This is a genomic window from Leucobacter sp. gxy201, assembly GCF_051043335.1.
Taxonomy (GTDB): domain Bacteria; phylum Actinomycetota; class Actinomycetes; order Actinomycetales; family Microbacteriaceae; genus Leucobacter.
In genome coordinates this window covers 1-56,626 of record NZ_JAMXWS010000010.1, presented here as the reverse complement: position 1 = coordinate 56,626, position 56,626 = coordinate 1, and the positions used below count along the sequence as shown (strand labels likewise).

The following is a 56,626-nucleotide window of genomic DNA, read 5'->3' as shown; positions in this document are numbered from 1 at the left end:
TGCCGTATGCCACACCGGCGCACCGAACCCGGCATGATCGCTACTCCGGGAAGCAGAGCGTCAACAGCACGTGCGCGTCGGTCACGGCCTCGACCTCGTGCGCCACCGATGGTTTCACGTGCAACATCGCCCCGGCGGGCATCGCGATCTCTTCGCCCGAGACGCGGAACTGCACCTCGCCGTCGAGCACCTGCACGATGAGGGGAGCATTCGTCGAATGCTCGCGCATCACCTGCCCCGCGGCGAAGGACAACCGGATGACTCTCGCGCCCTCGCCCTGGAAGATCCGTTTGATCTGGAAGCGATCGGACGACACGGGCGCCGCCTGCAGCAGCGCGTCGCGATCGGCGGCGATGAGCGTACGGCCCTCGCTCACCGGCTCCGCGCCCGCGTGCGCCACGCTCAGGCCCCGGCTCGACGGATCAGGATGCGCCAGCGCTCGGGCCCCTCGTCGAGGTAGCTCGCGCTGAAGGCGTCTCGGTGGCGCTCCTTCAGCTGGGCGAGCAGCGGCACCGGATCGTGCGTCGCCGAGATGACCATGCCGAAGCCGGGGCGCAGCGACTCGAGCGCACCGAAGATGGCCGCGTGACGCACGGCGTGCGGGATCGTCTGGACATCGAGCTCGGGGAGCTCTTCGTCTTGCCCGCCGCACGCGCAGCCCGTCCGGGTGCCCTGCGCTTCGGCGCGTGTGCGATGAATCTCGATGCCGGCCATGCGTCTCCTTGCTTCGGTTACCTCACGCTCTCCCATTTTATTACACTGAATACCGTGGAAAAAGACGTGCACCCTCCCATCGCGCCGAGCGGGGGCTCGACGCCGAACAGCATGCCGCCGCCCGGCCGCGCGCATCGCTCGAACCCGCGAGAGCGCGTCTTCCAAGCGCTCGAACTCCACGACGCCGCCACCATCGGAGACGTCGCCGCCGCGACCGGCCTGCATGAGAACACGGTGCGCGAGCATCTCGCGCGGCTGCACGAAGAGGGGCGCGTGCGCTCCCGCCCCGCCCCCGCCGCCGGCCGCGGTCGACCCGCCCTGCTGTGGTCGGTCGTCGACCTCGCAACGTCGAGTGCGACGGCGGGCCTCGCCGCCGCGCTCGCCGACTCCCTCGCCCGCACCGAGAACGCCCGCGAGCTCGCCTTCGCCGCAGGGCTCGACTGGGGTGCGCGCGTTGCGGCAGGCGCCCCCGATGAGGGCTCGGTTCATGCAGGGAGTACGATCGTGCTCGATGCGATGCGCGCGCAGGGCTTCGACCCGGTTCTCGTCGAGACCGCCCGCGAGGCCGCATCCGACTGCACGACCGTGGAGCTGCGCAGCTGCCCGATCCGCGCCGCAGCGGCTGCCCACCCCGACATCGTGTGCGCGGTGCACGCGGGGCTCGTCGAAGGGCTCGCCCGATCCCGCCGCGGTGCGTTCACCGCCGAGCTCACCCCGTTCGCCGGGCCCGAACGGTGCCTGCTGCGCGTCAGGCCGGTGTCATGAGCGCGCCCGGCATCCCTCGGACCGGCGAGCCCCTGACGGTCGCGCGCCGTCGCGCGCCGGGCCCGCGCCTCCTCTGGCTCCTGCCCGCGGGCTTCGCACTCCTGTCGGGCCTCGGAGCAGGCCTGATGCTGCTCGGTGTCGCCCCGGCCTTCGGCTTCGAGCGTCTCGAGGTCGTGCACGGCATGCTGCTCGTGCTCGGCTTCGTCGCCACGCTCGTCTCGCTCGAACGGGCCACCGCGCTGGACCGCTGGTACGGTTTCGCGGCGCCCGCCCTGCTCGCGTCGGGCGCCGTGTTGCTCGTCGTCGCACCGGTTCCGCTCGTCGTCGGCAAGTCGCTGCTCGTCGCAGGCATGGCGGCCTTCACGGCCCTCGGCATCCCCCTGTGGCGACGGCAGTTCGACCATCCGCTGCTGACTCAGATCCTCGCCACCGGTCTCGGGCTCGTGGCCGCCGTGCTCTGGCTGGGCGGGGCGCCCCTCGTCGTCGCCCTGCCGTGGCTCATCGGGTTCCTCGTGCTCACCATCGCAGCCGAGCGCGTCGAACTCGCCCGCATCACCATGGGCCCCACCGCCGGCGCCCGCCTGCTCGCGCATGCCGTGCTCATCGTCGGGGCACTGCTGCTCGGCTTCGCCTTCCCGAACGCCGGCGCGATCGTGCTCGGGCTGGCGCTCATCTCGCTGACCGTCTGGCTCGTCGTGCACGACATCGCGCGGCGCACCATCCGCGGCACGGGGGTCACCCGCTTCATGGCCGCCTGCATCCTCTGCGGATATGTCTGGCTCTTCCTCGCCGCACTGCTGCTGCTCCTCGGGCAGCCTCTCGATCAACCGGTGTACGACGCGGTCGTGCACGCGGTGTTCCTCGGCTACACGTTCTCGATGATCATGGCGCACGCGACCACCATCCTTCCGGCCGTGCTGCGCATCGCGCTCCCCTACCGTCCGGTGCTCTGGGTGCCCGTAGCGATCCTGCAGATCGCGCTCGTGATCCGCATCTGGTTCGGCGACGGTCTCGGCAATCTCGTCTCCTGGCGCATCGGCGGAGTGCTCGGAGTGGTCGCGATCCTGCTGTTCGCCCTCACCGCGGTCTCGAGCGCGATCGCAGGCCCGCCGCGCACGCAGCGCCCGGCACCCCGCATCCGCGAACTCTCGTCGCAGCCGAACGGCCCCCTGTTGAAGCGCCCCGCTCGGCCTCCGCAGACCGCCCATCACATCGATAGGAGCGCCGAATGACGCTCAGCACGCGACCCCCGCAGGGCGCCGCGTCGCCGACGCGCGGCTTCCGGTTCATGCGCGACATCCCGACCGCGCTCTGGCTCATCGCCGCTGTCGTATCGACCGTCCTCCACCGCGTGCTGCCGGCCCCCCGGTGGCTCATGATCCATCTGCTGCTGCTCGGCGCGATCACGCACGCCATTCTCGTCTGGAGCGAGTATTTCTCGTTCGCGCTGCTGCGCAGCCGCGCCTCGCGGTCCGACCGCAGGCGGCAGAACATCCGCCTGATCCTCGCGAACCTCGGCGCAATCGCCGTGTTCATCGGAGTACCGTCGGGCTTCTGGCCTTCGACGGTCGCGGGCGCCGCGGCTCTCATCGCGGCGGTCGGCTGGCACGGCGCGGCTCTCGTTCGTCGGTCGCGCCGCAGCCTCCCCGGAAAGTTCGGCCGTACTGTCCGCTACTACATCGCGGCCTCCGCCTTCCTCGTGGTCGGGGCCGCGCTCGGCGCCCTCATCGCGACCGGACACGGCGCCGCGCGCCTCGGTCTGGCGCATGCGCTCATCAACCTGCTCGGCTGGGTGGGGCTCACCGTCGCCGGCACCCTCGTGACGCTGTGGCCCACCATCCTGCGCACGCGGGCCGACGATCAGGCGGCATCGGGCGCCGCGAGCGCGCTCCCCGCGCTCTGCATCGGCGCGGCGGCCGCCGCACTCGGGGCCGTGCTCGGCGTCCCGGCGCTCACCGCCGCGGGCCTCGTGGCATATCTCATCGGTCTCGTCGTGATCGGCTTCTCGGGGTTCCGTGCGGCCCGCCAGTCGCCGCCGACCTCGTTCGCTGGCCTCTCCATCGCGGCGGCGTTCGCGTGGTGGGCGGTCGTCATCGCGTTCATCGCCGGCGGCAGCGTCGTCGGTCAGCTCAGGGGCGCCGACGCCGCCGAGACAGCCGGGCTCATCGGCGGCGCCGTCCCCTACCTCGCGGCGGGCTTCGCCGCCCAGGTACTGCCCGGCGCGCTGAGCTACCTGATCCCTGTGGTGCTGGGCGGCGGCCCGACCCCGGTGCGCATCGGCACCGCGGCGTTCGAGCGCTGGGGCGTGCTGCGGGTCACCGTCGCCAATGCGGCGCTCATCGTCTGCGCGATGCCGGTGACCAGCCTGGTGCGCGTCGTCGCATCGGTGCTCTACCTCATCGCGATGGCCTCGTTCCTCGTCATCCTGTTCACTTCGATGCGGGCGCAGTCGCGTGCGAAGCGCGGAGGTCGGCAGCGAAAGCCCGCGCCCCCCGCCGCACATCGCGGCGGGCAGCTCGTCGCCGGGCTGCTCACGGTCGTGCTCGCGGTCGCGATCACGGTATCCGCCGACCCGTCGAGCACAGGATGGCGCGTGGCGCAGAGCGGACCGGACGACGCGCCCGTGACGACCGTGCAGGTGGAGGCCGCGAACATGCGCTTCACGCCGAACGAGATCGCAGTACCCGCCGGCAATCGGCTCGTCATCGAGCTGACCAATACCGACCCCGAGCTCACCCACGACCTGGTGTTCGAGAACGGCGTCGTCGGTTCGCGTCTCGCGCCCGGCGAGTCCGAGACCATCGACGTCGGGGTCATCACCGAGAACCTCGACGGCTGGTGCTCGATCGTCGGCCACCGGCAGATGGGCATGACGCTCGCGGTGAACGTGGCCGGCAGCGAGGCATCGTCGGCCCCGAGCATGCACGGCGACCTGCAATCGTCTCCGAGCTCGGGTGACGCCATCGATCTCATGGGCGAACCGGGCGACCGGTTCACGCCCTACGACCCCGTGCTGCCGCCGCTGCCGGCCTCTGACGGGCCGATCACCCACCGCGAACATCTCGTCGTGCAGGACACCGAGGTGGAGGTCGCTCCGGGCGTCACGCAGACGCTGTGGACGTACAACCAGACCGCGCCGGGACCGGTGCTGCACGGGCGCATCGGCGACCGCTTCGAGATCACCCTCACGAACGACGGCAGCATCGGGCATTCGATCGACTTCCACGCCGGCGCCCTCGCACCGGATCAGCCGATGCGCACGATCGCACCGGGCGAGACGCTGACCTTCGCCTTCACCGCGACGCGTGCGGGCATCTGGATGTACCACTGCTCGACCATGCCGATGACGGCGCACATCGCCAACGGCATGTACGGGACGGTCATCATCGAACCCGACGGGCTGCCCGAGGTCGATCGCAGCTACGTGCTGACGCAGGGCGAGTACTATCTCGGCGATCACGACGGCGGGGATGTCGAGCCCGAGAAGATCGCGCGGCGCGCGCCCGACCTCGTCACCTTCAACGGCTACGCGAACCAGTACGATCACCGCCCGCTCGGAGCCGCCGTCGGCGAGCGGGTGCGCGTGTGGGTGTTCGACGCCGGTATCGAACGGGCATCCAGCTTCCACGTGATCGGCGGTCAGTTCGACACCATCTGGTCAGAAGGGCGATACCTGATCGACCGCTTCCCCGACACCGGCTCGCAGGCGCTCGCCCTCGCGCCCGCACAGGGCGGATTCGTCGAACTCGTCTTCCCCGAGGCGGGCGACTACCCGTTCGTGTCGCACTACATGATCGATGCCGAGATGGGCGCCCGCGGGACGTTCGCGGTCACACCCTGAATTACATCGATGTAATTTATCCACAGGTGGGTATAGATCTGTGGAAACGGGGTGCGCGGACTCACTGCGCGCCCCGCCCCGGGTGACCGCGCATCGCGGCGCACCCGGGGCGAACTGCTGCGGAGAACACGAGTCGCGTCGGCGGTCGGACCTCGCGCCGGGAGGCCTTGGGGCCGGAATGCAGAAACCCGGTTCCCTCCGCATGCTGCTGCGGGAGGAACCGGGTTGTCGGTGGGGCTACCAGGACTTGAACCTGGGACCTCTTCATTATCAGTGAAGCGCTCTAACCGCCTGAGCTATAGCCCCTTGACCAAGAAACGACTTTACCCGATGTGCGGCGAAAATCGAAATCGACACCGCACATCGGGCGAGTTGATGCTTAGTTGCTCGTGAATCCGAGCTGGAACCCGCCGAGCACGCGCACGAGCAGGTTGTAGACCAATGCGCTGATCGCGCCGAGTACGGTGCCCACGATGATGTTGAGGATCGCGACGACCACCGCGAAACCGAGCACCTGCGGGAAGCCGATGATGTTCATCAGGCTGTTCTCGTCGCCCACGATGTCCATGAACAGCGAGTCGACCTGGCCGAACACACCGGTCTGCATCAGCACGGTGTAGATCAGGATGGTGGAGACCACGCTCACGATCGCGAGGCAGATCGAGATCAGGAAGGAGAACTTCACAGCCGACCAGAAATCGATGAAGACGAGCTTCAGACGCACCTGCTTCGCGGGTGCCTTCTTCCGGGTCTTCTTAGCCAGCTTGTCGGCAACAGTGTTACTCATTTACGTTTTCCTCGCTCTCGGCGACAACGGTCTGCTCGGTGTCGGACCCGTCGTCGTCGAGCCCGCGTTCAGAATTTCGCGCGATGCCAATAATACGGTCCCGCTCTGGGAATCTCGCAAATACGACACCCATCGTATTGCGGCCCTTCGCCGGCACTTCGGCGACATGCGACCGTACGACCTTGCCGCTGGCGAGCACCGCGAGGACCTCATCGCCCTCGTCGACGATGAGCCCACCGACCAGGACGCCGCGGTTCTCGTCGAGCTTCGCGACCTTGATGCCGTAGCCGCCGCGCTGCTGCACGCGGTACTCGTCGACGTCGGTGCGCTTGGCGTAACCGCCCTCGGTGACCACGAAGACGTACCCGCCGGCATCGCCGATGCGCGAGGCCGAGAGCAGCGCATCGCCGTCGCGGAAGTTCATGCCGCGCACGCCGCTCGTGGAGCGGCCCATGGGGCGCAATGCCTGGTCGGACGCGGTGAAGCGCACGGACATGCCGTGGCGCGAGACCAGCAGCACGTCGTCGGTGCTCTCCGCGATCAGGGCCGAGACGAGTTCGTCGCCCTCGCGCAGCTTGATCGCGATGATGCCGCCCGTGCGATTCGTGTCGTAGTCGGTGAGCGCCGTCTTCTTGACCAGCCCGTCGCGGGTCGCGAGCACCAGGTAGCCGGCGGCGTCGAAGTCGCGGATCGCCAGAATCTGAGTAACCGTCTCCTCGGGTGCGAGCGCGAGGAGGTTGGCGAGATGCTGCCCCTTCGAATCCCGACCGCCCTCGGGCGCTTCGTAGGTCTTCGCACGGTACACGCGACCGGTGTTCGTGAAGAACAGCAGCCAGTGGTGCGTCGTGGTCACGAAGAAATGCTCGACGATATCGTCGGCTCGCAGCTGAGCGCCCTTGACGCCCTTGCCGCCGCGATGCTGCGACCGGTAGTTGTCGATACGGGTGCGCTTGACGTAGCCGCCGCGGGTCACCGTGACGACCATCTCCTCTTCAGGGATCAGGTCTTCCATCGACATGTCGCCTTCGAAGCCGTACATGATCGCGGTGCGGCGGTCGTCGCCGTACTTGTCGACGAGCTCGCCGAGCTCCTCGATGACGATCGATCGCTGCTGGCTCGGCGATGCGAGGATGCCCTGGTACTCGGCGATCTGAGCCTCGAGCTTCGCCGCGAGGTCGAGGATCTTCTGGCGCTCGAGCGCCGCGAGGCGGCGCAGCTGCAGGCCGAGGATGGCGTCCGCCTGGATCTGGTCGACATCGAGCAGATCCATCAGCCCAGTACGGGCGTCGTCGACGGTCGGCGAACGGCGGATCAGGGCGATGACGGCGTCGAGCGCGTCGAGGGCCTTGAGGTAGCCGCGCTGGATGTGCGCCTCGGCCTCCGCCTTGCGCAGGCGGAACTCGGTGCGACGCACGATGACTTCGATCTGGTGCTTCGCCCAGTTCGTGATGAAGCCGTCGAGCGCCAGCGTGCGAGGCACTCCGTCGACGATCGCGAGCATGTTCGCGCCGAAATTCTCCTGCAGCTGCGTGTGCTTGTACAGGTTGTTGAGCACGACCTTCGCGATGGCATCGCGCTTGAGCACGATGACGAGGCGCTGACCGGTGCGACCGCTGGTCTCATCGCGGATATCGGCGATGCCCTGCACCTTCTGGTCCTTCACCAGATCGGCGATCTTCACAGCCAGGTTGTCGGGGTTCACCTGGTACGGGAGCTCGGTGACGACGAGGCAGGTACGGCCCTGGATCTCCTCGATATTGACCACCGCGCGCATGGTGATCGAACCGCGGCCCGTACGGTAGGCCTCGCGGATGCCCTTCGTGCCGAGAATCTGAGCGCCGGTCGGGAAATCGGGCCCCTTCACGCGCTCGATGAGCGCCTCGAGCAGCTCCTCGCGCGTCGCGTCGGGATTCTCGAGGTGCCAGGTCGCCGCCTCCGCGACCTCGCGGAGGTTATGCGGCGGAATGTTCGTGGCCATGCCGACCGCGATGCCGACCGAGCCGTTCACCAGGAGGTTCGGGAAGCGCGACGTCAGCACCGTCGGCTCCTGCGTGCGGCCGTCGTAGTTGTCCTGGAAGTCGACGGTCTCCTCGTCGATATCGCGCACCATCTCCATGGCGAGCGGCGACATCTTCGTCTCGGTATAACGGTGCGCAGCGGCGCCGTCGTTACCGGGCGACCCGAAGTTGCCCTGACCGAGCGCCAGCGGATAGCGCAGCGACCACGGCTGCACGAGACGCACGAGCGAGTCGTAGACCGCCGTATCGCCGTGCGGGTGGAACTGGCCCATGACGTCGCCGATGACACGGGTGCACTTCGAGAACGCCTTGTCGGGGCGGTAGCCGCCGTCGTACATCGTGTAGATGACGCGGCGGTGGACCGGCTTCAGGCCGTCGCGTACGTCGGGCAGCGCACGGCCGACGATCACGCTCATCGCGTAGTCGAGGTACGAGCGCTGCATCTCGACCTGCAGATCGACCTGGTCGATCCGACCGTGGTTGATCTCCACCTCCGGCCGCTCGCCCTGCTCCTCGGTCACGTCTTCGGGGGTGTTGTTCTCAGATGTCAAGGAAACGGACGTCCTTCGCGTTCTGCTGGATGAAGCCTCGGCGGGCCTCGACGTCTTCGCCCATCAGTGTGGCGAAGATCTCGTCGGCCGCGGCGGCATCATCCATGGTGATCTGGCGGAGAGTGCGGGTCTCCGGGTTCATCGTGGTCTCCCACAGCTCCTCGTAGTTCATCTCGCCGAGGCCCTTGTAGCGCTGCACGCCGCTCTCCTTCTGGAGGCGCTTGCTGTTCTCGGCGCCGAGCTTCAGCAGCGCATCGCGCTCCGCATCGCTGTAGGCGTATTCGTGCTCGGAGTTCACCCACTTGATGCGGTAGAGCGGCGGCTGCGCGAGGAAGACGTAGCCGAGGTCGATGAGGGGGCGCATGTAGCGGAAGAGCAGCGTGAGCAGCAGCGTAGTGATGTGCTGGCCGTCCACATCTGCATCGGCCATGAGCACGATCTTGTGGTAGCGCGCACGCTCCGGATCGAACTCCTCGCCGATGCCGGCGCCGAACGCCGTGATCATGGCCTGCACCTCTGCGTTGTTCAACGCACGATCGAGGCGCGCCTTCTCCACATTCAGGATCTTGCCGCGCAGCGGCAGGATCGCCTGCGTTTCGGGGTTGCGGCCCTGCACGGCGGAACCGCCTGCCGAGTCGCCCTCCACGATGAAGATCTCGGAGATCGACGGATCCTTCGATGAGCAGTCCTTCAGCTTGCCGGGCATGCCGCCCGACTCGAGCAGGCCCTTTCGCCGTGCCGTCTCGCGCGCCTTGCGTGCTGCGAGTCGCGCCGTGGCGGCCTGGATCGCCTTACGGATGATCTCCTTCGCCGCGGACGGGTTGCGTTCGAACCAGTCCCCCAGCTGATCGCCGACGACCTTCTGCACGAACGCCTTCGCCTCGGTGTTGCCGAGCTTGGTCTTCGTCTGGCCCTCGAACTGGGGTTCGCCGAGCTTCACCGAGATGACGGCGGTGAGGCCCTCGCGCACGTCGTCGCCCGAGAGGTTGTCGTCCTTCTCTCGCAGGATGTTCTTGTCGCGCGCGTACTTGTTCACGAGCGTCGTGAGCGCCGCTCGGAAGCCCTCCTCGTGCGTACCGCCCTCGTGCGTATTGATCGTATTCGCATAGGTATGCACGCTCTCGGTGTACGCGGTCGTCCACTGCATCGCGATCTCGGCCGAGATCTTGCGATCGGTGTCCTCGAGCTCGAACGAGATGATCTCGTCGTGCACGACGTCCGCGCGCTTGGCGGAGTTCAGGTACTCGACGTAGTCCTCGATGCCCTTCTCGTAGAGGAACTCATCGTGCGGGGCGGCCGGGGCGACCAGCTCGCCTTCCTCGTTCTCGACCGCCTCCTGCGGGCGCTCGTCGGTGAGGATGATCTTGAGGCCCTTGTTGAGAAAGGCCATCTGCTGGAACCGACCGCGGAGAGTCTGGTAGTCGAACTCGACGGTTTCGAAGATCTCATCGCTCGGCCAGAAGGTGATCGTGGTGCCCGTACCATCGGTCGGTGCACCCTGAACCAGCGGACCGGTGGGCACGCTCGAGTCGAACGCCATGTTCCACGTGAAACCCTTGCGCTTCACCTCGACCTCGAAACGACCCGAGAGCGCGTTCACGACCGACGAGCCGACACCGTGCAATCCACCCGAAACCGCGTATCCGCCGCCGCCGAACTTACCGCCGGCGTGCAGCACGGTCAGCACGACCTCGACCGTCGACTTCGTCGGGTCGGACGAATGCGGATCTACGGGAATACCACGACCGTTATCGATCACCCGGACGCCGCCGTCCTCGAGGATCGTGACGTCGATCGTGTCGCAGTAGCCGGCCAGGGCCTCGTCGACCGAATTGTCGACGATCTCGTAGACGAGGTGATGCAGGCCTCGCGGCCCGGTCGATCCGATATACATGCCCGGGCGCTTGCGAACCGCCTCGAGACCCTCGAGCACCTGGATGGCGCCGGCGCCGTATTCCTCCGCGGCCGCGGCCTGTTCAGAATTCATACTGTGAATGGTGCCTTTCTGGGCTTCTCAGAGCGTTTCTCCACCCCGGACGTTTCCGCAGTCCATCCTACCAATGCAGAGCCCTGATATCGCTGATTTCGGGCCTCTGAGGGCCTTTTTTCTCCAGGGATCGTCCCTCCCCTCGAACGAACACCGCACCGACCGGGCTCGACGGGGCCTTTCGGGGCCTGCATACGGAGCGTCACGGCGGGCTACCCGACCGAAGTTTCACGTGAAACGTTCTCTCAGAACGATTCTCCGGGGCAGCAACCATCAATGGGACCGGAGCATCCGACGCGCGGCGCGGAGAAGAACGGTGCCGGACCGCAGGCGAAGTCGGAGGAATCAGCCGTAGGTGTCTCGTGGACCGCGACCCGGAACCGAGCGCGGGCCGTGGCGCCAGCTCGGGGCCCCGGGGCCGAGGAACCGGAGATCCCTGATCTCGGCCTCCGGGTAGTCGTTCAGCACACGAGTCAGCATCTCGGCGCGCAGCCGGCGCAGCTCGGTGGCCCACGTCGTCGAGTCGCATTGCACCTGGAGCACACCGTTGGAGATGCCGATGACCGTCGTGTGCTCGGCGGTCGCCGTACCGGCGAACTCGGGCCACTCGGTGATCAGTCGCGCGCGATCGATCTCCCCGCTCCACCCCATATCCTCGGAGACGCGCAGGAGCACCTCGCCCAACCCGCGCGGATCGCGTCCTGCTCCGAACGGACGGGTCGTCCCCTCCCCGGTCTGCACCGTGCGCCGCCGCACCGGCCGGCCCCGCCAGACCGACTTCGCACGCAGATAGGTCTCGCTCGCGAAACTCAACTCACTCGAGGCCATCGGGAGGACCCTCCACCACCGCACCGTCATCGATATAGATACGGTGCCAGTCTACGGAGTCCGGAATATCTTCAGCGGCAGCGGCAGTCACCAGAATCTGCTCGAAGTCGCTCACCGCCCGCATGAGCCGCTCGCGACGACCGCGGTCGAGCTCGGCGAAGACGTCGTCGAGCACGATCACCGGGTCCCCCGCCGGCGAATCCGTGCGCAGCACATTCGCGAGCGCGATCTTCAACGAGAGTGCGAACGACCAGGATTCGCCATGACTCGCGTAGCCCTTGACGGGAAGATCATTGAGCGTGAAGAAGACATCGTCGCGATGGGGCCCCACCAGCGTCAATCCTCGCTCGATCTCCTTCGGGCGCGCCTCCGTCAAAGCCGCTCGGAAGTCCCGCGCGAGTGTTTCACGTGAAACAGTTCCCTCACCGGACCCCTTCGCGGAACCGGAGCCTGTTTCACGTGAAACCTCGTCGATCCCGCCGGAAGCGTAAACGGACTCGACGAGCGCGAGGCCCGGCGCATGATCCTGGCCGACCAGCGCTTCGTAGGCCGTGCCCAACGGACCGCGCAGATCATCGACCAGTTCGCGTCGGCCGAGCATGATCTGCGTCCCGAATGCGATCAGCTGCTCATCCCAGACCTCGAGGGTGGATTCGAGCGAGCGCACCGAGCCTCGTCTGGCGGATTTCAGCAGCGACGTGCGCTGCCTCAGCACCCGTTCGTAGTCGGCCAGCGCGCCCGCGGCGATCGGAAAGCGCGAAGACAGCGCGTCGTCGAGGAATCGTCGACGTCCTGATGGATCTCCACGAACGATCGACAGGTCTTCGGGAACGAAAGCGACCGTTGCGATCCAGCGCATGAGCTCTCGGGGTCGAACGGGATTGCGGTTCACCATCGCCAGGTTGCGGCGGTCGCGTTTGATATGGATCTCGAGCAGCACACTCCGTCCCGTCGCTTCGACGCGAACGCGGGCGACTGCGCTCTCCTCCCCCGAGCGGATCAGTGCGGAATCGCTGCTGACCCGATGGGAGCGGAGCGTCGAGAAGTATCCGATCGCCTCTACGAGATTCGTCTTACCCTGTCCGTTGCGGCCGAGCAGCAGGTTCGGCCCGACCGCGAACTCGACCTCGGCCGCCTCGTAGTTGCGGAAGTCGACCAGGGAAAGATGCGAAACCCGCATCGCCGGCCTAGCGCAGCAGCAGGTTCGGCTGCAGCAGGTAGCGGAAGCCTTCGGAATCGGCGTCGTCCTTGCTGCGCTGGCTGGTGATCAGCACGGGGCCGGGCTTGCCGGGGTTATCGGTACGTGTGAAGGCGATGCGCGCGAACTCGGAATGAGTCGAGCGCAGCCCGTCGAGCAGGAACTGGGGCTTGAGGGAGACGACCATCTCTTCGCCGACGAGGTGCGCATCGACGGTTTCGACCGCTTGCGCCGTCTCGGTGCCGGCGGCTTCGAGGGTGACGGTGCCTTCCGAGAACGAGAATCGGAGGGCGGCCTCGCGCTCGAGCACCAGACCGACGCGGGCTACTGCTTCAACGAGCTCGGCGGTGTTCACCACGGCGTAGTTATCGATGTTCTCGGGGAAGAGCCGGCCGACCGGGGGGTAATTGCCCTTGATGAGGAGCGTCGTGACGGTCTTGTTCCCGCCGGTGAAGGCGACGAGCTCGCGATCGTCGTTCTTGACGATGGTGACCTGCACCGGGCCGCCGTTCGCGAAGGTCTTACCGACTTCGGTCACCGTCTTCGACGGCACCAATGCCGAAAGCCCGCTCTGCTCGCTGCGGTTCTCCCAATCGATCGCACGCGTGGCGACGCGATACCGGTCAGTCGCGGTGAGGGTCAGCGAGTTCTCCTCGATCTCGAACTGCACGCCTGTGATCACCGGAGTCACATCGTCCTTCGATGCCGCGAGCGACACCTGGGCGATCGCCTCGCTGAAGGCATCGGCAGGAACCTCGCCCGAGATCGAATCGACGACGGGAACCTGAGGGAACTCCTCCACCGGCATCGCCGGAAGGCTGAACGAGGCCGACCCGCACCGGATCTCGACGCGGGTCGAGTCGAGCGACACCTCGACATCGGAATGCGGCAGGCGCTGGGCGATATCGCTGAGCAGTCGGCCGGACACGAGAGCGCGCCCCTCCTCCGATACCGCGGCGGTGACCGACGTACGTGCGGAAGTCTCGTAATCGAATGAGGACACCGTGAGCCGATCGCCCCAGGCCTCGATCAGTGCGCCGCTCAGCAAAGGCTGGGTGGGTCGCTGAGGGAGCAGCTTGACGGCAAATGAAACTGCGTCGCTGAACACGTCACGGTTGACGGTGAATCTCATCGGGTCCCTCCATAAATGCGCACGAAAAACTGGCGCGTGTGATGGCTTCACAATCTTTGCACACTCCGCGTCGACTGGCACGCCCGCTTTCTTGTGAGCAGCGGATTCGACGCCTCGAGCGCCGATCGCAGTGCGTGATGGAGTGCCCGTAGAGTAAAGAAATTACGTTAACAGTGTTAACGGCTGTGGATACTGTGGATAAGTCGCGACACGCCTGTCGGTTCTAGGTAACTACACGAGTGTGAGTTGTTGGCGAGCGGTGGACAGACCGAGATCCGCATGATCACGCCGAAGCCGGGCCGTCAGAGCGATTCCACAGGGGATGCCGGATCATCCACAGATTGCGTCGAGTTATCCCGAGTTATCCACAGAGGGCCGTGGATTGTGGATGAATAAGCGGGCCGGACCTCGCCGTTCGACCCGCAGGATGAGGTCAGCGCGAGCCCTGCTTGATGCGGGTCGTGAGCTCTTGCACCTGGTTGTAGATCGAGCGGCGCTCGGCGATGAGCTGCGTGATCTTCTTGTGCGCGTACATGACGGTCGTGTGATCGCGACCGCCGAAGAGCTGACCGATCTTCGGAAGGGAGAGCGGGGTGAGTTCGCGGCAGAGGTACATCGCGATCTGGCGGGCCGTCGCGATCTGCTGAGCACGCGACGGCCCGTAGAGCTCATCGACCGAGAGATCGAAGTACTCCGCCGTGCGGCTGATGATGTCGGAGGGCTGCACCTCGTTGTCGGCGTCGAGCGTGATGAGATCCTTCAGCACCGTATGCACGAGCTGCATATCGATGCGCTGCTGGTTCAAACTCGCATACGCCGTCACGCGGATGAGCGTGCCCTCGAGCTCGCGGATGTTCGACGTGAACTTGCTCGCGATGAACTCGAGGATGCTGTGATCGATGTCGAGGTTCTCGCGCTGCGCCTTCTTGCGCAGGATCGCAATGCGCGTTTCGAGGTCGGGCACCTGGATATCGGTGAGCAGACCCCATTCGAAGCGCGACAGCATCCGCTCCTCGAACCCGCGGAGCTGCTTCGGCTGCACATCGCTCGTGATGACGACCTGCTTGTTGTGATCGTGGAGCGTATTGAAGGTGTGGAAGAACGCCTCCTGAGTCTCCACCTTGTCTTGCAGAAACTGGATATCGTCCACGAGCAGCACGTCGACGCTGCGGTACCTGGCGTGGAATGCCGCGCCCTGGTTGTTCGCGATCGAATTGATGAAATCGTTCGTGAAATCCTCGGAGCTCACGTAGCGCACGCGGATATCCGGGAACAGCTCACGGGCGTAGTGGCCGATCGCGTGCAGCAGGTGCGTCTTGCCGAGGCCGGAGTCGCCGTAGATGAACAGCGGATTGTAGGCGCGGGCCGGAGCCTCGGCGACGGCTACCGCCGCGGCGTGCGCGAAGCGGTTCGACTGGCCGATGACGAAGCTGTCGAACCGGTACTTCTCGTTCAGCCGGCTGTCGAGGCGCTCCTCGACACCGTGACGGGACCGGGGTTCGTCGAGCGGGCGGATCGATTCGTGGTGGGTGCTCGAGCCGGCACCACCCGTCGCCGCCGACGGCTGATGAGCGGGAACGCTCTGAACCTCGGAGACCTCGGGAGCGTCATGCTCATCGAGCGCCATCCCGAGGTCGGGGTGCGCGTCCTCATCGACGAGCACGATGAAGCTCTGGATGCCCTCGGCTTCGGGGAGCTGCGAGAACGCGGACATGATCGCCGGCCGCAGCCGGGTCTCGAGCAGCTTCAGCGTGAACGGCAGGGGGACCGCGAGATAGAGGGTGCCGGCGGCGATGCCGCGCGGAACGGCGAGGCCGAGGTGGGCTCCGAGAGTCGGCCCGACATCCTCGATCACGGCCTGGGTGACCCGCACCCAGAGATCCTGTACCTCGTCTTCGGTCATCAACTCACTCGGTTTCGGTTGTGCGCCGGGCACGTGCTGGCAGGAACGGTCGATGGACTATCCGCAGACTTATCCACAGAACGGGAAGCCCGACTTCCCAGTGATGATAAGGATTCCGCGAACGACGGAATGGACCTGGAGCCACGTTAGTCACAGATTTGTCCACAGGCAAGTCTCGGGCCGGAAATGGCGGCGAGCCCCGCAGCAGCTTGACGAACGGGGCCGATTGCTTTGACGCCGACAGGATTTTGCCGTAAGGTAAATACCTTGTATGGGCAGCAGAACTCTGGTGTCCACCACTAGATCCGACTTCCTCGGCGCCGCAGAGCTTCGGGGAGCTGTTCCATAAGTCACGGAGTCTTCACATGAGCAAGCGTACTTTCCAGCCCAACAACCGTCGCCGCGCGAAGGTGCACGGTTTCCGTGCCCGCATGCGTACCCGTGCAGGCCGCGCCATTCTCGCAGCGCGCCGCGGCAAGGGCCGCTCGAAGCTCTCGGCATAAGCCCGACTCCCCCGCGGTCATGCCGGCATGGCAGAACCGGGTTACCCGGGGAGACGATTACCGGCGCACAGTGCGAACCGGTCGCCGCGTGGGAGGTGCAACATGCATCGTCCACGCGGTTTTTCGTTCCCCGGAGGATCCCGCGCGCTTCGGCTTCATCGTCTCGAAGGCGGTGGGCAATGCGGTGGCCCGCAATCTCGTACGGCGTCGATTGAAGACCATCGCGGACCGTGCACTGCACGAGGGGCTCGCCGGAGTCGACATCGTCATCCGCGCGCTGCCGGCGAGCGCCACCGCGCCGTTCTCCGAGCTCGAGGCCGAGCTCGAGCGATCCCTGGCCCGCGCCCTGCGCACCGCGTCGCCCCAGGACGCGAGCTCCCGGTGAACCCGATGCCGCGCGCCGCACTCGAGATCTGGCTGCTGCCGCGCAACGCCGCCATCGCGATCATGCATGCTTACCGCCGCGTGATCTCGCCGCTCTATGGGCAAGTCTGCAGATACCATCCATCGTGTTCCAGGTATTCTCTTGAGGTATATCAGCAGTGCGGTTTCACGGTCGGACTCGCCCTGACAGTCTGGCGACTGCTGCGCTGCAACCCATTCAGTCCCGGTGGCATCGACGATGCGCCCGCAAGGCTGCACCCACGCTTCGTCATCAATACTCGCGGATTCGTCCGCCCCAACGTCCGAAAGGCCTAACCCGGTGGACTTCATCGAAACCATACTCTGGCCCCTGCGCTGGCTCGTCGAGCTGGTGCTCGCCTTCTGGCACTGGGCCCTGACCTCCATCGGCATGAACGCCGACTCGGGCGCCACCTGGTTGCTCGCCATCATCGGCCTCGTCGTCGTCGTGCGCGCAGCGCTCATCCCGGTGACCGTGCGCCAGATCAAGTCGCAGCGGCGCATGATGGATCTCGCGCCCGAGATGAAGAAGATCCAGGACAAGTACAAGGGCAAGAAGGATCAGTTCTCGCGCGAGGCCATGAGCCGCGAGACGATGGCGCTGTACAAGAAGCACGGCACCAACCCCTTCTCCTCGTGCCTGCCGATCCTCGTGCAGATGCCGATCTTCTTCTCGCTCTTCTACGTACTGCGCCAGGCCTCCGGCGCTATGGGCAGCGGCGGCAACGGCTCGGGTCAGGCCGGTATCGGTGCGATGACGCAGGAGCTGACCGACAGCTTCAACGCCGCATCGATCTTCGGCGCCCCGCTCAAGATGACCTTCACGCAGGGCTGGGAATCGGGCAACTGGGTCGTCGTCGTCATGCTCGGCGCCATCATGCTCCTCATGATCGCCTCGCAGTTCTTCACCCAGCTGCAGATCATGTCGAAGAACGTGTCGGACGAGACGAAGCAGTCGTCGATGTACCGCCAGCAGCGGATCATGCTGTACATCATCCCGTTCGCGTTCCTCTTCTCCGGCCTCACCTTCCCCCTCGCGCTCAACATCTACTGGTTCTCCTCGAACCTCTGGACGATGGGCCAGCAGTTCCTGGTCATCCGCAGCATGCCGACCCCGGGCAGCGAGGCCTGGCGCCAGCGCCAGGCCCGCCTCAAGGCCAAGGGTAAGCTGACCGATGACGAGAAGAAAGCGGCCGAGAAGGGCGAGGAACCGACCTCCCCGCAAGGCCAGCGCCAGCAGCCGATGAGCGCCAAGCGCGCCAAGAAGAAGAAGTGAGGGCGTCGTGAGTGTTGATCGTTCGAACGATGGTGCGACCGAGCTGAGCCTCGAGGATCTCGAAGCCGATGGCGATCTCGCCGCGGACTACATCGAGGCACTGCTCGATATCGCCGATCTCGACGGCGACATCGACATCGACGTCGCCGGCGGGCGGGCGTACGTCTCGGTGACCGGCGGCGACGCCGAGCTCGACCGCCTGGCGACTCCCGATGCCGTGCAGGCGCTGCAGGATCTGACGCGCCTCGCCGTGCAGGCGAAGACCGGGCGCTTCACCCGGCTCGTGATCGACATCGGCGGATCTCGCGATGCCCGTGCGATCGAGCTCAAGGCCATGGTCGATGCGGCGATCGCGCAGATCGCGGCCGGCCGGGAGGAGATCGTGCTCGAGCCGATGTCATCGTACGAGCGCAAGCTCGTGCACGACGACGTCGCCGAACGCGGGTACTACTCGGAGTCGCGCGGCGAGGGCCGAGGCCGTCGTCTCGTCATCACCCAGCAGTGAGCGGCCCGCTCGTTTCACGTGAAACGAGCGGGGCTCCGCTCGAGCGAGCCGGGCGCAACGTGCCCGAAGGAGGACCCAGCGTGGAGCAGTCGAACGCGATCGAGGCGGAACCCGCCGCAGCGGTCGAGCTGGCGGGCGACCGCATCGAGGTGCTGCGCGCATTCGCCGCGGATCTGGGCGCGCGCGGCGAAGAGCTGGGGCTCATCGGTCCCCTCGAACCCCCGCGGTTGTGGACCCGTCACCTGCTGAACTCGGCCGTGCTCGCGCCGCTCATCGGATCGGGCGCGCGCGTCGCCGATGTCGGCACCGGCGGGGGTATGCCCGGCCTCGTGCTCGCGATCGTCCGCCCCGATGCGCGCTTCCTGCTCATCGAGCCGATGGAGCGGCGCTGCAACTGGCTGAAGGAGCAGATCGAGCGACTCGGCCTTGACAACGTCGAGGTGCGCCGGGGCCGCGCCGAGGAGTACCACGGCGCCTTCGACGTCGACCAGATCACCGCGAGAGCGGTCACGGCGCTGCGCAAGCTGGTGCCGCTGACGGCGCCGCTCGTGCGCGGCGGCGGCGAGATGCTCTTCCTCAAGGGTTCATCCGTCGAGGACGAGATCCGTACCGCCGAGAAGGTACTGCGCAAGCACCGCGTGCACGACATCGCCGTCGAGGAGCTCGGAGCCGGGCTGCTGACGGAGACCACCCGGGTCTTTCGGGCTAGAGTGGGAAGCCATGACTGAAGCGGAGAACTCGCTTGTCGGCGACCACATCGCCGACAAGGTCCGCCGTCGCCGGAAGCTCGCCGAGACGGTGTCGCCGCTGCCTGCATCGACGCGCATCATCACCGTGTCGAACCAGAAGGGCGGCGTGGGCAAGACCACGACCACGGTGAATCTCGCATCGGCGCTCGCCCGACGCGGAGCGCGCGTGCTCGTCATCGACCTCGACCCTCAGGGCAACTCCTCCACCGCGCTCGGCGTGCCCCATCGGCCCGAGGTGACCAGCGTGTACGACGTGCTGCTCGGCCATCACGAGCTCGTCGACGCGGTGCAGACCACCACGGACCACGAGAACCTCACCTGCGTGCCGTCGACCATCAACCTCGCCGGCGCCGAGATAGAGCTCGTCTCGCTCGTTGCGCGCGAGCAGCGCCTGCGCACCGCGATCGAGACCTATCTCGCGCAGGCGGAGGAGCCGATCCACTACGTCTTCATCGACTGCCCGCCGTCGCTCGGGCTGCTCACGGTGAACGCATTCGTCGCCGCGAGCGAGGTGCTCATCCCGATCCAGTGCGAATACTACGCGCTGGAGGGCCTGAGCCAGCTGCTCGGCAATATCCAGCTCATCCAGAAGCACCTCAACCCCGCGCTCGACGTCTCGACCATCGTGCTCACGATGTACGACGCGCGCACCAACCTCGCGCAGGAGGTCGCCGGCGAAGTGCGCGCCCACTTCCCCGACGAGGTGCTGAACGCCGTGATCCCCCGTTCGGTGCGCATCTCGGAGGCACCCAGCTACGGCCAGACGGTGCACGCCTACGACGGCGCCTCGATCGGAGCCATCGCATACCTCGAAGCCGCTGCCGAGATCGCCGAACGCGGCGCGGCCGCGCAGTCTCAGCAGAATGAAGGAGCATAGGACCATGGCGACGAAGAAGCGAAGCGGTCTCGGCCGCGGAATCGGCGCTCTGATCCCCCAGGCACCGTCGACCGGCGAGCGCCCGGTCGACGTGTTCTTCCCGGCATCCGGCGCCGCCGTAGCGGTCGTCGACGACGCCGCAGCGACACGATCGACGGCGGACGACGCTGCCGGGGAGCCCGCGGTCGCAGAAGCGGCGGACGCGGCGAACGCCGAGCAGCTGCGCGAGGTGCCCGGGGCGCGGCTCACGCGCATCGAACTCAGCGACATCGTGCCGAACCGCTCGCAGCCGCGCAGCGAGTTCGACGAGGAGGCGCTCGAGGAGCTCACGCACTCCATCCGCGAGTTCGGGGTCTTCCAACCCGTCGTCGTTCGCGCCATCGACCCCGTGCCCGCGCAGGGCGAACCCCGCTACGAGCTCATCATGGGCGAGCGCCGCTTCCGTGCGAGCGGCCGCGCGGGCCTCAGCGACATTCCGGCGATCGTCCGTTCGACGGCCGACGAGCACATGCTGCGCGACGCGCTGCTCGAGAACCTGCATCGCGCGCAGCTCAACCCGCTCGAGGAGGCCTCCGCCTACCAGCAGCTGCTCACCGACTTCGGCATCACGCAGGAGCAGCTCGCCGAGCGCATCGGGCGTTCGCGCCCCCAGATCTCGAACACGATACGACTGCTGAAGCTGCCCGAGCCGGTCCAGGCGCGCGTCGCGGCGGGTGTGCTCTCGGCCGGGCATGCGCGCGCTGTGCTGTCGCTCGACGGCGACGCGGAGGCGATGCAGCGCCTCGCCGACAAGATCATCAACGAGGGTCTCTCGGTGCGCGCGGCAGAGGCCGTGGCGGCCGAGACGCCGAAGCGCCGCATGCCCAAGCCCCGCGCAGGCGGCGTGCAGGCGCAGCTCGGCGAGATCGCCGAGCGCCTGGGCGATCGCTTCGACACCCGCGTCGCGGTGAAGCTCGGTGCGAAGAAGGGCCAGATCCTGATCGACTTCGCGACGATCGCCGATCTGAAGCGCATCCTCACCGATCTCGGGGATCCGGGCTTCAACTGAACCGGCCGCTCGGTCGGCGTCGGGGCGGCGAATGCGACGCCCCGTGTCGGCCGGGGTTCTCTTCCGCGCCGGCCCCTGCTTGACTGGCCGCATGACTGAAGAGCCCCGAATCGTATCCGCAGAACGCGAGATCGCGGCTGACGCCGCCGCGATCTTCGAACTCATCGCCGACCCTTCGAAGCAGCCCGAATGGGACGGCAACGAGAACCTCGACAGCGCCGACGCCGGGCAGCGCGTCCGCGAATCCGGGTCCGTATTCGTGATGCGCAATACGGGCAACAGCACTCGCGAGAACCACGTCGTCGAGTTCGAGGAGGGGCGCCGCATCGCATGGCAGCCCTCCCCCGTCGGCGAGGCACGACCCGGGCACCTGTGGCGGTGGGAGCTCGAACCGCTCGAGTCGGGCGCGACGCTGGTGCGCCACACCTACGATTGGTCGCAGCTCACCGACGAGACGCGCTTCGAGCGCGCACGGTCGACGACGGCCGACGCGCTGCGCGCATCCATCGACCGCCTCGCCGCCCTAGCGGAGGGGTAGCGCCTCCAGGCGGTCCCCTGGGATGAACATGGTGACGAGGAGCACCGCCACGGGAACTCGGTAGGGTTCTCCCGATGACCGAAACCCCATAGGCGGCTCCTCATCCGTAACTCCGCATGTCCGCCGGAGTCGGCCTGTGACGGGTCGGCGTCACTGGAGGCAGGCCGTATCTCTACTGCTCGCCGGGCATCCGCGGTGAAGGAGCAGTTGCTGCAGAGGTCCGAGTGAAGCGCGTCGGACGGAATCCGCGCAGTCGGACGTCCGTCACGCCTGTCGTGAGTTCAGAAGCAATCACCTCTGCCAGCCACGGTCCGAGAGTGATGCCACTGTGAGTCACGACTGCCCATACGCGGTCCTGAATGCTGCCGCGCAACGGGCCTGCCGCCGTGTGCCCGTCGCCGGGGATCACCCGGTGCCCGACGCGAGTTCGGAGTGTCCGGACAGCGCGACCGAGCAATCGCCGCACGCGTCTGCTGAACTCTTCGCCGATGGCGGTGAGTTCACTGTCGGGGAGATCCCCCGCGGCGTGACGGTCGAGATCAAGACATTGCACGAGAAGCGTGTCTTCGTCGATCGGGCGCAAGTTCAGGTCGTCGCCCGTGAACAGCTGTCGGATGCCGTGGGCCGGAACCGAGACCGTCGCAAGGAAGCCCCACGCGGGGCCGCCGGCAGTCTGATCAGCCATGGGGAACGATGCCCCGTACCGGGTGATTAGGTCAGCACTGCCGTTTCCGGCCGCGATCACGGTGCGGTCGACCGGTACTCGCGATCCATCCGCGAGCACGACACCCGTGTCGTCGACGGCGTCGACAGTGGCCTCGACGAAATCGAACAGCTCGTGCTGCTGGAGCTCCTTGAGTAGGGCGAGGCGGATGCTGAGCGCGTCGCAGTAGCCTTCGTCCGCAAAAGAGGCCACGAGAGCGCCGGTAGGCACGGGGACATTCAGCTCGGATCCGGGAGCATGCGTCAGCTGCGCTGAATATTCATGCGATGCGAGGTAGTCGACGCGCTCCGAGAGCAGGGCGCGGTGTTCATCAGAGACGGCGATCGCAGTGTGACCCGACCACGTGACATGATCCGCGTACCGCGGGCCAAAGACTTCGCGCCAGTAATTGAGGCCGCACAGGTTCAGCGCCTGATAGGTGGCGGGTCGCTTCCGATGGCTGTTGAGCCATTCATATGAAACCGCCGTCGCGCCGGCGGCCTGCAGACTCGGCGCGAAGACCGTGACGCGACATCCGCGGTGGATGAGGGCGCGCGCAAGCGTGATCCCGATGAACCCCGCTCCGACGATAGCGATATGCGTTCTGCTCATCGAGAGAACTCGTCACGATAGGCCTGTGCTTGTGCGCGCGCGTCGAGTGCTCGCTCGGGCTGCAGAGTGGCGATCTCGGCCACGAGGGCATCAATGAGCGACACTGTCGGGACGGCTTCCGTTGCCGCACCACCACCCGAAGAAGGCATCCGCAGATGCAGCACACCGAGTTCGTGAAGCTGAGGCGGCAGTGAAGCCTGAGCAATGACGAATACGCGAGCCCCTTTCCGTGCCGCTGCTTCGATGAAACGATGCACATCGGCGAAGATTACACGGGGTGCGAGCACGAGAACGGCGTCTGCTGCATCGATCTGGAACACCGCGTGAGCATTCGTGTGACCGCTGCCCGTGATGCCTCGTGAAACGATGCCGATCCTGGCGAACTCGAGCTCCGCATACTGCGCGAAGCAATACGCGGTGCCGAGCCCGTAGATGAACGCCCTCGGCGCGGCAGCGATCGCCGCTGCAGCCTCGGCAGCTGCAGGCCAGTGGATGCTCGATTCGGCACCCAGAACGAGACCGGCCGCTGCGGTCAGCACCGAGGTCATGGTGCGTGACTCGCCGGATGGGCCGTCGTCTTCCGTACCATGAGTGCGAAGAGCCTCAAGTCGAGTCTGCAATACATGCTGCAGGTCGGCTTGTTCCTGCACGCGACTCGCGCAGCAGGCCTTCATCTCACGCACATTCGCGAATCCGAGCTTCTGGGCCGTGCGCGCCACAGTGGCATCGCTGGTCTCGGTTCTGGCGGCAATCTCTGCGCCCGTGAGCGTAGCGAATTTCAAGGGCTCGTCGCGGGCGAACCGTTCGACGGCTTGCTCTCCCGGCGTCAATGACGGTGTTTGCTGCGGCCACATCCTGAACTCCTTTGAATGAAAACTATCTTTCATTATTGACGATTGATGAAAGAATCTCTACGCTGAGAAAACTTGGACAGTGAGGTTTGGTGAACAGTTGAAGAGCGACTTCATTATCGTCGGCGGCGGCGTACATGGAATGGCAGCCGCATACAATCTTGCCCTGCGGGGGGCCGAATCGGTGCTCGTGATCGAGGCAGATACCGTGGCGAGCGGCGCGTCCGGCGGGTTCGGTCAACGCGGTGTGCGTGCGAATCGACGCGACTTGCGTGAACTGCCGCTCATGCGGGAAGCCAACGAGATCTGGCCGACGTTGCACGAGGAGCTTCGGGCCCCCACCGGTTACGATCGCACCGGCGGCGCCTATCTCATCGATGGCCCGGCCAAGAACGGGTTCAAGGGCATCCATGCAGCAGAGACCTACGCCCGAGTGCAATCTGCGCTCGGCATCGCAACCGAAACGTGGACCCGCGACAAAGTACGTGAGATCTACCCCGGTATCTCGGATGATGTGCATGGGGCATCATTCGTGCCGACCGATGGCGTGGCGTCGCATGAGGCGACGACCATCGCATTCGCGAACGCAGCACGGCGGCTCGGTGTGCAGGTACTCGAGCACACGCGCGTCACGTCGGTCGAAACCGGGGCGGATGGGGGCGTGGCGGCCGTCGTGACGAGCACGGAGCAGCGGATCGTTGTCGGCGTATCGGTACTCCTCGCGAACAACACCGGCGTACGCGATCTGGTGCTCGACGCCACCGGAGTGGACCTGCCGATGTGGCCCATCTATCCGCAGGGAGCGCGCCTGAGCTCGAGCACCGCCGCGCGCATCCCGATACTCACCGGACACGAGACCCGGTCGCTGTCGGTCAAGATGCTCGGGGACGAGATCATGTTGACAGGCGGCTGGCGCGGGAAGAACGCGACCGTGGATCAGGCGAACCTGCGCGACAACATCGCCGTGCTGCAGTCAGTGTTCCCCTATCTCGATGATCTTGCGGTGATCAGCGCCGATGCGTCGCGCGCCGAGAGCGCCAGCGTCGACCAGCTGCCGATTATCGGCCGACTCGTCCCCAATCTGTACGTGGCGACCGGGTGGTCTGGACACGGCTGGGCGATCGCCCCCGCGGTCGCCCGGCATCTCGCAGGCGCACTGCTCGCGAACTCCGAAGCAGCAGCGCTGGCCGCTTTCAGGCCCTCGCGATTCCACTGAACTTTCATCAATCTGGAGGCGATGATGCCTGAACTGACCGCTATCACTTCCGACATGTTCGGATCGCTGCTGTTCGCAGTGGCCCTGCTCGGTGTATTGCTCCTCGTCGGGGTGCTGCTGCGTGCGTGGATTCCACCGCTGCGGCGATTCTTCATCCCGGCGGCGCTGATCGGAGGCATCGTCGGACTGTGCTTCGGCCCGGATGTGCTGGGAGTCGTTCCGGAGGAGATCAACTCGACTTGGGGCGGTATCGCAGGCATCCTGATCACGATCGTGTTCGCGCCGATGCTGCTCGGCGAAGACCTTCCCAAGGCGAGCGAGGCGGCGAAAGAGGCTGCGCCTCACGTCTTCTACTCCTACTTCAGCAGCTTCGCGGTCATCGCTGCCCCGGCGTTGTTGACGTTCTTCGTCTTCACGCCGGTGTTCGGTACGAACCCCCTGTTCTCGAGCATCTTCGAAGTCTCGTGGCCAGGGGGCCATGGAACTGCAGCGGGCATGGAGGATGCCTATACGGCACTGGGTTGGGCCGACGGCTCCTCGCTCGGCCTCGGCTCCGCCACGGCGGGTCTCGTGTTCGGCATCGTCTCTGGCATGGTCATGATCAATATCGCCGCGCGAAAGGGGCAGCTCGCGAACTACTCGAGCAGGTCGGTGAAGACCGTGACGGACATCCTCCCGGTGGTCGATGCGCGGACCGAGTCGACGGGACGCATCAACCGTGCCTCGATCGACAACCTCGCATTCCATTTCGCTCTCACCGGGGTGGCCGTGCTGATCGGCTACGGGCTCAAAGCGCTGGTCGACCTCGTCATCACCGGCATCCCGCTGTTCCCGTTGGCAATGGTCGGCGGTCTCGTCGTGCAGCTGGTGATCAAGCGCACGCCCGCGTATCAGCTCGTCGACAAAGCGACGCTGAACGCCATCACCGGCATCGCACTCGATTTCCTCGTCGTCGCCGCTGTCGCCTCGCTCTCGCTTCCCGTGCTGCTCGACAACTGGCAGGCGCTGCTGATCACTCTCGTCGTCGTTGCGGCGATGAGCGTCGCGATCTTCTACTGGATCGGCCCGCGCATCTTCAAGAAGGATTGGGTCGAGAACAGCATCGTGAACTACGGTGCGATGACCGGCGTCGTATCGGTCGGACTCGTGCTGCTGCGCGCCGCGGATCCGAATCTCAAGACACATGCGTTCCGGGGCTTCGCGCTGCGTGCACCATTCGCCAGCCCGTTCGTCGGCGGCGGGCTCGTGACCGCTCTCATCCCCGTCGCCGTCGCGAACTGGGGAAATCTCTGGGTCGGGCTCGGGTGCGTCGCGATCTGCGTCTTGCTGGTGCTGATCGCGGTCGTCACTCGGATGTGGCAAGCACCTGCCCAGCGATCCGCTGACGGAGGGTGACCCAGACGCCGGCGGTGGCCTCATCATGCTCTCGGCGGTGCAGCCACGCAGTGGGCCGCACCGCCGAGAGTGCACTGTCGGAGCGCTGCCGGAACCCCGGCACACTGCTGCCGGGTCAGATGATGCCGGTGAGCTCGTTCTCGAGCATCGCCTTGGGCATCGCACCGATGATCTCGCGCACCTCTTCGCCGTTCTGGAAGACCTTCATGGCGGGGATCGAGGTGATGCGGTAGCGCGCGGCGAGGTTCGGGTTCTCGTCCACGTTCAGCTTCGCGACGACGAGCTTGCCCTCCTGCTCCGCGGCGATCTCGTCGAGGATGGGCGCGACGGCACGGCACGGGCCGCACCAGGCCGCCCAGAAGTCGACCAGAACGGGCACCTCGCTCTGCAGCACGGCGGTGTCGAACGACTGCTCGTCGACGATGATGGGTTCCTTCATGATGACTCCTTCGGTTGTGCGCGCGGCGCGATGGGCTAGCCGCCGAGCGAAGCGATGTAGTGCTCGGCGTCGAGTGCTGCGACCGTGCCGGAGGCGGCGGCGGTCACAGCTTGGCGGTAGCTCGAATCGATGACGTCGCCCGCGGCGAAGACGCCGGCGACGGAGGTGCGCGACGAGCGGCCGTCGACGGCGATCGTGCCCTCGGCGGTCAGTTCGAGCTTGTCGTGCACGAGGTGGGTGCGGGGGTCGTTGCCGATCGCGACGAAGAGACCCTCGATCTCGAGCTCGCTGGTCGATCCGTCGACGGTGCTCTCGAGCGTGACGCCGGTGACGCCGCTCTCGCCGTGCACCTCGGCGACGGCCGAGTTCCAGACGAATTCGATCTTCTCGTTGTCGAATGCGCGCTGCTGCATGATCTTCGAGGCGCGCAGCTCTTCGCGGCGGTGGATCACGTAGACCTTGTCGGCGAAGCGGGTGAGGAAGGTCGCCTCCTCCATGGCCGAGTCGCCGCCGCCGACGACGGCGATGGTCTTCTCGCGGAAGAAGAAGCCGTCGCAGGTCGCGCACGACGAGATGCCGTGGCCGAAGAGGCGCTCCTCGCCCGGCACGTTCAGCTTGCGGTACGCCGAACCGGTGGCGTAGATGACGGCCTGCGCCTCGTGCACGGTGCCGTCGCTCGCGGTGACCTTCTTGATGTCGCCCGAGAAGTCGACCTCGGTGATGTCGTCGTACACGACTTCGGTGCCGAAGCGCTCCGCCTGCTCCTGCATCTTCTGCATCAGGTCGGGGCCCTGGATCCCCTCGGGGAATCCGGGGAAGTTCTCGACCTCGGTGGTGTTCATCAGTTCGCCGCCGACCTGGATCTGGCTGGCGAACAGCAGCGGCTTCAGATCTGCACGTGCGGCGTAGATCGCTGCGGTGAAGCCGGCAGGGCCGGAGCCGATGATGATGATCTGATGCATGGAGCTCCTCGAGCGGAATCGGGTGGGGCGGACGGTTTCGGGCGCCCGCGACGTCACGTACAACTCATCCTAGGCGCGGCTTATTCCGCGTCGGCTGCGGGCGGGGGCCCGGCTCCGCTCTCGGCGGTATCGGCCCCGGAGTCCAACGCTGCGGCCGCGCGCTTCCGCGATCGTCTGCGTACGCTCCGCAGCGTGCCGAAGACGAGCAGGAGAGCCGCGAGCGCCCCGAGCACCCACACGCCGATCCGCTCGATGCCGCTGCGAATCGTGAGGGGCAGCAGCTTGGAGTCCGACTCGAGCTCGCCGACGGTGTCGGAGACCACGATGCTGAGGCCGGATTCGCCCGCAGAGACGCGGCTGAGCACCGGCACGAGGATGCGCGCATTACCGTCGGCCGTGACCGCGACATCGGGGAACGACCGTTCGTTCACGGTCAGTGCGGCGGAGATCGGCGTCGCTTCGGCGGTGACGACGGCGTCGAACGGGAGGTAGTTGCGCAGCTGCACGGGTACGCGGGTCGAGGTGCCGACGAGCTGGGTGTGCTCGGTGCTCACGATCTGCACCCCCGACTTCAGCTGCTCGTCGTATTCTCCGTACGTCTTCGCAACCGCCGTGAAGTCGGAGCCGATGCCCGCGTACCGGGTCGCGAAGAGGTTCATCAGCCGAGCGCGCTGGTAGCCGGTGAGATCGCCGGGGTGCTGCAGCAGCACGCTGAGCCTGTCGACGTCGGCTTCGCGGCCCGCGGCGCTGCGCAGCAGCTCGCGGCGCTCCTCGAGGGGCGATGCCGCACGCAGCGTCGCGGAGCCCTCGGGCAGCGCCTGCACCGCGGTCGCCTCGACCCATCCGGGAGACGAGAGCTGCTCGATGAGCGCGGCGGGGTCTTCGGCGTCGGCGACGGCGCCGCGATCGAGCGCGATCAGCATGCCGGAGTTCGGTGACCCGGCCGTCACGGCGAGGCGTGCGGAGGCGGTGGAGATCGCGGCCAGGCGATCGGTGTCGTCCGTCGCCGCGAGCGCCCGGCGCACCTCGTCGCCGAGCGCGGCGTCGGCGATCAGCGCCTGGTCGGTACCGAGCGAGGCGCGCGGCCCGCCCTCGAGCGTCGCGTTGTCCGATCGCAGCACGGTGTCGGAGATGCCGCTCGACTGCAGCAGCGCGATCGTGGCGGTGTCGACCTGCCCCTCGGCGGGCCAGGCCACGGGGCGCGCCTCCTGCGGCCACGCGAGCAGTTCGTCGAGCGTCGGGACCGGTGCGGCCTCCGGGTCGCCATCGGCTGCGACTTCGGCTGCGACTTCAGCTTCGGGATCGGCAGTCGCAGCGGCGCCCGTGCTGGTGCCCGTGTCCGTGGCGGCGCCGGCCTCCGCATCGGTACTCGCATCGGCGCCCGCCGCATCGCCGGCCGTGCCGGAATCGGTGCCCGCTTCGGTGCTGACGTCGGTGCCCGCCGCGGCATCGGTTCCGGTGTCGGGGGCCGGGAATGATCCCTGGCGAGTCAGGTACTCGAGATTGACGGGTGCCAGGAGCTCGGTCATCCCGATGGCGGATTGCGCCGCCGGGTCGGCATCGGCGAACTGCAGCAGGAACGACGGCAGTGCCATGTTCTCGAGGCGCTTCAAGAAATCGCGTGACTGCGCCGAAGCATTGTCGCCGTAGGCGCGGATGCTCGCGACGATGCGCGGGTCGATCGCGACCGTCGCGCGGGTCTTCGCGGCCGCATCGAGCAGCGCCTCGAACTGCGGCACCGCCTTGTCGAGCTGCGCGGGCGTCGGGGTCGCGCGCACCGACGACGGCAGCACGAGCGGCACGATGAACCCGAGCTGCGTCTTCGCCTCGCTCCCGTCGCCCGACTGCGGGGAGGCGCCGCGCCACACGAACGGAACGGTGCCCACGACCGACTCCTGGCCCTTGCCCTTGGCGCCCTCGCCGGGGGTGAGCGTCGCCCGCAGCAGATACACGCCTGGCTCGTCCGACGCCGTCAGGGGGAACTCGTCGGCGCGCACGGTTACGGTCGTCGACTGCTCATCATCGGCGGGCACCGCGCCCAGCTCGGCATCGACGACGCGGCTGCCGAACCCGGTGAAGGGCTCGTCCAACTGCGCCGCGGAATCAAGGCGCTCGGGTCGCAGATCGAGGCTGAGGTTGCCGGCAGGGATCGCGTCTTCGCCGCTGTTGTCGACGCGCACCGCGAACTCGAAGCGGTTCTGCGAGGGTTCGAGCACCGATTCGGTCGGCGCGACGATGAGCTTCGCCTGCACCGCCGCCTCGCTCGGCGGCGGCCCATCGGCTTCGGTCTCGGCGAGCGCTGCGGCGGCACCGCCCGCGACGATGCCCGCAACCAAGCCCGCGCCCAGCAGCAGTGCGACGCCGCGATGCGCGAGACGACGCGGGAGGCGGGGCGTGAGCGGCATGGAAACAGTCTAGGGAACGACGCCCGCAGTGCGCTGGGACGGGGTTCGGCCCGGTACCCTAGTGGGATGCGACCACTCGCCGAATCCATGGCCGACCTTCGTGCGATTGCGGCGTCGGCGCCGGTCGCCGCGCTCGCCGAGGCCTTCGCGGCCAGGGGCCACGAGTTCGCCCTGGTCGGCGGCCCCGTGCGCGATGCACTGCTCGGGCGGCCCGTCACCGACCTCGATTTCACGACTTCGGCGCGGCCCGACGAAACCCGCGCCATCCTCGACTCGATCACGAAGAACGTGTGGGATGTGGGGCGCGACTTCGGCACCATCGCCGCCCGGGTGCACGGCGAGACGGTCGAGATCACCACGTATCGCGCCGAGATCTACCGCGATGACTCCCGCAAGCCCGAAGTCAGCTTCGGTGACACGATCAAGGGCGACCTGGTGCGCCGCGACTTCACGATGAACGCCCTCGCGCTCATGCTGCCCGAGCTCAGGCTCGTCGACGTATCGGACGGCGTGGAGGATCTGCTCGCGTCCCGCATCCGCACCCCGGGGCTCCCTCAGGACTCGTTCGCCGACGACCCGCTGCGCATGCTGCGCGCCGCCCGCTTCGCCGCCCAGCTCGGGTTCGCGGTCGTGCCCGAGACGCAGGCCGCCATGCGGGAGCTCGCCGAGCGGCTCGAGATCATCTCGGCCGAGCGGGTGCGCGACGAACTCGTGAAGCTCGTATCGGCCGACGACCCGGTGCCCGGCATCCGCCTGCTCGTGGAGACCGGTCTCGCCGACCGCTTCCTGCCCGAGTTCACGGCGCTCGTCGAGACGCAGGACGACCACGGCCGTCACAAGGACGTGTACGAGCACAGCCTCACCGTGCTGCGCCAGGCGATCGAACTGGAAGCTGCGCGTCGGAGCGGACGCGCAGCGTCTGCCGCGCAGCTTGATCCGCACACGGCGGATGCGCGTCGGAGCGGACGCGCAGCGTCTGCCGTGCAGCTTGATTCGCACACGGCGGATGCGCGTCGGCCCGAGGGCGATGCCGCAGCCGCGTCGCCCGATATCGTGCTGCGCCTCGCCGCTCTGCTGCACGACATCGGCAAGCCGGCGACCCGGCGCTTCGAGCGCGGCGGCGTCACCTTCCACCACCACGACGTGGTCGGCGCGAAGCTCGTGCGCAAGCGGCTGCGCGCGCTGCGCTTCGACAACGACACCGTGAAGCGGGTGTCGCGCCTCGTCGAGCTGCATCTGCGCTTCTTCGGGTACAGCGACCAGCCGTGGACGGATTCGGCCGTGCGCCGCTACGTGCGCGACGCGGGCGGCGAGCTCGAGCAGCTGCACATTCTGACCCGCGCCGATGTCACGACGCGCAACCGCCGCAAGGCGGAGCGCCTCGAGCACGCTTACGACGACATCGAGCGGCGCATCGGCGAGCTCGCCGAGGCCGAAGAGCTCGCTGCGGTGCGGCCGGAGCTCGATGGCGAGCGCATCATGGAGATTCTGGGCATCGCGCCCGGGCCGCTCGTCGGCAGGGCCTACCGGCACATGCTCGAGGTGCGCCTCGACGAGGGGCCGATCGGCGAGGAGGCGGCCGAGCAGCGGTTGCGCGCGTGGTTCGATCAGCAGGGCGAGCAGGGATCGTGACCCGTATTTCGGCTCTCACCCGTATTTCGGAGCAGAACCTCGGTTTCGAGCCGAAATACGGGTGAGAGCCGAAGTTCGGGTTGTATTGAGACGGTGAAGACTGAGAGCGGGGAGGCCGCCATGCGTGATCCGAAGGAGTGGTTCGAGGGGCGTCCGCGCGTGATGTTCGTGCACGCGCACCCCGATGACGAGACGATCACGACCGGCGGCACTCTCGCCGCGCTCGCGGAGGCCGGCTTGGAGCCCCTGCTCGTCACTCTCACCCGCGGCGAGCGGGGCGAGGTCGTCGCCGGCCCGCTCGAAGCGCTCGTCGCGGCGCACGGGCTCGCGGTGGCGCGGCAGAACGAGCTGCGCACCGCGCTCGGCATGCTCGGCGTCGAGCGGCACGCGTTCCTCGGCGTGGAGCCGGCGCGCGCCGAGGGCCTCTCCCCCACCATCTACGAGGATTCGGGTATGAGCTGGGGCGAGGACGGCCGCGCTCGGGCGGGGGCCGATGCGGGCCCCGACGCGCTCACGAGCGTGCCCGCGGTCGAGCCGCTGCACGACCTGCTCGCCGCCGCCTATCTCGCCGGCGCGCAGGCGATCGTCAGCTATGCGGACGACGGCGGGTACGGCCACCCCGACCACGTGCTCGCGCACCGTCTCGCACGCGCGGTCGCGCAGGCGCTCGAACTGCCGTTCTGGGCGATCGCGGGCGACGGTGCGTCCGACACCGGGGCGGCGGATGCGGTCGGAGCGACCGAGGCGCTCGAGGTGCACGACATCGGCGACTGGTTCGACCGCAAGGTCGCGGCGCTGCGCGCGCACGCCACCCAGCTGACCGTCGACGGCGACGACATCGTGCACGTCGGCGGGCAGCGCGAACCGATCGGGCGCGCTGAGGGTTTCCGGCGACTCGCGTAGCGCGGCTTCTCCCCCGGCAATGCGGACCTCTCCGCCCAGGTGGATCGCCCGACGGTCGAGATCGACCGGGTGGCCTGCGGGATGTCCGACGCGACGGGGCGAACCGGCGTCTGAGGTCGTCGATCCCTGGCCCGCGCATCGCCGGCCCCACAGAAGCGCGAGAAGTGTTAGGATAGACAGGTTGTCTGCGCTCCACGCTATCTGGCGATGGACGCGGGCACGATGCACAAACACCCTCCTGCCGCAGAAATCCTGCGGCCGTGAAGTCCGAAGGAGGTGGGTCAGTAATGCATACGTACGAACTCATGGTGATCCTCGATCCCGGTATCGACGAGCGCACCGTGGCCCCCAGCATGGATAAGTTCCTCGGCGTCATCCGCAATGCGGGCGGCGAGATCGAGAACGTCGACATCTGGGGCAAGCGCCGTCTCGCATACGAGATCAACAAGCAGTCCGAGGGCATCTACGTCGTGGTGAACTTCACGGCGAGCCCCGAGGCGACTGCCGAGCTCGACCGCCAGCTGGGTCTCTCCGAGGCCGTGCTGCGCACCAAGGTCCTCCGCGCAGACGAGCTCATCGCTCAGCGCTCCGCTCAGGCCAAGCGCGACGCCGCCAAGGCAGCTCGCGCCGCCGCGAAGGTCGGCGCCTAGCCCATGGCCGGCGAGCCGCTGATCACCGTCGTCGGCAACCTGGTTGCCGACCCCGAGGCGCGCGTGTCGCAGGCGGGCAAGTCGTGGTGCACCTTCCGCATCGCATCGACTCCCCGCGTGCGCGACCGCCAGTCCGGCGATTGGTCGGACGGCGAACCGCTGTGGCTCGGTTGCCGCGCGTACGGAGAGTACGCCGACAACATCGTCGCGTCGCTGACGAAGGGCACCCGCGTCATCGTGCAGGGCCGCCTCACTCAGCGCAGCTACACCGACAACCAGGGCCAGCAGCGCACCTCGCTCGACCTCGAGGTCGAAGAGGTCGGGCCGTCGCTCCGCTTCGCCACCACGCAGGTGGCGCGCGGACAGGCGCGCGGCCAGGTCGGCGGTTTCGGCGGGTCGAACAACCAGCCTCAGGGCCAGAGCAGCTGGGGTCGCTCCGGCGGACAGCAGCAGGACAACCCCTGGACCGATTCGGGTCAGGGCGCATCGTCCGGCGGCGGTTTCGGCGGCGGTTTCGACGACGAGCAGCCCTTCTAAGGCATCACACTTCCTGATCCGGGAGTTGACCGGATCGCATCACGAAAAGAGACCAATCATGGCAGGCAAGTCCAGCGGCGCAGGCCGCAAGCCGGGTCGCGGCAAGAACGCAAAGGCCGTCGCACCCGCCAAGAAGCAGACCGTCGGCGTCATCGACTACAAGGATGTCGCGACGCTGCGCAAGTTCATCTCCGAGCGCGGGAAGATCCGCGCGCGCCGCATCACCGGCGTGTCCGTTCAGGAGCAGCGACTGATCGCGAAGGCAGTGAAGAACGCCCGCGAGATGGCCCTCCTCCCCTACGCCGGCTCCGGCCGCTGATTCGCGAAGGAGAGCACATCATGGCGAAGGTTATTCTCACTAACGAGGTCCAGGGCCTCGGTTCGGCCGGCGACGTCGTCGACGTCAAGACCGGTTACGCGCGCAACTACCTCGTGCCCCAGGGCTACGGCGTGCACTGGACCCGCGGCGGCGAGGCCCAGGTCGCGCAGCTGCGTGCGGCCCGCGAGGCCCGCGCGCTCGCTTCGGTCGAGGACGCTCAGGCGCTGAAGGCGAAGCTCCAGGAGGGCAAGATCCGCCTCCAGGCGAAGACCGGCACCGGCGGCCGCCTCTTCGGTTCGATCAAGCCCGCTGCGGTCGCTTCGGCGGTCGCCGAGGCAGGCATCGGCCAGATCGACAAGCGCAAGATCACCGTTCCGACCATCAAGTCGACGGGCGAGTACAAGGTCGTCGCGCACCTCCACGAGGGCGTCGACGCGACCATCACGCTGCAGGTCATCGCTCAGCGCTGATCGAGCTGCACCGCACGGCCGTACCCCGGTACGGCCGTGCACCCGCGAATGGCGGGGCGAAGGGGTCTCCCCTCGCCCCGCCATTGCATTTCCGGGGCATGAACGGGATGTGGACACGAGGGTGCGTCGATCGTTCGCGCGCCCCTGATCCATGCATCGAACGGGCGGAAACTTTCCACATGTCAAGTCGACGAGAGACTCTCAAGCTTCAGTTGAGAGTTGAATAACTTTCTCCATGTGGAAACTGTAAACCCCTGATCAGGCCCGAGATTTGTGACATTGTCACCGGGTTTCCCACAGTTCGTCCCCAAGCCTGTGAATAAACCGGGGCGCAAACCCCCGAGTTATTCACCGAGTTATCCACAGGCCTGTACGGGGTCGCCTGGCCTTCGACTTGCGCTCGCCGTACCGTGAATGTCAGAGGCGCGGTGTCGACTGCAGTTCACCCCCTCGAAACTATGCTGAAGGAGCCGCGGCGTGTCCATCTCCCATCTCGGGATCTCAGATCCATTCCTCGATGAACCGGTGCGGGGCAGTGAGCGGACCCCTCCGTACGACCTCCTCGCCGAGCAGAGCGCCCTCGGCGGCATGCTGCTGTCGAAGGATGCGGTGGCCGACGTCACGGGACTGCTCGGGGGCGGCGACTTCTACGTGCCGAAGCACGAGGTCATCTACGAAGCCGTGCTCTCGCTCTACTCCCGCGGCGAGCCGACCGACGTCATCACCGTCACCGATGAACTGACGAAGGCGGGCGAACTGCAGCGCGCCGGCGGCGCCGAGTACCTGCACACGCTCACGAGCATCGTGCCCACCGCGGCGAACGCCAGCTTCTACGCCGAGATCGTCGCGGAGAAGGCGCTGCTGCGCAGGCTCGTCGAAGCCGGCACCCGTATCGTGCAGATGGGCTATGCCGGCGAGGGCGAGGCGATCGATCTCGTGAACGTCGCCCAGTCCGAGATCTACGGCGTCACGGGGGAGTCGCAGGGCGAGGACTACGTGCCGCTCTCGCTCGCGGTCGATGCCGCGCTCGAGGAGATCAACAAGGCGAACAGCGCCTCCGACGGCATGCTCGGCGTGCCCACCGGCTTCTCCGAGCTCGACGCCATGACGAACGGCTTCGCCGGCGGCCAGATGATCATCATCGCGGCCAGGCCCGCCATGGGTAAATCGACGCTCGCCATGGACGTCGCCCGTCACGCCGCGGTGCATGCGGAGGCGCCGACGGTGTTCTTCTCGCTCGAGATGGGCCGCGCCGAGATCGCGATGCGCCTCCTGGCCGCCGAGGCGTCGATCCCGATGCAGACCCTGCGCAAGGGCGCGCTCGACAGCCGCGACTTCCAGAAGCTCGCAGCGACGCAGGGCCGCGTGGCCGACGCTCCGCTCTTCATCGACGACAGCCCGAACCTGACGCTCGTCGAGATTCGCGCCAAGTGCCGCCGCCTCAAGCAGCAGCACGGCCTGCGCATGGTCGTCATCGACTATCTGCAGCTGCTGTCGAGCGGCAAGAAGAGCGAGAGCCGCCAGCAGGAGGTCTCGGAGTTCTCGCGCGCCCTGAAGCTCCTCTCGAAGGAGCTCGACGTGCCGGTCATCGCCCTCTCTCAGCTGAACCGTGCTTCCGAGCAGCGCGCCGACAAGATGCCGGCCATCAGCGATCTGCGCGAGTCGGGCTCGCTCGAGCAGGATGCCGATATGGTCATCCTGCTGCACCGCGAAGCCGTGGGCGACCGCGACAGCCCCCGCGCCGGCGAGGCCGACTTCATCCTCGCGAAGCAGCGCAACGGCCCGACGGGCACCGTGACCGTGGCCTTCCAGGGCCACTACTCGCGATTCCAGGACATGCCGCAGGGCGTGTAGTCCTACTGCCGCTGTCGCGCGCTTCCCGGCGCGCGTCCTGTGAGATCCATCAGCAGCGCCGGAGCGTGGAGCGATACACTGGAGGGCGGAGAAAGGGGAGTCGTCATGGCTGCTGCGGTCACGCCTGCGAAGCGTGGAGCGACCCCTGAATCGGGGCTCCCGCGCTCCGTGCGGCTCGTCCGCGTGATCGTGCTGCTGCTCGGCGGCGTCGCCATCACGTTCTCGGCGACTTTGCACGAGCATCTGGGCTTCGACCTCGCCCTCGCGACCTGCGCGATCGCCGGTATCGGCCTGGCGCACCTCATCGAGTGGTTCGCAGGCCGCACGGTCGGCGCAGGCCCGGTCGCGATGCTGCTCGCCCTCGCATCGTTCGGGGCCGCGTTCGCACTGCCGTTCCAGGGGAGCGCTATCGGGTTCGCCGTGGTCGTCGCGGCCTGGGCGCTGATCTGCGCGCTGCTCGAGTACATCGGCAGCACCGTGCGACCCGGCACGCGACCCGATGCCGTGCTCATCGGCGCGGCGGGCATCCTGCTCGCACTGCTCGCCATCCTGATGCGCGAGGACGAGGTCGCGGTCGTCGGCCTGCTCGGCGCGTACGCCGTCATCGCCGGAGTGTTCCTCGGCATCTCCGCATTCGACATCCGCCGGGGCGGTACCCCCGATATCGAGCACTCGGGCGATCAGCGCGCCGAGGGCCTCGCCTCGTAGAGAAAGCACACGATGACCCAGTCTTCCGAGCCCGCCAAGCACGATCCCGTGACGCCGTCGCGCAGGGACCGTCTGCGCCCCCTCGAGCTCCTCGGCTTCTCAGGCGTGCTCGGCGTGTTCGCCGGGCTCGTGGTGCTGCTCGCCACCCGCAACTTCGTGCTCGCCGGAGTGTTCTTCGGCATCGCGTTCATCGCCTCCGTGCTCGTCGTGGCGCTCATCGGCCTCGGCGGCACGCCGAGTGAAGCAGACGTCGAGGCGCGCAAGGATCTCAAGAAGCCCGACGCCGGGGGAGACTGGCACTAAGACCGAAGCGCCGCGGCTGCAGCGCGACGACGCCGGCGACGATCCCTGCGCTTGCCGCGCGACCAGGTGCGGGCGTCGCGGCTCGACAGCGCGAGCAGGATGAGGATGTCGAGGGCGAGCGTCAGCAGCGTCGTCTTCACCGCGAGCTGCGCGCCCGCCGCGAAGTAAGTGACGGCCGTCGACAGGATGCTGAGGGTCGCGCCGAAGAGCACGAGCATGCGCGCCCGATCGCCGCCCCGCCACACCAGCCAGCACAGCACGAGCAGCATCAGCATCCACACGCCCTCGAAGCCGATGCCGATGCCGACGACGATGTTCGCATCGCCGACGGAGATGCCGTACTCTTCGGCGATCGAGCCGCGGCTCGTGAACAGCGAGATCATCCAGGGCACCGCGCTCAGCGCGCGCAGCAGCACCAGGGTCGAGCCGCTGATGATGGAGCCGGGGCGCTTCTGCGGCGAGGGATCGGCCCCGTCCCGGCTGAACAGCGCCGAAGTCGGCTCCACCGCCGGGCGCTTGCGCACTTCACGATGCATGGCGGCCTCCGTTCGAGAGCTCCGAAGCCGGAGGCCCGTCGACGACCCGCACCGCGGTCAGATCGACGATCGGCAGGTCGCCGTCGGTGCGGATCGAATCGCCGCCCCCGTTGCGCGAGTGGTATCCGGTCGAGAAATCGTGCAGCACCTCCAGCCGTGCTGCCGGGTCGGCGGTCAGCAGGCTCCGCACGACATGGTCGCGCTCGACATCGGTGTCGGCATCGATCTTGTGCGTGATCTGCAGCGTGAAGAGCGACAGGCCGACCGCGCGGTCGAAAGTGCCGGCCGCGAGCCAGCCGACGCGCGCGCCTCCGGGCAGCAGCCAGCCGTCTGGAGTGCGCCAGAACCTGACATGGTGGCGCTTCGCCGGGTTGCCGGCGACCTCCTGCTGGTAGGCGAAATCCTGCTTGCGGCCGAAGAGGAAGAGCGGGCTCACGGGCGCCTGGCCGTAGCTCTCCCGGCGCAGCGTCGAGGTGACGATGCGCAGCGAGGAGCGCAGGGTCACGGGGTCGGCGATCGTCCACCCCGCCCGCGCGAGCGCCGCATGCAGCTGCTCGGCCTCGCCCTGCAGCGCGATGTTGATCGGGTCGCCGAGCAGGCCGTCGCTCGTGCGGGTACGCCCGATGAAGTAGTCGGGCACGTAGATGGTGGTGAGCACGCGGTGGACGCGGGGGAGCGCGAGGTAGGCGAGCATCGCCCAGAACGCGATGAAGACGAGCACGCCCCAGGGGCCGATGGCGAAGGTCTCCGTGAGCAGCAGCCACGCGAACCAGACGGCGGCGACCCCGGCGAAGACGAAGAAGAACTCGTCGAGCACGGCGGACACCGACACGCGGCGGCGCCGGATGCGCCCGTTGCGCTGCTGCGCTGAATCGTGCGGTGCCATGCCCTCATGCTAGTGACCCGCGGCCATTCGCGGCGTGGATTCCGCGTACGATCGAAGGCGGAGATCTCGAAGAAAGCGGGCGGAATGTCGAATGGGAACGAGGCGGGCACCATCCCGCTGTCGGGCGAGCAGCACATCATCGAGCACGGCGAGCTGCGTGCGGTGATCGCGAGCGTGGGCGCGAGCCTGCGCGAACTGAGTCGGGCGGGCAGGGACTACGTGGTCCCGTTCGCTGCCGATGAGCTGCGACCCCATTCGCGCGGTGTCACCGTCGCCCCGTGGCCGAACCGCGTCGTCGACGGACGCTATCGTTTCGACGGGGTCGAGCATCAGCTGCCCATCACCGAGGTCGCGCGCGGGCATGCGCTGCACGGTTTCACCCCGTGGCTCGGTTTCGCGCCGGGGGAGCGGATCGGCGACCGGGCCGGGCAGGCCTCGTCCGTCACGCTGACCGCCACCGTCGAGCCGCAGCGCGGCTATCCCTGGCGCGTGCGCATCGACACCCGCTTCGCGCTCGACGAACGCGGGCTCGAGCAGACCGTCACGGCGACGAACCTCAGCGGCACGGCGGCGCCCTACGGAGTCTGCCCGCACCCCTACCTCATCGCCGGCCCCAGCCCGCTCGACGAGTGGGAGCTGACGCTGCCGGCCTCGCAGGTGCTGCGGGTGACGGAGGATCGTCTGATCCCTGTCGATCTGCAACCCGTGGGCGCCGATGCCGAGCGCTTCGACTACCGTGTGCCGCGTGCGATCGGCGGTACGCGCCTCGACCACGCCTTCACGGCTCTCGCGCGCGACGCATCGGGGGAGGCCCGAGTAGAACTGCGCGACCCCGCGGGCGGCGGCGTCGCCATGAGCTGGGGCGAGGCGTGCGACTGGATGCAGGTATTCACCGCGGATGCGCCCGGCGACCCCGACGATCGCATCGGGCTCGCGGTCGAGCCGATGACCTGCGCACCGGACGCCTTCAACGGCGGTGCCGGGCGCGGCATGATCCGCCTCGAGCCGGGCGCCTCGCACACCGCGAGCTGGCGCATCGACCCGCTCTGAACCGGGCTCCGAGACTACCCGTCCGCGTCTTCCGGGTCTTCCGGGTCGATCGGCGCGTGGTGGTCGAAGTTCGCCGTGCCGCGTTTCCAGTACCCGCTCAGCGCATACTGCTCGCGCGGCGTGCCGAGCTCGTACTTCAGCAGGCGGCGCAGCGGGATGAGGCGGGTGGCCTCGCCCGCCGCGAAGAGGAAGGTGCCCTCGTCGACGCCCATATCAGCGGCGGCTTCGGCCAGAGTCCCGTAGGCCGGCATCACGTCGATCGCTCGACCGCCCGTCTCGCGCAGGTACTGTTCGGCCCAGTCGAGGTCGGCGAGGGGGATGTCGGCCACGATCTCGATGTCGGTCGCCGCGGGCACGGAAGCGATGAAGCGTCCCGTGGCGGGGAGGGCGGAAGCGTCTACGATGCACAGCAGCTTGTCGGCGCCCTGAGGAGCGGAGACCGAACCGCGGGGCCCGACGGCCACGAGGCGATCGCCCGATCGCGCGGATGCGGCCCAGGCCGATGCGGGCCCGGCATCGGGATGCTGCAGGAAGTCGACGTCGAAGACGCGCATTCCGGTGGCGACATCCTCCCGGACGTTCAACGGTGTGAAATCGCGCGGGAACATGGGAACCTCGGGGCGGACGATGCCGCTTGCCTCCGGGCCGACGGCGGTGGGCGCCACGAGCTCCCCGGTGAGAGGGTGCGGGAAGAACAGCTTGACGTGATCGGCCGGGCCGGTCGACGCGAAATCATCGAGCTCCGGGCCGGTGAAGCTCACCCGGATGAACGGTCCGGCTGCGAGCTCCTCGATCCCGGAAACGATGATCTCGCGGGCGGTGAAGCGGTGCATCACGCGCTCTCGCGCGAATCTCTCGGTCACTGCGATCCCTTCATCAGATGTTTCTGATTCGAGGCTAGCAGTCCGCCTCTTGCGCTGCGAGGTTTCACTCGAGCAGACGGACCGCGTGCCTGATCCCGTCGACGGCCGATGAGACGACCGGGAGCCCGAGCTCGTCGGCGATGCGCGCGCCCGCATCGATGGTGCGCAGGCCGCCGCACGAGATCAGCAGCGCATCGGGGGCCGCATCGCCCGCCCGGTCGAGTGCGCGCTCGGCCGCGGCGCGGAGGTCGGCGTCCGTCACGCGGCCGAGGTCGGCGATCGCGCTGACGCCCAGGTCGACGCGCGATGCGACTTCGAACCCGCTCTGCATGAGGAACCGATCGAGTCGCCGCCCCATGTCGGAGGTGTAGGCGCCGACGACCGAGACGCGTCGAGCGTCGAGCTCGCGCAGGCTTGCGACGATCGAGGTCGACATGGTGGTGACCGGAATGCCCGGGCAGGCGCGACGGAGGCGGTCGAGCGCGCGTTCGTTGCCGGCGGCGTCGTCGTAGAACGTCAGCGACGTGCCCATGATGCTGATCGCCTCGGCGCCCCGATCGAGCAACGCCCGTGCCGCGGCATCGATACGCTCGAGGCCGGCGTCGAACCCGGTCGGCGACATCTCGGCGATGCCGAGGCCGCGCGCGGCGAACACGACCCCGTCGGGAAAGAGGATCGCGGCCTCGGGGGGCACCGTATCCGCTTCGGGGGGCACGATGAGGCCGACGACCGGGCGTGCGGCATGCGCGCAGGTCATCCGGCCGCCCCGGGGCCCAGGGGCATCGCCTGTTCGATGCGATGCTTCGCCTCGAGCAGCAGCTCGCCGTACTCCGCGAGCTGATCCTCATGCAGACGATGGCTCGGCACCGAGATCGCGAGCCCGAACTCGGCCTCGCGGTCTCCGTCGAGGCGGAGCGCGACGCCGATGCCGGAGATCTCGGAGCGCCACTCGCCGCGGTTGACCGCGTAGCCATCGAGGCTCACGCGCTGCAGCTCGGCGCGCAGCGCTCGCTCCTCGGTGAGCGATTCCGCAGTGAAGCCGGCGGGGGACGCCTGCAGGTAGGCGTCGAGGCCCTCGGGGCTGCGGGCCGCCAGCAATGCCTTGCCCGACGCGCTGACGTGCAGCGGCAGGCGGGTACCGATCGGGTCGAAGACGCGCACCGAGTGCGTCGACTCGAGCTTGTCGACCACCACGACGTCATCGCCCTGCATCTGAGTGAGATGGATGTTCTCGTTCGTGCGCTCCCACAGCCAGTGCATCGGCTCCTGGGCGAGCGAGCGCACGCCGATCTCCTTGCCCTGGTGCGCCAGCACCCAGATGCGCGAGGTCTGCACCCAGAGGCCGCCATGCGCCGTGTCGCGCGTCAGCCACCCCTCGTCCTCGAGCGAGGTGAGCGTGCGCTGCACCGAGGACTTGGGCAGGTCGAGCTTGCGGGCGACGTCGCTGACGCCCACGGGTTGCGAGATGACCACGCACTGGAGGATGCGGAGCGCGTTCTTGAGTACCTGCATGGAGTGATCCTCTCAGATGGATCGACGGAATCTACGGCGATTCGCCTGCGCCATTGACAGCCATCGGCGACTGCCCCACACTAGTTATACCACCACGCAACACAGTGTGCCACTACACGGCACAGTGAGGACGAAGATGTCAACGCTAGAACTTGAAGGTGTCTCGAAGGACTTCGGGCAGGGCTTCGCGGTGCAGGATCTCGATCTGCGCGTCGAGAGCGGCGAGTCCGTCGTGCTGCTCGGCCCCTCGGGGTGCGGCAAGACGACGACCCTGCGCATGATCGCCGGCTTCGAGACGCCGACTGCGGGGCGCATCGCGATCGGGGAGCGCGAGGTCGTCGGCGCGCGCACCAATGTGCCCCCGGAGGGCCGCGGGATCGGCATGGTGTTCCAGTCGTACGCGCTCTGGCCCCACCTCACGGTCGCCGAGAACGTCGCGTTCGGCCTCACCACGACCGAGGGCCGCAAGCGCCTCAGGCGCAATCGTTCCGAGATCGCGACATCGGTCGAACGGGCGCTCGACCAGGTGCAGCTCGCCGGCTACGGGGCGCGCTACCCGCACGAGCTCTCGGGCGGTCAGCAGCAGCGGGTCGCACTCGCACGCGCGCTCGTTGTCGACCCCGAAGTGCTGCTGCTCGACGAGCCGCTCTCGAACCTCGACACGCGACTGCGCGAGGAGATGCGCAATGAGATCCGCCGCCTGCAGCTCGAGTCGGGCATCACCATGGTCTACATCACCCACGACCGCTCGGAGGCGCTGGGCCTCGCCGACCGCATCGTCTGCCTCGATGCCGGGCGCATCCAGCAGATCGACCCGCCCGAGCGCATGTACCGCCGCCCGGCGACGCGATTCGTCGCCCGTACTCTGGGCCAGGCGAACGCCCTCGATCTCACGGTCGAGGAGGTCGGCGCCGCAACGATCACCGCGCGCCTGCAGGGTGCGGACCTTGTGCGGCTGGACGCGGCCGACGCCCCCGACGCGTGCCCGGGGGACCGCCTGCCCGTGTGCGTGCGACCCGTCGACGTGCTGCTCGACTTCGACGACCCGCGGACGAACGCCAACGTGCGCAGCCGCTCCTTCCTCGGCGATGAGACCCACTACGTCATCGACTTCGACGGCGTCGACGAGCCCGTGCGCGCCATCGACCGGCGCGCCACCCATCACCCGGCTGGGTCGCGCCTGCGGCTCTCGGTCGACGAGACCCGCATCTCCGTGCTCACGGGCGAACTCGAAGAGCGCCGCGTCGACGCGCTCGTCTAGCGGCGCACCCCGAAACGTTCCCTCATCCACACGACATCTCTAGGAGAATCCATGTTCCGCGCACATCGACCCGGCCGCCTCATCGCAGCGGCGGCCCTGGCCACCGCGTCCCTCTTGGTGCTGACCGGCTGCAACCCGCCGAGCAAGCAGGCGAACGACGGGCCGCTGCCCACCGACGAGGCAGAACTCGTCGAAGCCGCGCAGCAGGAGGGCAAGGTCTCGCTCGGCGCGGGCGGCCACACCAACGCCCAGGCCGAACTGCTCGCCGAGAAGTTCGAGGAGAAGTACGACATCCCCGTCGAGTTCATCCGCGAGAACTCCGGTCAGATCTCGCAGAAGGTGGAGGCGCAGAAGGACGCGGGCAACGTCGCCTTCGACGTCATCAGCCTGAACGACTCGTCGACGCTCGGCACCTGGTCGGCTGACGACGTGCTCGCAGACCCCGCCGTACCGAACCTCGACGACGTGCTCGCCCCGCTGCAGGTCGACGACGAGCACTACGTCGCCTTCACCTGGGCCGCGGCCGGCTTCGTCTACAACGAGGCGAAAATCGACGCCTCGACGATTCCGAAGACGTGGATGGAGCTCGCCGAGTCGGACAGTCGCAAGGTGATCGCCGACCCGGGCACCTCGGGGGCCGCGCTGAACTTCCTCGGCGCGCTCAACGAGACCGCCGCAGACGTACTCCCCGTGCTCGGAGCGGGCGACGTGCTGCGCAGCGAATCGGCGCTGGCGCTCGGCCAGATGGTGTCGACCGGCGAAGCGGATTACGGCCTGCCCGGCATCGAGCACGATGTCGCGACCGCGCGCACCGCGGGGGAGCCGCTCGCCATGGGCTACCCCGAGGGGAAGCTCGGCGTGCTGCCCTCGTACATCGCACCGCTGTCGTCCGCGGCGCACCCGGCGGCCGCGCGCCTGCTCGTGCAGTTCTCGCTGAGCGAGGAGTTCCAGCAGGCGCAGCGCGAACTCGGGTCGCGTTCCGTGCTCGGCGCGGTCCCAGTGCCCGAGGGCCTCGAAGAGCTCGGCGAGGATCGCATGCTGATGATCGATCAGACCGAGCTGGCCGCAGAGCGCGACGAACTGCTCGCCGAGTTCGACCGGGATGTGAAGTAGATGGCGGTCGTCACCGCTCCGGCGCCGAGGGCCCGGGAGCCGCAGGCGCGGCACCGGGCCCCCGGCCCCGAACGCGCGGTCCCCGTGAAGCAGGTGCGCGGCGGCATCTCGCCCGTCATCTGGTGCCTGATCGTCCTCTTCCTGGTCGTCGTGCCCGTCGTCGCGCTCGTCTGGAAGAGCCTGGAGCTGCCCGAGGGCGGCCGGGGACTCGGCAACTACACCGATGTGCTCAGCCGCGCCGGCATTTGGGAGGCGATCGGCAACTCGTTCCTCGTCGGCTTCGGAGCGACCTTCGGCTCGCTGATCATCGCGCTGCCGTTCGCGTACCTCGTCAGCCGCACCGACCTCCCGGGCCGGGCCTTCTTCCGCTCGGTCGCGGTGCTCACCTTCGCGGCGCCGGGGTTCATCGCGGCGATGGGATGGATCCTGCTGCTCGGGCCGAAGGGCGGCCTGATCAACCAGTACGTGCTCGTCCCGCTCGGCATGCCCCCGTTCGACATCTTCACGCCGTACGGCATCATCTTCGCCCTGAGCGTGTTCCTCTACCCGCTGCTGTTTCTGCCGGTGGCCGACGCCTTCGACAACATGGACAGCCGCCTCGAAGAGGCCGCCCAGTCGCTCGGCGCCCGGAGGTGGGAGACCGCCCGGCGCGTGATCCTGCCGCTCGTGCTGCCGCCGATCTTCTCGGGCTCGCTGCTCGTCTTCATCAGCGCATTCACCATCTTCGGGCCGGTGGCGCTGCTCGGCGGGCCGGTCGGGTTCCAGACGATCCCGACCGCGATGTTCCAGCTGATGACCTTCCCGCCGCGCATCGAGCTCGCCGCCGTGCTCGGCCTCCCCGTGCTCGTGGTGCTCGCGCTGCTCATCTGGGCGCAGAAGAAGCTCTACGGCCGCCGCCGCTACACCACGGTCGGCGGCAAGCCCGGTCAGCGCCGCATCCAGCCGCTCGGGGCGTGGAAGTGGCCCGCTTTCCTAGGCGGGCTCGCCGTCTTCGTCGTGAGCGTCGTGCTGCCGTTCGGCGTGCTGGTGCTGACCTCGTTCCGCAAGGCCATCGGGCTGCCGCTCACGTGGGAGAACATGGTGCTCTGGGACAACTACCAGAAGGTGTTCGCGCAGGAGAGCATCATGCGTTCCTTCGGCAACAGCCTGTGGATCGCCCTCGCGGCGACGCTGCTCAGCCTCGCCATCGCCTTCCTCGCCGCATTCATCCTCGAGCGCACGCGCTGGCGCGGACGCGGGCTCGTGCAGCCGCTCATGTTCGCGCCGCTCGCCTTCCCGGGCGCGATCCTCGGCATCGCCATGATCATCGCGTACTCGGGCGGGCCGCTGTGGCTCGGCGGCACCCTCACGATCATGCTCGTCGCCTACCTGATCCGCGTCATCCCGCAGTCGTTCACCTACGTCCAATCGGGTTTCAAGCAGATCAACGTGGAGACGGAGGAGGCGGCACGCAGCCTCGGCGCCTCGGGTCAGGAGACCGTGCGCCGGGTCACGGTGCCGCTCCTGCGCGGGCCCCTGCTCTCCGTCGGCGTGCTCAACTTCGTGCTGCTGTTCCGTGAGCTCGACATCTCGATCTTCCTCTACACGGGATCGAACGATGTCGCACCCGTGGTGCTCTACAACCTGGCGACGCAGTCGCAGTTCCAGGTGATGGGCGCGCTCGCGGTGCTGATGCTCCTCGTCAATCTCGGCGTGGTCATCCTCGCGCGACTGCTGTTCGGCGTGCGGTTCAAATGACCCGCGACGCGCCACCCGCCCTGCTTCACCCGACCACCTCAGACACCTCCAGAGGACGAAATATGAGAATCGAGCATGTCGAAACGTGGATCCTCCGCGTTCCGTTCATCCGCACGAGCGCCGACTTCGACGGCGCGCACCACGAACTGATCGGCGTCACGGTGCACGCCGAGGGCCTGACCGGGATGGGCTACAGCTTCATCACCGACACCGCGGGCGGCACCGCCGTGAAAGCGCTGCTCGACGACCTCCTCGTGCCCCGCATCATCGGCCGGTCGCCCGTCGAGGTCGAGCGCATCTGGCACGAGCTCGACCACCTCACGCACCGCATGGGCACCGGCATCAACCGCTTCGCGATGGCATCGATCGACATCGCGCTGTGGGACCTGCGCGCGAAGCTCCACGGCAACTCGCTCGCGCAGGAGCTCGGCCAGTTGACCGACACGGTGCCGGTCTACGGCTCGGGGAAGGCGGGAAACCGACTCGCGCTCGATGAGCTCGTCGAGCTCTCGGCCGGGTATCTCGACGAGGGATTCGACGCCGTCAAGATCAGGGTCGGCCTCGAGCCCGAGCACGATCGGGCGCGCCTCGCCGCGGTGCGCTCGGCGCTCGGCGACGGGGCGCGCATCATGATCGACGCCAACGAGCGGCTCGACTGCCCGACGGCCCTCTCGCTCGGGCGCAGCCTCGCCGATCTCGATATCTTCTGGTTCGAGGAGCCGGTGCACAGCAGCGATCTCGAATCGCATGTATTCCTCTCCCAGCATCTACCGATGTCCATCACGGGAGGCGAGCACCACTGCAGCGCCGCGGAGTTTCAGCCCTACATCTCGAGACGAGCCTTCGGCATCGTACAGCCCAATGTCTGCATGGTGGGGGGCGTCACCGAGATCATGCGTATCGCCCGCGCCGCAGAGCTCGGAGGCGTCGGTTTCGCGCCGCATCTGATGACCGATCTGAATGTGCACATCTCTGCGGCGACGATGAGCACATCGTACGTCGAGTACTTCCCATTCCTCGAACCGTATACGACGAATCGGCTCACGATCTCGGAGGGGCGCGCCGAGGTGCCCACGACCCCGGGGCACGGCATCGAGTTCACCGAGGAGACGTTCGAGAGGTATCGGATCGCATGACCGGGTCGAGCACTGCCGCGACCCGCGGCGCGCAGCCGTGGCCGCGGAGCATCGCGGTCATCGGCGCCGCGGGCACCGTCGGGTCGTCGGTCGCGGCGCAGCTCGCGCTCGGCGGCATCGGGGAGCGCATCCATCTGATCGACGTGCGGCAGAACATCGTCGTGAGCCACGTCATCGACCTCACCGACGCGCTCGGCGTCCTCGGCAGGGATCGGCCGCAGCTGCTCGCCGGGCCGCCCGACGACGGCACCGTCGACCTGGTGGTGGTCGCGGCGTCGCGCCCGGAGATTCCGGGCGGCGACCGCCGGGAGTTCCTGGCGGCGAACGCGGGGCTGCTCGAGACCCTCGCACCGCTCGTCGAACGGCTCGCCGGGGCGACCGGACTCGTGCTGCTGCTCTCTAACCCGGTCGACATCCTCGCAGGCCACCTGGTGCGTCGCAGCGCGCTCCGGACCGACCAGGTCGTCGGCTATGCGCTGAACGATTCAGCGCGCTTCCGCGCCGCGGCCGCGCGCGTGCTCGGAGTGGGGGCGTCGCGCGTCGGGGGCCACGTGTTCGGCGAGCACGGCGACGGCCAGGTGCCGATGTTCTCGAGCCTGACTGTCGACGGTGCGCCCGTCGACCTCGATCGCGGCCAGCGCGAAACGGTCTCCGTCGATGTCTTCGGGTGGTTCCGCCGATGGTCGGCTCTCGAGTCGGGCCGCAGCTCGGGGTGGGCGACCGGGGTCGGCGTGCGCCGCATGGTCGAACTGCTGGCGACGGGGGAGCCTGTGGTCGCCACGGCCGGCACGGCGCGCCTCGCGGGCTATCCGGAGTCGTTCATGGCGCTGCAGGTGCAGCGGACGGCGACCGGCGTAGCGGCGCTCGATCCCGTCGCGGACGCCGCCGAGGCCGAGCAGCTGCGCACTTCGGCGATACGCATCGCGGAGGCCGTCGACGCGCTCGATACGGGAGAGTGACCCGGCCGGCCGCGTTCCGGTCGGGCGTCCGCGAAGACGAACCGCCCCGTGCCGGATCCGGCACGGGGCGGTTTCACGTGGAACGTACGCTGCGACGGAGGTCGCGGGCCGGGGGCGTCAGCGCTGCAGGAAGTCGACGAGGCGCACGGCCTCGCCGATGTAGGTCGCGGGCGTCAGCGCGAGGAGGCGCTGCTTGGCGTCATCGCCGATCTCGAGCGCCTGCACGAACTCGACGAGCTCGGCCTGGCCGATGCGGCGGCCGCGGGTCAGCTCCTTGAGCGCGGCGTACGGGTCCTTGATCGTCGAACGGCCCGCCGTGACCTCGGCGCGGATCACGGTCTGGATGGCCTCGCCGAGCACCTCCCAGTTGTGGTCGAGATCGTACGCGAGCGCCTCGGGGGCCGCGTCGATCTGGCCGAGGCCGCGCAGGATGTTGTCGAGCGCGAGCACCGAGTGGCCGAAGCCGACGCCGATGTTGCGCTGCGCCGACGAGTCGGTGAGGTCGCGCTGCCAGCGGCTCGTGACGAGCGTCGCGGCGAGCGAATCGAGGATGGCGTTCGAGAGCTCGAGGTTCGCCTCGGCGTTCTCGAAGCGGATCGGGTTGACCTTGTGCGGCATCGTCGACGAGCCGGTCGCGCCCGCGACGGGGATCTGGCGGAAGTAGCCGATGGAGATGTAGCTCCAGACATCGGTCGCGAGGTTGTGCAGAATGCGGTTCGCGTGCGCGATGCGGGTGTAGAGCTCGGCCTGCCAGTCGTGCGACTCGATCTGCGTCGTGAGCGGGTTCCAGTCGAGGCCCAGGCCCTCGACGAACTCCTGCGAGACGGCCGGCCAATCGACCGCCGGGTCGGCGGCCATATGCGCGGCGAAGGTGCCGGTCGCGCCCGAGAACTTGCCGAGGTACTCGATGTCGTCGATCTGGTTCAGCTGGCGCTCGAGGCGGTGCACGAACACGGCGATCTCGCGGCCGAGCGTCGTCGGCGTCGCGGGCTGGCCGTGCGTGCGGCTCATCATGGGCAGCTCGCGGTAGAGCTCGGCCTGGCGGGCGAGCTCGGAGATGACGGCCACGAACTTCGGGCGCCACACGTCGGCGACGGCCTGCTTGACGGTGAGCGCGTACGAGAGGTTGTTGATGTCCTCGCTCGTGCAGCACACGTGCGTCAGCTCGGCGAGATGGCCGAGGCCCTGCTGCTCGAGGCGTGCGCGCACGAGGTACTCGACCGCCTTGACGTCGTGCTGCGTGGTGCGCTCGGTCTCGGCGAGCTCGTCGATCTCGGCCTGGCCGAAGCCCGACGCCCATTCGCGCAGCGAGGCGAGCTGCTCGGGCCCCATGGGGGTGCCGCCGAGCAGCGAGTGCTCGGTGAGGTAGGCGAGCCACTCGACCTCGACGTGCACGCGGGCCTTGTTGAGGCCGGCCTCCGAGAGCGTGCCGCCGAGATCCTCCACCGCCTTGCGGTAGCGGCCGTCGAGCGGGCTGATGGGCTGCGGGGGGAGCGGGGTCATATGAACCTCTCAGGTAGGGATCGCGGTCCGCCCTCCATTCTCCCACGCCCGGCCGCGAGTTCGGGTGGTGTGTCCGGCGTCGTCCGCGATTGCGCACCTGACATCAGGTCGACCCCTTGACCCTGCCGGCGAGATGTGCGACACATTGCGAGTCGGTCCTGTGGCCGACATATCGCTTCACAACGGATCGTCCGGCACGTACCTGCCGGTGAAACGAGAGGAACATTTCAATGGCGAACGTCGTCTACGACAACATCACCCTCCAGTACCCGGGCACTGATCGCCCTGCGGTAGCTGGACTGGCTCTCGATATCGAGGACGGCGAGTTCCTCGTCCTCGTCGGCCCCTCTGGGTGCGGCAAGTCTACCGCCTTGCGTATGCTCGCGGGCTTGGAAGAGGTGACCGACGGTCGGATCCTCATCGATGACGAGGACATGACCCATGTCTCTCCGAAGGATCGTGACATCGCGATGGTCTTTCAGAATTACGCGCTTTACCCGCATATGACCGTTGCCGAGAATATGAGGTTCGCGCTCAAAATCGCCGGAGTCTCGAAAGATGAGCGCCGCCGCCGTGTGGAAGCCGTCGCAGAGCAGCTCGATCTCTCGGATTACCTCGATCGCAAGCCAAAGGCGCTCTCCGGTGGTCAGCGCCAGCGCGTCGCAATGGGACGGGCAATTGTGCGTGAACCGAAGGTCTTCCTCATGGATGAGCCGCTTTCGAACCGCGATGCGAAACTTCGCGTCCAGACCCGCAGCCGCATCGCTACGCTCCAACGCGAACTGGGCGTGACCAAGGTGTATGTCACCCACGATCAGACCGAGGCGCTTACCATGGGCGACCGCATCGCGGTCATGAAGCTCGGGGTGCTGCAGCAGGTGGGAACGCCGCGTCAACTGCTCGATCATCCGGTGAATACGTTCGTCGCGGGGTTCACCGGCAGTCCTGCAATGAATCTGTTCACGGCGGAAGTCACCGATGACGGCGTGCTGTTCGGCAACGTTGTGCTGCCGATCTCGGTGGACGTGCGCGCCGCGATCCGCGGTGATCGAGTGGTGATCGGCGTGCGACCGGAGGACCTTGTCGTTGGACCTGCGGGCCTTGAGAGCCTGCAGATCACCGCGACGCTGATTGAGGAGCTCGGGGCCGACGGATATCTCTTCGGAACCGCCCCGCTCGCCGGCGATGCGGTCTCGGTGGTCGCGCGAGTCGACGGCCGCAACCACCCCGAAGTAGGAGAGAGCGTGAGCGCGTTGCCGGTCTCCGAGCGGGTGCACCTCTTCGACCCGGGGAGCGGACGTCGCATCGGGTCGCTCTCGGAACGCGGCTGAGCTTTCGCCGCAGTCTCGGGGCGCCCACATCGTTCGGGCGCCCCACGCCTCTCGGCGCGGCTGATCCGAGGAGATCGGGCTTGCACCGCGCCAGGGGTTGACGGGCAGATATTGCCCCACGTACGCTTTGTGGACTGGTCCACATTATTGTAAACGATGTGCGCTTCCACTGACAGAAAGGAATGTCACGTGACGTCATCCATCGCCGCAGCAACGAAGCGCGGCCGAGGAGGCTCGAGCCAACGGAGGTTCGCCTACCTCATCGCGGCACCTGCTATGATTCTCTTCCTGCTCGTCATCGCCTATCCATTGGTGCAGGCGCTCGCATACGGTCTCACCGACGCGAGCCTGCTCACCGATGGAGGCGAGTTCATCGGCCTCAGCGGTATTGCGGTCCTGCTCTCCGACCCCGGTTTCTGGCGCGTGGTCGGCCAGACGCTCGTCTTCGTCGCCGGAGCTACGGGCGGGTCGTTTGTACTCGCGCTTGCCATGGCCATGGCGCTCAATACCCGCATCCGAGCGGTATCCGTCTGGCGATCCGCCCTGCTCGTGCCGTGGCTGCTGCCCGGCGTGGTCGTGTCCTTCCTCTGGGCGTGGATCTTCAACACCAATTACGGCCTGCTCAATGGTGTCATCGCCTGGTTCGGCGGGACCGGGGACATCAATTGGCTGGACTCGCAGACCTTCGCAATGGTCGCCGTGATCATGGCGAAGGTTTGGACCACGTTCCCCTGGATGGCGGTGCTGCTGCTCGCAGCTCTGCAGGGTGTGCCGGAGGAGGTGCACGATGCCGCTGCGGTTGATGGTGCGAAGGGGTGGCAGAAACAGTGGCATGTCATCTTGCCGCAGATCAAGCCGGCAATCGCATTGACCCTGCTGCTCGAGGCGATCTGGGGCTTCCAACACTTCGAGATTCCCTATGTCATGACGGGAGGCGGACCGGTCGGATCCACGACCACCCTGTCCGTCGAGCTGTACCAGGCTGCCTTCGAGCGGTTCGACCTGGGTGAAGCCGGCAGCATCGGCATCGTGTGGACCGCGCTGATGTCGTTACTGGTCATCTGCTACCTCATCTACACATCGCGGCAGGAACGGGAGGCGAAGCGATGACCACCACCAGAATCATTTTGCTGCGCGACCGCAAGGAGCGCGCAGCACGCAAATCGGGCATCGGCAAGGGCGCCCCTTACACTACTCTTGCGATCGTTGCATGCTTCGCGCTCATCCCTGTCGTATGGATGATCGTGACGGCCGCGACCTCCGAATCCGATATCTTCCAGTTCCCGCCGTCGCTGGCCCGCGAGTACACCTTTGAGAACTTCTGGTTCGTCCTGACGGATCCGACACTTCTCGGATTCGTGGCGAATGGACTTCTGGTGTCGCTTGTCACCTGCATCTGCAGTCTGATGGTCGGGTTCTGCGCGGGATATGCATTCTCGAAGTTTCGGTTCCGTGGTCGCACCACGATGATGTTCCTGATTCTGACCGCGCAGATGGTGCCGCAGGTGCTGCTGCTCGTGACGCTGTATACTGCGTTCGATCGGGTCGGGATGATCGACACGTATCTCGCGCTCATCATCTCCTACACCACCTTCACGCTCCCCCTTTCGGTGATGATGATGAAGAATTCCTTCGACGCCCTGCCTGACGCCCTGCTCGAAGCCGCCAGGCTCGACGGCGCGGGGGAGTTTCGCACCATGTTCAGCGTGCTGATGCCCGCTGTTCGCACGCCGATGATTGCGGTCTGCCTGTTCTCGTTCATACGTGCATGGAACGACCTGCCGTTCGCCCTCACGCTCGTGGATACCTCACGGCAGACACTTCCTGCCGGCCTCTCGCTGATGTTCACCGGAGAGTTCCAGAACGCCTACGGCGAGATGATGGCCGCATCGATCATGACGTCGCTCCCCGTCGTCGTCATCTTCTTCGCCCTGCAGAAGCACTTCGTCAGCGGTGCATTGACGGGGGCCGTCAAGTGAGCTTAGTGCGGAGCACTGGAGGAGGAACCATGAAGAGTACGGATATCAGCGTTCGGAGCGCTTCCGGTCTGGCGGGCATTGAGATCGGACGAAGAGGCTTGCTGCAAGCCGGCGGCATCGGCGCGATGCTCGCGCTCCTCTCCGGATGCGTCCCGGCAGGCGGCGGCCGGCCATCGGACTCGTTGACGTTCACCTCGTGGACGTTCGCGGGTCGTTCGGTCGGGCCGGTGCAGGCGGCTGCCGAACTGTACACCCGCCAGACCGGTGTCTCGGTCGAGACGAAGGTGTACCCGTTCGATCGATACCTGAACCAGTTGGTGCTCGCCGCTCGCGGTGGGCGCATGACCGGCATCGTGCACATCGACGAGGAGTTCATGAGCACCTTGGCGACGGCGGAGGTAATCCGTCCGCTCGACCGGGTCATAGACGAATCTCTTTACCCCGAGTTCGTGCGTTCGGCCGGAATGTATCGGGGCACGAGATTCGGCATGCCGTGGACACAATCCGCGATCGGGATGGTCACGAATACCGAGCTGCTCTCCCAGCTGGGGGCGGACGCCACCGCGGTGCGCTCCATCGACGACTTCACTGATCTGCTCAGGCAGATCAAGCGAAGCGACGGGTCCATCATTCCCTATGCGCCTTGCACAGATGTCGTCCAGCTCAAGGACTTCATCCCGTGGGTGTGGGCGTTCGGCGGAGACATCTATGACGGCTCCCGGGTCACCCTCGGAGACGATCCGTCGCGTCAGGCGCTCGACTATTGGAAGATGCTGCTCGACGAGGGTCTCATCCAGGCCGGAGTCGATCGTGATAGCGCGCGCACGCTCTTCGCGCAGGGCCGTGTACCAATCTATGATGATGCGCCCCAGGCCTATGGGATCGTGCCCTCGATGTCGACCGACCCGGACCTGCAGCGCAAGATGTCGTGCATGCCCCGACCTGCGGTGCGTGGCGCGGGGGCGAACCTCGTGTGGAGTCAACCGCTCGTCGCGCTCGATGACAGCGCGCGCACCACGGAGGCACTCCGCTTCTTCAGTACCGATGAAGCTGCATTGCGGGTGATCTTCGAGGGCCAGGGGGCCCCCCCTATCACGCTCGCAGCGCTCGGGGCGCCGTGGTTCGCCGGCATCGACTTTCAGTCGCGGTGGACGGAGACCATCGCCTCCAACGCCAGACGCAATCCGCTCTGGGAGTTCCCGATCGCGACAAGCGCCCAGCGGGTGTTGAACGAAGCTGTCGAGCAGGGCCTGCGCGGTTCGCTCTCGACCGAGCATACCCTGAAGGAGTGCCGAGAAGCGCTGTCCGAACTTCTGGAGGTGCGCGCCGACTGACACGGACGCCCGGTGGAGTCCGGGTCTCTTGTGCCACACCCTGTGTGTTTTAGACTGGGTGCGGCACAGGAGGTGACGATGACAGGGCAGCGGCAGGATCGTCCCGTGACCATTCGCGATGTCGCGCTGGCAGCCGGAGTCTCGAAGTCGACCGTGTCGTTCGTCTATTCCAATCCGGGGCGCGTGGGCGAGGCCAACCGTGCACTCGTGCTCGAGACCGCGGCGAGGCTGGGGTTCCGACCCAACTGGGCCGCGCGCACCATCAACTCGGGCGATGGCGGTTTCACGGGCATCCTCATGGCCGACCTGCACTCCCCGCCCTTTGCCAGACTGGTCGACTGTGCGCGGAGCGAACTGCGCGCCATCGAGCGAATCGCCCTGATGACGTCGGCGAATCCAGTCGGCGCCGTCGGCCGCGGCGCTGAGCGGCGGGCCGGCATGGACAGAGAGACCCTCGGGTTCTTCGGAGATCTTCGCCCCCGCAGCCTTCTGGTGGTCGGCTCGCTCGCCGACATGTCTTCGCTGGCTCCGCTCGTCGAGGGGGTGCCGTCGGTGCTGGCGGGCGGGATCAGCACGGAGCTTCCGTTCGCGGCCACTGTGCGCACCGACCACGATGCCGGTATGCGGCTGCTTGTCGAGCACCTGCAGGAACGCGGGCATCGGCGCATCGCTCACGCCGGTGGTCTCGGGGGGGCCGTCGCCGTTGCGCGTGCCGCAGCATATGCGGAGGCGATGACGCGGGCGGGGCTGAGCACGCAGATCCGAGTGGAGCCGGCCGACTTCACCGAGGCCTCGGGCTATCTCGCCGCCCAACGGCTCATGGAAGAACCCGAGCCTCCGACGGCGATCACGACGGTCACCGATCTCACCGCAGTGGGTGCTCTGGCGGCGGTGTCAGATCGACCCGGTGTCGCCGTCACCGGGTACGGCGACACCGATATCGCCGCCTATCACATGACGCAGCTCACGACGGTGCGGGCGCACAATGGTGAGATCGGGCGCGTGGCGGTCGATGAATTGCTGCGCGCGGAACGACGGCACGTCGGTGGTCAGGATGGTGAGAACGATTCTCCCGCGGGTCATCGGGAGGTGCTCATTCCTCCTTCGCTCACCGTGCGCCGTACGAGCTGACCTGGAACGCGCGCGATCTACGGTTCGATTGTGGTCAAGTCCCGTGGAGTGGTGTAATCGTTTCGTGATCCTTCAAGGATGTGGGTGCTAGTTTTCGTTGTGGTTGCAGTTGCTGGCGACGAGCTTACTCACGGTGTCGGAGTACAGCCCAGGAGTGGGGGCGCTCATGCTGCGGCCCCGAGCTCGGGGAGCTCATGGTGCTGGCCGATCGTGTCGGTGTCCACGAGAGTGAGGCGGCACCTCGCGAGAACGTCAAGGCCGAGGTAACGGCGACCCTCGGCCCATTCGTCAGACTGCTCGGCAAGGACCGCCCCGACGAGGCGGGTGATCGCGGCCCGGTTCGGGAAGATCCCCACCACATCGGTCCTGCGGCGGATCTCACGGTTCAGGCGCTCGTTCGGGTTATTCGACCAGATCTGCTGCCACACATCTTTCGGGAACGTGGTGAACGCGAGAATATCAGCCCGGGCAGCATCGAGGTGGTCGTGCACTTCGGGGAGTTTGTCCTCGACGTAGTCCAGGAGCCGGTTGAATTGGGCCTCAACACTTTTCTGGTCGGGTTGGTCGTACACGGAATGCAGCATCGCTTTCACCGCCGCCACATGCTCTTCGGGGTCACTGACATGAGATTCGCGGCGTAGTGCGTGCGGCACCGTTGCCACGACGTCCCAGGGAAGTTCGCGCGCATCGCTTCAACGAGGCCAGCGTGCGCGG

At 67.3% G+C, this 56,626-nt stretch carries 54 protein-coding genes, 1 tRNA gene and 1 pseudogene; 34 read left to right on the top strand and 22 right to left on the bottom strand.

Features of this window, described 5'->3' with window-relative positions:
- Positions 1-40: 40 nt before the first annotated feature.
- Positions 41-400 carry a cupin domain-containing protein gene (locus tag NHL51_RS13105; protein WP_434144448.1) on the bottom strand — a complete coding sequence of 120 codons (360 nt, stop codon included), beginning with the start codon at positions 398-400 and terminating at the stop codon, positions 41-43.
- 2 nt (positions 401-402) lie between these two features.
- Positions 403-714, bottom strand: a complete 312-nt coding sequence (locus tag NHL51_RS13100) for a DUF2249 domain-containing protein (protein ID WP_434144446.1) — start codon at positions 712-714, stop codon at positions 403-405.
- A 54-nt stretch (positions 715-768) separates the two neighbouring features.
- Here NHL51_RS13100 and NHL51_RS13095 point away from each other — a divergent pair, with 54 nt between their 5' ends.
- The 3 genes from NHL51_RS13095 to NHL51_RS13085 are packed head-to-tail and all read left to right on the top strand — an operon-like array spanning position 769 to position 5,320.
- Positions 769-1,479, top strand: coding sequence for a helix-turn-helix transcriptional regulator (locus tag NHL51_RS13095; RefSeq protein ID WP_434144445.1), 711 nt, complete (start codon positions 769-771; stop codon positions 1,477-1,479).
- Positions 1,476-2,711 (top strand): hypothetical protein, encoded by a 1,236-nt coding sequence (locus NHL51_RS13090; protein WP_434144443.1) that lies wholly within the window; start codon positions 1,476-1,478, stop codon positions 2,709-2,711. The genes NHL51_RS13095 and NHL51_RS13090 overlap by 4 nt, the downstream gene beginning before the upstream one ends.
- Positions 2,708-5,320, top strand: a complete 2,613-nt coding sequence (locus tag NHL51_RS13085) for a multicopper oxidase domain-containing protein (protein WP_434144441.1) — start codon at positions 2,708-2,710, stop codon at positions 5,318-5,320. Before NHL51_RS13090 ends, NHL51_RS13085 begins: the two co-directional genes overlap by 4 nt.
- A gap of 232 nt (positions 5,321-5,552) precedes the next feature.
- On the opposite strand, the gene NHL51_RS13080 is transcribed toward NHL51_RS13085, so the two are convergent.
- The 8 genes from NHL51_RS13080 to dnaA form a co-directional block, all read right to left on the bottom strand.
- Positions 5,553-5,626 (bottom strand) — tRNA-Ile (locus NHL51_RS13080).
- Positions 5,627-5,699: 73 nt separating this feature from the next.
- Entirely contained in the window at positions 5,700-6,107 is a 408-nt protein-coding gene (locus tag NHL51_RS13075; RefSeq protein ID WP_434144439.1) for a DUF3566 domain-containing protein, read from the bottom strand.
- Positions 6,100-8,646 (bottom strand): DNA gyrase subunit A, encoded by a 2,547-nt coding sequence (gene gyrA, locus NHL51_RS13070; protein WP_434144480.1) that lies wholly within the window; start codon positions 8,644-8,646, stop codon positions 6,100-6,102. Before gyrA ends, NHL51_RS13075 begins: the two co-directional genes overlap by 8 nt.
- A gap of 19 nt (positions 8,647-8,665) precedes the next feature.
- On the bottom strand, positions 8,666-10,663 hold the full coding sequence (gyrB, locus tag NHL51_RS13065) for a DNA topoisomerase (ATP-hydrolyzing) subunit B (protein ID WP_434144437.1): 1,998 nt from the start codon (positions 10,661-10,663) through the stop codon (positions 8,666-8,668).
- Positions 10,664-11,008: 345 nt separating this feature from the next.
- A complete protein-coding gene (locus NHL51_RS13060) occupies positions 11,009-11,491 on the bottom strand; it encodes a DUF721 domain-containing protein (protein WP_434144435.1) in 483 nt (160 codons plus the stop codon).
- The gene (gene recF, locus NHL51_RS13055) at positions 11,478-12,671 is read right to left on the bottom strand and encodes a DNA replication/repair protein RecF (protein ID WP_434144434.1); all 1,194 of its coding nucleotides are present in this window, start codon (positions 12,669-12,671) and stop codon (positions 11,478-11,480) included. The genes NHL51_RS13060 and recF overlap by 14 nt, the downstream gene beginning before the upstream one ends.
- A 7-nt stretch (positions 12,672-12,678) precedes the next feature.
- Complete coding sequence (gene dnaN, locus NHL51_RS13050) at positions 12,679-13,821, bottom strand: DNA polymerase III subunit beta (RefSeq protein ID WP_434144432.1); 1,143 nt, start codon at positions 13,819-13,821, stop codon at positions 12,679-12,681.
- Positions 13,822-14,254: 433 nt separating this feature from the next.
- On the bottom strand, positions 14,255-15,724 hold the full coding sequence (gene dnaA, locus NHL51_RS13045; protein WP_434144431.1) for a chromosomal replication initiator protein DnaA: 1,470 nt from the start codon (positions 15,722-15,724) through the stop codon (positions 14,255-14,257).
- A gap of 365 nt (positions 15,725-16,089) precedes the next feature.
- Here dnaA and rpmH point away from each other — a divergent pair, with 365 nt between their 5' ends.
- From rpmH to NHL51_RS13000, 9 genes are all read left to right on the top strand, one after another.
- The gene (gene rpmH / locus NHL51_RS13040) at positions 16,090-16,227 is read left to right on the top strand and encodes a 50S ribosomal protein L34 (protein WP_434144430.1); all 138 of its coding nucleotides are present in this window, start codon (positions 16,090-16,092) and stop codon (positions 16,225-16,227) included.
- Between the two features lie 19 nt (positions 16,228-16,246).
- Positions 16,247-16,612: a ribonuclease P protein component gene (rnpA, locus tag NHL51_RS13035; protein WP_434144428.1), complete on the top strand. Its 366-nt coding sequence runs from the start codon at positions 16,247-16,249 to the stop codon at positions 16,610-16,612.
- A gap of 5 nt (positions 16,613-16,617) precedes the next feature.
- Complete coding sequence (yidD, locus tag NHL51_RS13030; protein WP_434144479.1) at positions 16,618-16,926, top strand: membrane protein insertion efficiency factor YidD; 309 nt, start codon at positions 16,618-16,620, stop codon at positions 16,924-16,926.
- Between the two features lie 4 nt (positions 16,927-16,930).
- On the top strand, positions 16,931-17,905 hold the full coding sequence (gene yidC / locus NHL51_RS13025) for a membrane protein insertase YidC (protein WP_434144426.1): 975 nt from the start codon (positions 16,931-16,933) through the stop codon (positions 17,903-17,905).
- Positions 17,906-17,912: 7 nt separating this feature from the next.
- A complete protein-coding gene (locus tag NHL51_RS13020; protein ID WP_434144424.1) occupies positions 17,913-18,410 on the top strand; it encodes a protein jag in 498 nt (165 codons plus the stop codon).
- Between the two features lie 80 nt (positions 18,411-18,490).
- Positions 18,491-19,138 carry a 16S rRNA (guanine(527)-N(7))-methyltransferase RsmG gene (rsmG, locus tag NHL51_RS13015; protein WP_434144423.1) on the top strand — a complete coding sequence of 216 codons (648 nt, stop codon included), beginning with the start codon at positions 18,491-18,493 and terminating at the stop codon, positions 19,136-19,138.
- The gene (locus NHL51_RS13010; RefSeq protein ID WP_434144421.1) at positions 19,131-20,036 is read left to right on the top strand and encodes a ParA family protein; all 906 of its coding nucleotides are present in this window, start codon (positions 19,131-19,133) and stop codon (positions 20,034-20,036) included. Before rsmG ends, NHL51_RS13010 begins: the two co-directional genes overlap by 8 nt.
- A gap of 4 nt (positions 20,037-20,040) precedes the next feature.
- On the top strand, positions 20,041-21,084 hold the full coding sequence (locus NHL51_RS13005) for a ParB/RepB/Spo0J family partition protein (protein ID WP_434144419.1): 1,044 nt from the start codon (positions 20,041-20,043) through the stop codon (positions 21,082-21,084).
- Positions 21,085-21,175: 91 nt separating this feature from the next.
- Positions 21,176-21,622, top strand: a complete 447-nt coding sequence (locus NHL51_RS13000) for an SRPBCC family protein (RefSeq protein ID WP_434144417.1) — start codon at positions 21,176-21,178, stop codon at positions 21,620-21,622.
- 172 nt (positions 21,623-21,794) lie between these two features.
- Here the strand turns inward: NHL51_RS13000 and NHL51_RS12995 are convergent, their stop codons facing one another.
- Both NHL51_RS12995 and NHL51_RS12990 read right to left on the bottom strand, forming a co-directional pair.
- Positions 21,795-22,937, bottom strand: a complete 1,143-nt coding sequence (locus tag NHL51_RS12995; protein ID WP_434144415.1) for an NAD(P)/FAD-dependent oxidoreductase — start codon at positions 22,935-22,937, stop codon at positions 21,795-21,797.
- Positions 22,934-23,791 carry a MurR/RpiR family transcriptional regulator gene (locus NHL51_RS12990; RefSeq protein WP_434144413.1) on the bottom strand — a complete coding sequence of 286 codons (858 nt, stop codon included), beginning with the start codon at positions 23,789-23,791 and terminating at the stop codon, positions 22,934-22,936. Before NHL51_RS12990 ends, NHL51_RS12995 begins: the two co-directional genes overlap by 4 nt.
- Before the next feature lie 97 nt (positions 23,792-23,888).
- On the opposite strand from NHL51_RS12990, the gene NHL51_RS12985 reads away from it, so the two are divergent.
- Together NHL51_RS12985 and NHL51_RS12980 are read left to right on the top strand one after the other, a co-directional pair.
- Positions 23,889-25,004: an NAD(P)/FAD-dependent oxidoreductase gene (locus NHL51_RS12985; RefSeq protein ID WP_434144412.1), complete on the top strand. Its 1,116-nt coding sequence runs from the start codon at positions 23,889-23,891 to the stop codon at positions 25,002-25,004.
- A 24-nt stretch (positions 25,005-25,028) separates the two neighbouring features.
- On the top strand, positions 25,029-26,399 hold the full coding sequence (locus tag NHL51_RS12980) for a sodium/glutamate symporter (protein ID WP_434144410.1): 1,371 nt from the start codon (positions 25,029-25,031) through the stop codon (positions 26,397-26,399).
- A gap of 115 nt (positions 26,400-26,514) precedes the next feature.
- On the opposite strand, the gene trxA is transcribed toward NHL51_RS12980, so the two are convergent.
- The 3 genes from trxA to NHL51_RS12965 all read right to left on the bottom strand — a co-directional run bounded on the left by trxA (position 26,515) and on the right by NHL51_RS12965 (position 30,205).
- A complete protein-coding gene (gene trxA / locus NHL51_RS12975; RefSeq protein WP_434144408.1) occupies positions 26,515-26,838 on the bottom strand; it encodes a thioredoxin in 324 nt (107 codons plus the stop codon).
- A 35-nt stretch (positions 26,839-26,873) separates the two neighbouring features.
- The gene (trxB, locus tag NHL51_RS12970; RefSeq protein ID WP_434144406.1) at positions 26,874-27,800 is read right to left on the bottom strand and encodes a thioredoxin-disulfide reductase; all 927 of its coding nucleotides are present in this window, start codon (positions 27,798-27,800) and stop codon (positions 26,874-26,876) included.
- Between the two features lie 80 nt (positions 27,801-27,880).
- Entirely contained in the window at positions 27,881-30,205 is a 2,325-nt protein-coding gene (locus tag NHL51_RS12965) for a DUF6049 family protein (RefSeq protein WP_434144404.1), read from the bottom strand.
- Positions 30,206-30,292: 87 nt separating this feature from the next.
- Between NHL51_RS12965 and NHL51_RS12960 the strand changes: the two genes are divergently transcribed.
- The 9 genes from NHL51_RS12960 to NHL51_RS12920 all read left to right on the top strand — a co-directional run bounded on the left by NHL51_RS12960 (position 30,293) and on the right by NHL51_RS12920 (position 37,581).
- Positions 30,293-31,837, top strand: a complete 1,545-nt coding sequence (locus NHL51_RS12960; protein WP_434144403.1) for an HDIG domain-containing metalloprotein — start codon at positions 30,293-30,295, stop codon at positions 31,835-31,837.
- Positions 31,838-31,957: 120 nt separating this feature from the next.
- Entirely contained in the window at positions 31,958-32,740 is a 783-nt protein-coding gene (locus NHL51_RS12955; RefSeq protein ID WP_434144402.1) for a PIG-L family deacetylase, read from the top strand.
- Between the two features lie 287 nt (positions 32,741-33,027).
- Positions 33,028-33,390 carry a 30S ribosomal protein S6 gene (gene rpsF, locus NHL51_RS12950; RefSeq protein WP_434144400.1) on the top strand — a complete coding sequence of 121 codons (363 nt, stop codon included), beginning with the start codon at positions 33,028-33,030 and terminating at the stop codon, positions 33,388-33,390.
- 3 nt (positions 33,391-33,393) lie between these two features.
- Complete coding sequence (gene ssb, locus NHL51_RS12945; RefSeq protein WP_434144398.1) at positions 33,394-33,927, top strand: single-stranded DNA-binding protein; 534 nt, start codon at positions 33,394-33,396, stop codon at positions 33,925-33,927.
- A gap of 58 nt (positions 33,928-33,985) precedes the next feature.
- Positions 33,986-34,246, top strand: a complete 261-nt coding sequence (rpsR, locus tag NHL51_RS12940; RefSeq protein ID WP_244692180.1) for a 30S ribosomal protein S18 — start codon at positions 33,986-33,988, stop codon at positions 34,244-34,246.
- Positions 34,247-34,266: 20 nt separating this feature from the next.
- A complete protein-coding gene (rplI, locus tag NHL51_RS12935) occupies positions 34,267-34,716 on the top strand; it encodes a 50S ribosomal protein L9 (RefSeq protein WP_434144396.1) in 450 nt (149 codons plus the stop codon).
- A 477-nt stretch (positions 34,717-35,193) separates the two neighbouring features.
- Positions 35,194-36,570 (top strand): replicative DNA helicase, encoded by a 1,377-nt coding sequence (dnaB, locus tag NHL51_RS12930; protein WP_434144395.1) that lies wholly within the window; start codon positions 35,194-35,196, stop codon positions 36,568-36,570.
- Between the two features lie 105 nt (positions 36,571-36,675).
- The gene (locus NHL51_RS12925; RefSeq protein ID WP_434144393.1) at positions 36,676-37,278 is read left to right on the top strand and encodes a hypothetical protein; all 603 of its coding nucleotides are present in this window, start codon (positions 36,676-36,678) and stop codon (positions 37,276-37,278) included.
- A 12-nt stretch (positions 37,279-37,290) separates the two neighbouring features.
- Positions 37,291-37,581 (top strand): ABC transporter ATP-binding protein, encoded by a 291-nt coding sequence (locus tag NHL51_RS12920; RefSeq protein ID WP_434144392.1) that lies wholly within the window; start codon positions 37,291-37,293, stop codon positions 37,579-37,581.
- On the opposite strand, the gene NHL51_RS12915 is transcribed toward NHL51_RS12920, so the two are convergent.
- On the bottom strand, positions 37,578-38,117 hold the full coding sequence (locus tag NHL51_RS12915) for a hypothetical protein (protein ID WP_434144391.1): 540 nt from the start codon (positions 38,115-38,117) through the stop codon (positions 37,578-37,580). The two genes, NHL51_RS12920 and NHL51_RS12915, sit on opposite strands and share 4 nt — an antisense overlap.
- A complete protein-coding gene (locus NHL51_RS12910; RefSeq protein WP_434144389.1) occupies positions 38,107-39,003 on the bottom strand; it encodes an LssY C-terminal domain-containing protein in 897 nt (298 codons plus the stop codon). Before NHL51_RS12910 ends, NHL51_RS12915 begins: the two co-directional genes overlap by 11 nt.
- 84 nt (positions 39,004-39,087) lie before the next feature.
- Between NHL51_RS12910 and NHL51_RS12905 the strand changes: the two genes are divergently transcribed.
- Positions 39,088-40,053, top strand: coding sequence for an aldose 1-epimerase family protein (locus tag NHL51_RS12905; protein ID WP_434144388.1), 966 nt, complete (start codon positions 39,088-39,090; stop codon positions 40,051-40,053).
- A gap of 14 nt (positions 40,054-40,067) precedes the next feature.
- On the opposite strand, the gene NHL51_RS12900 is transcribed toward NHL51_RS12905, so the two are convergent.
- The 3 genes from NHL51_RS12900 to NHL51_RS12890 all read right to left on the bottom strand — a co-directional run bounded on the left by NHL51_RS12900 (position 40,068) and on the right by NHL51_RS12890 (position 42,428).
- On the bottom strand, positions 40,068-40,916 hold the full coding sequence (locus NHL51_RS12900; protein WP_434144386.1) for a siderophore-interacting protein: 849 nt from the start codon (positions 40,914-40,916) through the stop codon (positions 40,068-40,070).
- 64 nt (positions 40,917-40,980) lie between these two features.
- On the bottom strand, positions 40,981-41,673 hold the full coding sequence (locus NHL51_RS12895) for an aspartate/glutamate racemase family protein (protein ID WP_434144384.1): 693 nt from the start codon (positions 41,671-41,673) through the stop codon (positions 40,981-40,983).
- Complete coding sequence (locus NHL51_RS12890) at positions 41,670-42,428, bottom strand: IclR family transcriptional regulator (RefSeq protein WP_434144383.1); 759 nt, start codon at positions 42,426-42,428, stop codon at positions 41,670-41,672. The genes NHL51_RS12895 and NHL51_RS12890 overlap by 4 nt, the downstream gene beginning before the upstream one ends.
- Positions 42,429-42,564: 136 nt before the next feature.
- On the opposite strand from NHL51_RS12890, the gene NHL51_RS12885 reads away from it, so the two are divergent.
- The 5 genes from NHL51_RS12885 to NHL51_RS12865 all read left to right on the top strand — a co-directional run bounded on the left by NHL51_RS12885 (position 42,565) and on the right by NHL51_RS12865 (position 48,634).
- Positions 42,565-43,689 carry an ABC transporter ATP-binding protein gene (locus NHL51_RS12885; protein ID WP_434144382.1) on the top strand — a complete coding sequence of 375 codons (1,125 nt, stop codon included), beginning with the start codon at positions 42,565-42,567 and terminating at the stop codon, positions 43,687-43,689.
- A gap of 51 nt (positions 43,690-43,740) precedes the next feature.
- Entirely contained in the window at positions 43,741-44,802 is a 1,062-nt protein-coding gene (locus tag NHL51_RS12880; protein WP_434144381.1) for an ABC transporter substrate-binding protein, read from the top strand.
- Entirely contained in the window at positions 44,803-46,539 is a 1,737-nt protein-coding gene (locus NHL51_RS12875; protein WP_434144380.1) for an ABC transporter permease, read from the top strand. It begins immediately after the preceding gene.
- A gap of 62 nt (positions 46,540-46,601) precedes the next feature.
- Positions 46,602-47,675 (top strand): mandelate racemase/muconate lactonizing enzyme family protein, encoded by a 1,074-nt coding sequence (locus tag NHL51_RS12870; RefSeq protein WP_434144378.1) that lies wholly within the window; start codon positions 46,602-46,604, stop codon positions 47,673-47,675.
- Positions 47,672-48,634, top strand: a complete 963-nt coding sequence (locus tag NHL51_RS12865) for a lactate/malate family dehydrogenase (RefSeq protein WP_434144376.1) — start codon at positions 47,672-47,674, stop codon at positions 48,632-48,634. The genes NHL51_RS12870 and NHL51_RS12865 overlap by 4 nt, the downstream gene beginning before the upstream one ends.
- Before the next feature lie 117 nt (positions 48,635-48,751).
- On the opposite strand, the gene purB is transcribed toward NHL51_RS12865, so the two are convergent.
- A complete protein-coding gene (gene purB, locus NHL51_RS12860) occupies positions 48,752-50,137 on the bottom strand; it encodes an adenylosuccinate lyase (protein WP_434144375.1) in 1,386 nt (461 codons plus the stop codon).
- A 230-nt stretch (positions 50,138-50,367) separates the two neighbouring features.
- On the opposite strand from purB, the gene NHL51_RS12855 reads away from it, so the two are divergent.
- From NHL51_RS12855 to NHL51_RS12835, 5 genes are all read left to right on the top strand, one after another.
- Positions 50,368-51,468: an ABC transporter ATP-binding protein gene (locus NHL51_RS12855; RefSeq protein WP_434144373.1), complete on the top strand. Its 1,101-nt coding sequence runs from the start codon at positions 50,368-50,370 to the stop codon at positions 51,466-51,468.
- 189 nt (positions 51,469-51,657) lie between these two features.
- On the top strand, positions 51,658-52,578 hold the full coding sequence (locus NHL51_RS12850; RefSeq protein ID WP_434144371.1) for a carbohydrate ABC transporter permease: 921 nt from the start codon (positions 51,658-51,660) through the stop codon (positions 52,576-52,578).
- On the top strand, positions 52,575-53,447 hold the full coding sequence (locus NHL51_RS12845; protein ID WP_434144369.1) for a carbohydrate ABC transporter permease: 873 nt from the start codon (positions 52,575-52,577) through the stop codon (positions 53,445-53,447). Before NHL51_RS12850 ends, NHL51_RS12845 begins: the two co-directional genes overlap by 4 nt.
- A gap of 29 nt (positions 53,448-53,476) precedes the next feature.
- The gene (locus NHL51_RS12840) at positions 53,477-54,781 is read left to right on the top strand and encodes an ABC transporter substrate-binding protein (RefSeq protein WP_434144367.1); all 1,305 of its coding nucleotides are present in this window, start codon (positions 53,477-53,479) and stop codon (positions 54,779-54,781) included.
- Between the two features lie 105 nt (positions 54,782-54,886).
- Complete coding sequence (locus tag NHL51_RS12835; RefSeq protein WP_434144366.1) at positions 54,887-55,912, top strand: LacI family DNA-binding transcriptional regulator; 1,026 nt, start codon at positions 54,887-54,889, stop codon at positions 55,910-55,912.
- A 164-nt stretch (positions 55,913-56,076) separates the two neighbouring features.
- Here the strand turns inward: NHL51_RS12835 and NHL51_RS12830 are convergent.
- Positions 56,077-56,600: pseudogene (locus NHL51_RS12830) on the bottom strand (transposase).
- Positions 56,601-56,626 lie beyond the last annotated feature (26 nt).

Coding starts and splice junctions, on each gene's coding strand:
- NHL51_RS13100 (WP_434144446.1), bottom strand. CDS start 714: ATGGCCGGCATCGAGATTCATCGCACACGCGCCGAAGCGCAGGGCACC.
- NHL51_RS13090 (WP_434144443.1), top strand. CDS start 1,476: ATGAGCGCGCCCGGCATCCCTCGGACCGGCGAGCCCCTGACGGTCGCG.
- NHL51_RS13085 (WP_434144441.1), top strand. CDS start 2,708: ATGACGCTCAGCACGCGACCCCCGCAGGGCGCCGCGTCGCCGACGCGC.
- NHL51_RS13075 (WP_434144439.1), bottom strand. CDS start 6,107: ATGAGTAACACTGTTGCCGACAAGCTGGCTAAGAAGACCCGGAAGAAG.
- gyrB (WP_434144437.1), bottom strand. CDS start 10,663: ATGAATTCTGAACAGGCCGCGGCCGCGGAGGAATACGGCGCCGGCGCC.
- NHL51_RS13060 (WP_434144435.1), bottom strand. CDS start 11,491: ATGGCCTCGAGTGAGTTGAGTTTCGCGAGCGAGACCTATCTGCGTGCG.
- recF (WP_434144434.1), bottom strand. CDS start 12,671: ATGCGGGTTTCGCATCTTTCCCTGGTCGACTTCCGCAACTACGAGGCG.
- dnaN (WP_434144432.1), bottom strand. CDS start 13,821: ATGAGATTCACCGTCAACCGTGACGTGTTCAGCGACGCAGTTTCATTT.
- dnaA (WP_434144431.1), bottom strand. CDS start 15,724: ATGACCGAAGACGAGGTACAGGATCTCTGGGTGCGGGTCACCCAGGCC.
- rpmH (WP_434144430.1), top strand. CDS start 16,090: ATGAGCAAGCGTACTTTCCAGCCCAACAACCGTCGCCGCGCGAAGGTG.
- rnpA (WP_434144428.1), top strand. CDS start 16,247: ATGCCGGCATGGCAGAACCGGGTTACCCGGGGAGACGATTACCGGCGC.
- yidD (WP_434144479.1), top strand. CDS start 16,618: ATGCCGCGCGCCGCACTCGAGATCTGGCTGCTGCCGCGCAACGCCGCC.
- NHL51_RS13010 (WP_434144421.1), top strand. CDS start 19,131: ATGACTGAAGCGGAGAACTCGCTTGTCGGCGACCACATCGCCGACAAG.
- NHL51_RS13005 (WP_434144419.1), top strand. CDS start 20,041: ATGGCGACGAAGAAGCGAAGCGGTCTCGGCCGCGGAATCGGCGCTCTG.
- NHL51_RS13000 (WP_434144417.1), top strand. CDS start 21,176: ATGACTGAAGAGCCCCGAATCGTATCCGCAGAACGCGAGATCGCGGCT.
- NHL51_RS12995 (WP_434144415.1), bottom strand. CDS start 22,937: ATGAGCAGAACGCATATCGCTATCGTCGGAGCGGGGTTCATCGGGATC.
- NHL51_RS12990 (WP_434144413.1), bottom strand. CDS start 23,791: ATGTGGCCGCAGCAAACACCGTCATTGACGCCGGGAGAGCAAGCCGTC.
- NHL51_RS12980 (WP_434144410.1), top strand. CDS start 25,029: ATGCCTGAACTGACCGCTATCACTTCCGACATGTTCGGATCGCTGCTG.
- trxA (WP_434144408.1), bottom strand. CDS start 26,838: ATGAAGGAACCCATCATCGTCGACGAGCAGTCGTTCGACACCGCCGTG.
- trxB (WP_434144406.1), bottom strand. CDS start 27,800: ATGCATCAGATCATCATCATCGGCTCCGGCCCTGCCGGCTTCACCGCA.
- NHL51_RS12965 (WP_434144404.1), bottom strand. CDS start 30,205: ATGCCGCTCACGCCCCGCCTCCCGCGTCGTCTCGCGCATCGCGGCGTC.
- NHL51_RS12960 (WP_434144403.1), top strand. CDS start 30,293: ATGGCCGACCTTCGTGCGATTGCGGCGTCGGCGCCGGTCGCCGCGCTC.
- NHL51_RS12955 (WP_434144402.1), top strand. CDS start 31,958: ATGCGTGATCCGAAGGAGTGGTTCGAGGGGCGTCCGCGCGTGATGTTC.
- rpsF (WP_434144400.1), top strand. CDS start 33,028: ATGCATACGTACGAACTCATGGTGATCCTCGATCCCGGTATCGACGAG.
- ssb (WP_434144398.1), top strand. CDS start 33,394: ATGGCCGGCGAGCCGCTGATCACCGTCGTCGGCAACCTGGTTGCCGAC.
- rpsR (WP_244692180.1), top strand. CDS start 33,986: ATGGCAGGCAAGTCCAGCGGCGCAGGCCGCAAGCCGGGTCGCGGCAAG.
- rplI (WP_434144396.1), top strand. CDS start 34,267: ATGGCGAAGGTTATTCTCACTAACGAGGTCCAGGGCCTCGGTTCGGCC.
- NHL51_RS12925 (WP_434144393.1), top strand. CDS start 36,676: ATGGCTGCTGCGGTCACGCCTGCGAAGCGTGGAGCGACCCCTGAATCG.
- NHL51_RS12920 (WP_434144392.1), top strand. CDS start 37,291: ATGACCCAGTCTTCCGAGCCCGCCAAGCACGATCCCGTGACGCCGTCG.
- NHL51_RS12915 (WP_434144391.1), bottom strand. CDS start 38,117: ATGCATCGTGAAGTGCGCAAGCGCCCGGCGGTGGAGCCGACTTCGGCG.
- NHL51_RS12910 (WP_434144389.1), bottom strand. CDS start 39,003: ATGGCACCGCACGATTCAGCGCAGCAGCGCAACGGGCGCATCCGGCGC.
- NHL51_RS12905 (WP_434144388.1), top strand. CDS start 39,088: ATGTCGAATGGGAACGAGGCGGGCACCATCCCGCTGTCGGGCGAGCAG.
- NHL51_RS12895 (WP_434144384.1), bottom strand. CDS start 41,673: ATGACCTGCGCGCATGCCGCACGCCCGGTCGTCGGCCTCATCGTGCCC.
- NHL51_RS12890 (WP_434144383.1), bottom strand. CDS start 42,428: ATGCAGGTACTCAAGAACGCGCTCCGCATCCTCCAGTGCGTGGTCATC.
- NHL51_RS12885 (WP_434144382.1), top strand. CDS start 42,565: ATGTCAACGCTAGAACTTGAAGGTGTCTCGAAGGACTTCGGGCAGGGC.
- NHL51_RS12880 (WP_434144381.1), top strand. CDS start 43,741: ATGTTCCGCGCACATCGACCCGGCCGCCTCATCGCAGCGGCGGCCCTG.
- NHL51_RS12875 (WP_434144380.1), top strand. CDS start 44,803: ATGGCGGTCGTCACCGCTCCGGCGCCGAGGGCCCGGGAGCCGCAGGCG.
- NHL51_RS12870 (WP_434144378.1), top strand. CDS start 46,602: ATGAGAATCGAGCATGTCGAAACGTGGATCCTCCGCGTTCCGTTCATC.
- NHL51_RS12865 (WP_434144376.1), top strand. CDS start 47,672: ATGACCGGGTCGAGCACTGCCGCGACCCGCGGCGCGCAGCCGTGGCCG.
- purB (WP_434144375.1), bottom strand. CDS start 50,137: ATGACCCCGCTCCCCCCGCAGCCCATCAGCCCGCTCGACGGCCGCTAC.
- NHL51_RS12855 (WP_434144373.1), top strand. CDS start 50,368: ATGGCGAACGTCGTCTACGACAACATCACCCTCCAGTACCCGGGCACT.
- NHL51_RS12845 (WP_434144369.1), top strand. CDS start 52,575: ATGACCACCACCAGAATCATTTTGCTGCGCGACCGCAAGGAGCGCGCA.
- NHL51_RS12840 (WP_434144367.1), top strand. CDS start 53,477: ATGAAGAGTACGGATATCAGCGTTCGGAGCGCTTCCGGTCTGGCGGGC.